Below are 57671 nucleotides of genomic sequence, written 5' to 3'. Positions count from 1 at the left end.
CCGAAGCGCACGACAGGATGATCCCGATCGTAGAAACGAGGACGGCTCCCGCGGCGTCGGTATCGAGGCTGTGAACGTAGCCGAGCTCGGAAGCGAGCTGCAGTCCTGCGACAAACGCTGCAATGGCAGTCAGGAGGTAGAGAAAATTCTCCGCAGATTGTCGATCCACGGTTGCGGCGCTGACCGCAATCCCTGTTGCGATGACAACGCAATACCGGGCAAATGACAGGAGTGTCGCTCCGGTGTCGATCGATATCGTCCCGTCGATCGGCATTCTCAGCGCGCTGGATGCTGTTGACCAGATGGCGTCAGACGGCCAAGGTGAGGGAGCCGGTACGACTTGGAGCAATATCCATAAGCCCGGGACGATCAGCGCAATGAGCGCAGCCGGGCGCATGTTGCGGCACAACCTGTCGATGGCACCCAAGCGTGAACTTAAGGCGAGGTGGATAAGAGCGACCGCCATCATGGCGCAACCGAAGCCAGTTGCACCTTCGGCTCGAACCGCACTGAACGCCACGGCGAAGGCAACGAAAATTGCCGAGAAGTAAAGCCAAATGAACATACTGCTGCCTCGAGAGCCGGAGGCCGACATCGCCTCCCTGCGATCAATGTCGCAGGGAAAGGGCCTCGTGGCTGTGCTCGATGAGATCCGTCGCCATCACAATGGCCAACTTCAGTGAATCGGTGTGGGCGTTGTGATGACCGTTGCCGAGCCAGTACCCTGAATGGTGTTCCTGAGGATAAGTCCGTTCGTCGCGTAGGTGATGGGGTCGTTCGCGGTAGCCATGATGGTCCGCAGGAAAGTCAGGAATTTCGTCGTCTCAACCGACGCGGCGTTCGATGTGTAAATCACGTCCTTGTTCCTCATTTCGAAATTTTGTGCGAGGAAATACCCCGACGGATCGCGAAGATTGACATTATAAACGATAGGTATGATTGGGCCGGCAAACTTCGTACAATCCACGCCAAGTCGCGCCGCAACTTCGCGCGTTTCGCCTCTATACAAAAACACCCAGCTTGGATCGGCGAGGGAGTCGTTAAGGCCGCCCTGCTTGCCGACAGCTTCCGCGAGCGAAAGTCTCCACGCGTCAAACTTGTAGAGGCCCTGACCGGCAGAGGCCGATGCGCCAGCAGCACCCACCGCGACGAATGTCTGTGGCTGGCCGAACACATAGATCACGTCGCTCGGGAGCACGTAGATGTTGTTCGTGGGTTCGTACAAGAGAGCGCCAAAAGGCACGCTGGCGCGATGACCCGATCGCTCAAGCGAGACCCACATATCGTAGCCTTGAGTGCCTGGACCGCCGGCTCTCGCAATTGCGTCAAGGATGCGTTCACCCGAAGGGCTTGCAGGGAAGCGGCCAGCTGTGCGCACATCCCCCAGAACGCTGATAAGTGATGTGTTTTGCTGGGCGACTGAGACCACCACCTGCGGTTCAAGCGCACGTGCCTTGAGCTTGCCGACAATGTCCGCTTGAACCTCGGTAGGCGAGCGGCCTTTTGCCCGCACCTCTCCGGCGTACGGAACAGCGATGTTCCCGTTCTCGTCGACCGCCTGATTGGGGACTGTCACAAAGTTTCCAGCCCGCACGCCATTCTCGGACGTGAACAGCCCACCGGCCGCGGCCTCGAAAATAGTCACGCTGACGATATCACCGATGCCGAAGCGAAATGCCTTCGGCGGCGACCGGTCGGCAAATGCCGTCGACAACCTCGGTATATATTGACCGAGCGTCTGAACGACTTCGGGGGTGACCTTTACAAGCGCGTAAGGAACGCTAACTGGCTGTCCGCCCTCTGATTTGTTGAGTACATCGACCCCCTGCGGTCCAGTCGTCGGCACGATCGAACACCCGGCGCAAAACAGCACTAGGAGCATGGCAGTTCGTTTCACCGTCATTTGCGCAATGGTAAACAGGAGATCCCCCGCACGCTCGTCGGAAAGTCAGCGCTGGGGAGAATGCCATTTTGTATGGAATCTGGACAGGCCGTCGTGACAGCCCCAGCAACTCGGTGCGAGAATGTTGCCAAAATGCAACAAACGCAAAGCGCGCAAAAATAGTGTTAAGCGTCGGTAAGACCGTAGTGCACGTAGTGGTCGTCGCTATAGTAGTCGCTTCTGTGGGAATCGTACTGGAGCATCGCCCGAATGTCTGTCTTGTTAAGAACGACGCCAATCAGGTTCTCATAGACATTTGGTGCCGTGTGCAGGGCGTGTTGCACCACATCGATTTTGGTTTTCCCCCACTCGACGACAAGCATAAAGCAGTCGACCAGCGTCGCCGTGGCGCGGACGTCGACGATGGGCGTCAGAGGGGGCAGGTCGACAATCACATAGTCATAGGTGGTTCGTAAGCGAGCGAACAACTTGCGCATGTGTTCGGTTGCCAGAAGCTCGCTGCTATGAAGCAGCGGCCGAATCTTAACCACCGGCAAAAAGGCCAAATTCGTCTTTGGCTCCTGCCAGATCGCCTCTTCCAAAGAGCATTTTTCGAAAATGACCTCAAGCAAACCGACGCTCGCATCCGGCGCGAGGGCCTTTGATAGAGACGGGTTTCTGAGATCACAGTCGACGAGGATTACGCTCTTTCCCCCCTGTCCGATCAGTTGGGCAAGAGACGCCGCGATCGTCGACTTGCCCTCATGGGGCAGTGAAGACGTTATGCCAATGACCTTGTTTGTCGTTTGCGTCGGATTGAGGTCAATGCCCAATTTGATTGAGCGAATCGATTCCGCAAACCGCGACAGCGGCATATTCATCACGGCCCAATGCAAAGGCGAATGCGTGGAAACCGTCCTCCTGCCGGTTTCCCGATCCGGCAGTAGGCTGGCTTTCAGTTTCCGAAGCCTGGCCGCTTGCAGAAGTGGAACGACGGAAAGGCAGGGGAGGCGCAGAGCTGCCTCGAGCTGATCCGGCGTCCGGAACACCCGGTCCATCGTTTCTCTGAGCAAGCCCAGTCCAACGCCAAGACCAAGACCTCCGAACAAGGCGATCGCAAGTATGATTGTCGTCTTGGGCTTGCTTTTGCTCTGAGGAATGGAGGCGGGATAGATGACCCTGGCATCCGAAATAGGGAAGGATTCTTGCTGCGCCGATCCCATATATCGCTGCAGGAACGTGTCGTAGAGCGTTCGATAGCCTTTGGCTCGGCTTTCGAGCTCCCGCAGAGTGACTTCCGCCGAATTCGTCGCCCGTGACACCGAAACGGCCTCTGACAACTGCTTTTCGAGATCTTGCTGGCGTTGCTTGGAAACCTCGTAGTCGCTCCGGCTCGTTTCTGCCAGGCGGCGGACTTCGTCGAGTACGGACGCTCGAATTTCGCGCATTCGAGCGCGCAGGTTGACGACACTGAGGTGGTCCTTGCCGAACCGCGCCGACCATTCGCTTTCCCGCCTGACCAGCTCGAGGTATTGTTGGCGCAGACTGTTGATAATAGGGCTCGCCAGCGCATCCGATCCAGAGGCGTCGAGTGTGCCGATTGACTCCCCCTTAGAGGGATTCTCCTTGAGAATACTTTCATAGCGGTTTAGGCGCGCGAGCAATTCCGCCGTTTGAGCCCGGGCCGCTACGATGCGGCTATTCACCTGAGTGACTTGCTGCTCGTCGATAGGTTTTCCTTCCGTCGAGAAAATGTTGTTTTGAGATCTGTAGGCGTTGACCGCGCGCTCAGCGGTTTCAGCCTGATCTCCCAGCGCCTTTATTCTTTGTTGCAGCCAGAGAGTTGCCGTTCGATTGGCCTCGAATTTTGCATTGAGCTGATCTGCGATGTACGCGTCGGCAATTGCGTTGGCGATCTGGGCCGCACGCGCCGCATCATTCCAGCTGAAAGTCAGTTCGATCACGTTGCTCAAGTTCACGCGCGCTGCTGTAAGCCGCTCTTGGAACGCCGTCATAACGTCGCCAGCCAGTCGCGCCTGTGACTCGCTTTCATCGGGGCCTGGTGTGCCACCAAACCACTTGCGAAGGCGGCGTCCCATTAATGTCAATGGAGAGTCCGTGTTCCTCGTCAGGTCGGCCGTGAGGTCGAGTTTGTCGATGACATCGCTTGCGATAGCCTTGGATCTGAGAATTTGCAGCTGGGTTTCTATTTCCCTCGGGTCAAAGGACGGTTCGGCAACGGCAGACTGTTGCTGAATGAACTGCGCCTTTTGATTTCCCAACAGGATGCGCGCTTGAGCTGTGTAAGTTGGTGGCGTGATGCGAAGGTAGATCAGGCCAGCAGCCAGGGCGAGGACCGCGCCAAAAATTACGATGGCGTACTGACGACGCAAAAATCCACGTGCCAAATTCACCAGCGGACCGATTCCGGTCGCGCCCCCCGGCGGCGGGCCGTCGGCATTGCCGAGCGCAGTCCTCGATCTGTCGGTGTTCTGCAGCATCCGGTCTTTCCCGCGTTCCGTGACAGGCCGGCCAAGACACCCGCAAGTTTAAAGCTTGCGCGAAATCCGGACAGGCCCGTTCCAACCATATCGATAAGTTAGTGCACGTCAAAATTTAAATCGACGAGAGGCGAAATTAATCGTGAATCAAGTGGTCGGATTATGAAAAACTGGAACCCTAAGTCACGGATTGCATTTGATAATAAATGCGATCAAATGCCGCGGTGTGTTTAATTTTCAGGTGTCGGATGTATATTTGTGTTAGAAGATCAGAATTATAACAGGTGACGGGAAGCTGAACATGTCCGCAATTTTGAAGATTGTCTTAGTTCTGTTAGCCGTGTCGGGTACCGCAACCAGCGGCTATGTTTTCTACAACGCTGCTCTTTCGTCTAACGACTGGGTCTACGGCGGAAGATCTCCCACCAATTGGGCCAATGGTGGGGTGCATGGCGCTCCGGGGCCCATCGCCGGTGCGGGTATTCCGCTCGCGGCCGCGGCATACGGCGTTTATTGGCTGATGAAGCGACGTCGCAAGCAGGACTGAGCAACCAAAGTCGCTCGGTACTCGAACGCGAACGGTTCATTGGAATCAGCACGATCATCGCTGTTTAGCCCTTGACGAAAGGGAGACCGAAGGCAGATGCATTCGGTTTCCCCATTTCGACATTGCCGATCCTTTAGCGGTCTCCTAAGCCACTCTCGTCGAGCCTCCGGGCGGTAATTTTGCCGCGACGCTCCAGGGACAATCAGACCGACTCTGTTGCCTGAAGGTGCACGCTCCGCACAGCCCTTCCTGAAGGATCATCCATTTTCGCAAATTCCTGCGACCAGCGAAATGCGGTGGGCGTCGAACAAGCGATCGACGGGCCTACCGGAACCGTGAGGCAGGCGGTCGGATTTTGGAAAATGCGATCGAAGATGGTCCTGTACAGATAGCCCTCCTTCGAAGTTGGCGTCTGGTTCGGAAATGTCCGCTCCACGATTGACATCATTTCATCAGTGACCTTGCTGTTCGCGTAGTCCTTCAGGGAATCGATCCAGCCATAGCCGACACCGTCCGAAAACTGCTCCTTTTGACGCCACAGAATCTCATCGGGTAGAAGGTCGGGAAAGGCTTCTCGCAAAATGCTTTTTTCGATTTTTTTTCCCGGGCACATCTTGTCCGCGGGGTCTATTGACATGGCGTAGTCCAGAAATTCCTTGTCCAGAAATGGTACGCGCGTCTCGAGCCCCCAGGCGGCTGTGGCCTTGTTAGCGCGACAGCAGTCGTATTTGCTCAAGGCGAACAGCTTTCGAACAGTCTCTTCGTGAAATTCTTGTGCATTCGGGGCCATGTGAAAATACAGATATCCGCCGAACACTTCATCCGCGCCTTCTCCCGAAAGCACCATCTTGATGCCCATCGACCGTATCTTGCGCGCCATCAGATACATGGGCGTTGCCGCTCGAATTGACGTAACGTCAAACGTCTCGAGATGACGGATGACATCCGCCACTGCATCAAGCCCTTCTTGGATCGTGAAGACAATCTCGTGGTGAACCGTTCCGATGTGCTCGGCCACCTTACGCGCGAAGCGCATATCCGGAGCGCCTTCAAGCCCCACGGAAAAGGAGTGAAGGCGAGGCCACCAAGCTTCCTCGGTATCGCCTGATTCTATTCGTTTGAACCGGTGTTGCGCGGCGATGGCGGCGATGAGAGACGAATCCAGGCCGCCGGATATCAAAACGCCGTAGGGAACGTCGCACATGAGTTGCTGCTTGACCGCAGTCTCAAGTGCCGTCCGGAGTTTCTGAAGCGAAACCTTTTCCGTCGGGCGCTTGGTGCTCCCAGGATGGATTGTACCATTTGACGAAAGTCCTGTCCCGCCCAGTATAGTAATGGCCTGGCGGAAATTCCTGGATCGTTTCGCAGGTGGCGTCCAGAGCCTTCATCTCGCTCGCGACGTAGGTTGCGCCGGCACGATCCCACCCGATGTAAAGCGGAATGATGCCGATGTGGTCTCGCGCGACAAAAAAGTCACGCTTCTTTTCATCGAACAAAGCAAACGCAAAAATCCCGCTGAGCATATTGCACACGGCGGGGCCATATTCGTCATAAAGATAGAGGATGACCTCGCAGTCGGATTTCGTTTTCCAGGCGTGATGTTGCTTCAGCTTCTCTCGAAGCGAAACATGGTTGTAGATCTCGCCATTTACGGCCAGCGCCCGACCCGCCATTTCGTCTATCAGGGGTTGGGCCCCGTGCTCCACATCGACGATTGAAAGTCGCTCATGAGCAAGCACTGCGCCTTCATTCGAGTAGACGCCGCTCCAATCTGGTCCGCGATGTCTGATCATCTTGGACATTTCCAAAGCGCGGTTACGCGCCGTTTCGAGTGGTTCCTTGAACTCGAAAATGCCAACAAAGCCGCACAATGCAATTACTCCACTATGGAAAATGCCTGCCGTGGTGGTGTAAAATTCACTATCAGCCGTAAGCAGGAAACGGCGGGTCATATTAAATCGGGTTTATTTTATTATATATAAAACAAAAATTTGCAATATGATTTATTATTTTGCTTTGCGTTAGGCGTTAAAGTCATTGGCCATTCGGAGCACTTCGATACGGGTCGCTGCGACGGGGGCGGACCGCTTTTACTGCTCGCTCCGAGCGAATAGGGGCGCACTACCAGTTTCGTTAATGACAATCCTGGCGCCGAGCCCCTTTTTGCCAAGTCGGTCGATCTGGGATTCTGTCCCGGCCTCGCAGGAGACCGAAAGATAGGGGTTCGGGTTGACCAAACCGGCGGTCTACCGAATGCCGTTGCCGTCGGTTGGAGGTCGGACGGCCGCACTCACGCGACGGACGTGCTCGGCACAATGCAATCGTCTGTCTTGCTTGAAGACGCATGCCTGTCACGGAACGCAAGTGGGTCGAGGTTGACCGAATGTGTCGATCGGAATGATCGCAATGCGTGATTTGGCAAAGGGCCATGCGATTACGTCGGGCCAGTCTTAAATCCCCGATCAGGAGGCAAGCCATCGTCCCGCCACGCGGCGTCTTGCTCCGAATTGGCTCTCTCTGTTGTTACTATCTGCCTTGACCGATTCAAGAAATGGCGCCTGCGCCCCTTGCCAAACGCTTGGCCGATGCTGCATCGTTGGTGTGCACGATCCGAATGTGAGTTGAGATGATGATGCCGACACGTCCTGAATCGCCTTGGATGAGCGATGAGACAAGGATCTTTCAGAACTCGGTTCGACAGTTTATCGAAGCGGAGCTTGTCCCAAACCATGCGCGTTGGTCCGAACGTGGCTTCCCCGACGCTTCGGCTTGGCTCAAGGCAGGTCAGGTTGGATTGTTACTTCCGGACGTACCTGAGAAGTATGGAGGGGGAGGTGGGACCTTCGCCTATGAGGCCGTTATCATCGAACAGCTTGCTCGGAGCGGTGTCCACTTCGGCTTCAACATTCAGAGCATAGTTGCACATTATATCCTCGCCTATGGAAACGAAGAGCAGAAACTTCGATGGCTGCCGCGAATGGCCGCTGGCGAACTTGTTGGTGCGGTCGGATTGACGGAACCCAGTTCGGGATCGGATCTCCAGAGCACCAGAACCACAGCGCAAAGAGATGGCGATCATTATGTGATCAATGGATCAAAGACGTTCATCACAAACGGCTGGCAGGCCGGTCTTGTTTGTCTCGCGGTCCGGACTGATCCCAGAGTGTCCGGGCCGAGAGCCCTCTCACTGCTTGTGATTGAGACCAAAGATCTCCCGGGATATCGGGTAGGCGAGCCACTCGAGAAGGTCGGTCGGCACGCTCAAGACACTTGTGAATTGTTTTTCGACGAAGTGCGTGTTCCCGTCGGTAACCTGCTTGGCCCGAGCGAGGGGCGCGGCCTGTTTCAAATGATGGATCAGTTTCGATACGAGCGGCTGTCGATCGGACTGAGCGCGGTCGCGGCAGCGGAGCGCGCCATCGAAATCACCACCGCATACGTAAAGGAACGTAAGGCATTCGGCAAACCTCTGCTGGACCTGCAGAACACGCGCTTCAAGCTCGCCGAATGCAGGACCGAGGCGCATGTCGGTCGGGTGTTCGTGGATAATTGCATCCAGCAGTTTATCAATGGTCAGTTCGATACCGTTACCGCGGCCATGGCCAAATACTGGCTCACTGATAGCCAGTGTCGGATCATAGACGAGTGCGTGCAGTTGCACGGCGGCTACGGCTACATGCAGGAATCCGCAATTGCGCGCTTGTGGACCGACAGCCGGGTCCAGCGCATATACGGAGGTGCGAACGAGGTGTTAAAGGAAGTGATCGGCTCCTCGCTTTGAGCCAAATCGGGCCGTTCGACGCGGGTGGCATCCAGGCTGCCATCACAATCGTCTTGACCTGGTGCTGCCGTTGCCAAATTCTTGCAGTGCGCCCGGAATGGGGATCGGCCGGGACCTTGGCGGCTTCTCGCCGCCAAGCGCGTATCGGAGCCTCAGGCGCCGATCTGGTTTAGCCGCTCTTGCATTGCGCCGGCGAGGACGCCGACGTGCTCGCCGATCAATAGATCATTGACCTCAAACTTCTCAAGATGGTGTTCGCTGACCGAACGAGCAAACGGCTTCCAAAGGTGTGCGCGATGCCACCAGTCGGCTGTAATGAAGAGGTCGACATGGCCGTCATAAACCCGCGGCGTATAGTTGTGGACCGCCGCGACTGTTGCATTCTCTACCCGGCTTCTGGCGGCGAGATTGCTGGCTCCCACGAGTTCCACGCCCTTCTGTCGTTCGAGCCTCAATTGAAGGCGGCGTTTGAACGCGCTCGGGGTCAGCACTTTCAGGTAGCTGGAAAGGCGTACGAGCAACAGCGATGTTGGATTGAACATCGTCGGATACGCACTGCCTATGAGCGCAAGCAGGGCCACTTTCTGTCCCATTGCTGTGAGCTGTTGCGCGACCTCGAAGGCTAAAGCTCCGCCTGCACAGTGCCCTGCAATCAGATAGGGGCCTTCCGGACGGTACTTGCGGATTTGCTGGACTTCATAACGTGCGAGATCTTGGACCGTTGAGAGCGGCTCACTGCCATCGAGACCAGGCGGTTGAATGCCGACCATCGGCTGCTCCGCGTGCAGGTGTCGCGCTAACGGAAGCATACAAAAGATGTCGCCGCCGTGGCCAGAAACTGCAAATATCGGAGGCCTCGATCCATCTGGCTTGATAGGCACGATCGAGGTTCGTTCGATATTCCGGGCTTCGGCTTGCCGGAGAATTGTCATGATCGATTGCTTGCGGCTGGCAAGCGCCTGCTTTAGCTCATCATCCAACGCCCCTACCGGGGCGCTGCACTTCAATTGCGTATCCTCGATCCACAGGCGGACGTCGCGGGCGCGAAGCGTCGAAAGGAGGGCTGCATCATCCATCACAGATTGAACTCTTCACGAGCGCCTGGAGAAGTACTGGTGCTCTGGTTGGTGATCACGAGCATATCGATCGCCTCCGAAAGTCCGGCGATCGTCGGTCGCTCGAACAGAACAGCAATCTCGAGGTTGATATTGAAGAGCGCGCGCAGTCTCGCAACAAGACCGACGGCAGTCATAGACTGCCCGCCAAGATCAAAGAAATCATCCTGAATGCCGATCCCTTCCGTCCGCAACAGCTCGTGCCAGACAGCGGCAATGGCCTTTTGAGTCTCGGTTCGTGGGGGGCCGCCCTCGCCCCTGCTGGCAGCAAGAGGCGCGGGGAGAGCCTTTCGGTCGACCTTCCCGTTCTGGGTGAGCGGGAGGGCTTCGAGCAGCATGAATTGCGAAGGGACCATGTATTCGGGCAGGCGGGTTCCCAACGATTCCTTTAGCTCGTTCATGTCCAGCGCACCGTAACGGGGGACGATGTATCCCACGAGCTGACGGTTTCCTGGCTCGTCCTCGCGAGCAATCACGGCGCACGCTTGCACGTTGGGTTCGGCCGCGAGATTGGCTTCGATCTCACCGAGCTCGATGCGGTAGCCGCGAATTTTCACCTGATCATCCGCTCGGCCGAGATACTCCAGGATGCCGTCGTTGCGAAAACGAGCCAGGTCTCCGCTTCGATAGAGGCGCGCGTCTGTTTCAGTGCTGAATGGGTCCGACAGGAATCGTTCCGCGGTCAATTCGGCCCGGTTCAAGTAACCGAGGCCAACGCCAGTCCCACCGATAAACAGCTCGCCCGCCACTCCGGGCGCGACCGGCTTCATGTTCTCCTCCAGAACGTAGAGCTGTGTATTGGCGATTGGACGTCCGATGCAGACAGAGCCGCTTGTCGGATCACCAATTTGAACCTCGTGCACGCAGCAGCCGACGACTGTTTCGGTCGGACCGTACTCGTTGAACAAACGCGTCGCAGGCGCATGTTCGCGCCAGAGGCGGAGAGTTTCGGCAACGAGGTTTTCCCCGCCGATCACAAATGCGCTGGCTGCATCTGCGGCCTGCTCGGGCGCGATTTGTGCGTTAAGCAACTCGAGATGCGCGGGCGTGATCTTGACGAGACCTCGCTTTCCGGGGGCTTTGAGGGCTGCCATGAGCCCTTGAGCGCCAACATCCTCTGGCAAAAGTTCAACGGTCCCGCCGCCCAAAAGGGTGGTGTAGAGACTTGTAACCGTCAAATCGAACGATATCGATGTGTGAACCGGTACGGCAAACCCTGCAGCCACGGGGTAAGTCTTGATCGCCCACCACAGGTAATTGACCAGGCCCCGATGCACGATCATCGCCCCCTTCGGCCTGCCCGTCGAGCCGGACGTGTACATGACGTAGGCCAGATTTGAGGGGATCGTTGCCGACGGGGGATTAGCCTTGGACTCGCCGCTCAAGATTGGCGAATCGACATCCAGGCAGATGACCTTGTCTACAGGCGTCGTTAAGAGCGACAGGCACCCTTGTTGCGTTAGAAGGACGAGCGGGTTCGCGTCCTCGATCATGAAGGACAACCGCTCCTTAGGATAGGCCGGATCAAGGGGAACGTATGCTCCGCCTGCTTTCCAAACGGCCAACAAGGCCACGATCAGTTCGGGAGAGCGCTCGAAGCAAACACCCACCAGAGTGTTGGGACCAACCCCACGCTTGCGGAGATAGTGAGCGACACTGTTGGCTCGCTCGTTTAGATCGCTATAGCTTAAGCGGCGCTCTCCGAATGTAAGCGCAATTGCGTCCGGCGTGCGCTCGACCTGAGCCTCGAACAATTCTTGCGCGCAAACTTGCGGAAAATCAGCCTGAGTGTCGTTCCACGCGCGCAGTTGCGCTCGCTCCTTGTCGGACAAGGTGCCCCAAATGTCGGAGCGATATTCCTTCGATGGATTTGGCAACGCTTCTATCAATGACACAAATCGCCTCCCGGTAGTTCGCAACCGTACAAACTGTTTGCCCGCGTAAAAAGCTTCCCAGCTGTGCCCGCGTCCCGGAAACGCGTCCGCCAGGTCCCTAAATAATCATAGAGCGTTTCCAAATTTAATTAAATAGCATTGCTATGGTAAATTATTTCAAGGGGGAAAAGAGCAATAAAATCAGTATGGAGAAGCGCTGCATGAGCGTCACGCTTTTTTGTCGCTATTTAATTTTATTGTTTTGAAGTGGGTCTTTCAGCTATTCTGGAAGTCGGACTTGGTCCGCAACCGGCACTCGGAAGCAAGATGAGTTTCCTTGGCCGCGGGGCGCGCCTGGAATTTGAAGTCCAGGAGCAGGTCATCGAGCGAAATGGCTGAAGATATGACCGCCATCTTGAAATATTGCCCGACCCGCGGCGAGCTCTATGCGGGGGTATTCATAATCGGTTGCATCAACGGCTTGGCCGCGAAAGCCATTTCGTCGGTGCATCGGATCGGATGGCAGGATGCCGTTTTGGGCACGTTCGATGTGAGCGCCGTGGTTATCGCGGCATGCTTTGCAGGAATTTCGCTGGTCCTGTCCGACAGAACTGAGCTGGCGCGTGCCGTCGACGTTGCCCTTGCGGCCATTCTCTTGCTGGTCATCGCACTTCCCATTGGCGCGGCTAGTTGGATCGCTGTTGCCATGCTGAGCATCTACGTGTTGTCGACCCAGCAGGTATCCGAACCATTGCGTCGCGGGGCAGTCATTCTCCTGGCCACGACGGTTCCTATGCTGTGGAGCCGCCTCATCTTTGATATGTTCGCAAAATATGTGCTGGCAATCGATGCGTGGCTTGTCGGATGGATGCTGGGAACGGATCGGCACGCCAATATGGTCGAGTTTGCTGATCACTCGGGAACACTCGCGATCTTCCCGTCGTGTTCGTCGCTCGCAAATGTATCGCTCGGCCTGCTGTGTTGGATCGCGATCAGCGAAATGACAGGCCACAGAAGGCGCCCGCAAGACATCCTCTGGTGCGGACTTGTATGCGCATGCGTCATCGCAGTGAACGTCCTTCGTATGAGCCTCATGGGGCTGAGCTACGCGCATTACGCGATGCTTCACAGCCCGCTATCCGAGTTGGCTGTGAACGTCATTATTCTGATCCTCGTCGCTGCAATCAGCATGCTAGGCGTTAGACGTGACATATTCTCCCGCGCTTAAGTGGATGCTCATCGTTTTGATCCCGCTGACGATCGGGTGGAAATTGATGTTGAAGCCGGAAGATCCGGTCGAGATACAAAATGCGATTGCTGTGTTTCTGGCCGAGCAGAAGTTTGAAGTCGTCGTCAGCGACGAGAACCTCGAATACATGCATATCGTGGATGCAAGATCACCCTCGTGCCATTTGCGGGTAGCCAGGGTCTCGCCGCTTGGCCACGAGGCGGATCTCATTCGCAGGTTGAACGAGCTGAACGGTCGTACGTATTTTGTGTTCAGAAGAGTGGTCTACTCGGACCAACCAGTCTACCTGACGGTTGTCAACTATATCTGGTTCAGGTTTCTTCGCGAACTCGGCTTCGTGTCCCGGGTTCCCCCCGTCCTCGCTGTCGTTGCCTCTTGTGAGACGGACCAATTGCCATGGAGCATGCTGCGTTCGCTCGAGCCGACCTGAGGTATGAGCGTCAGATGCCTCGGTTTGACGGCCCCTCCGGCGCGCGCGGCTGAAGAGTGTTAAAGCTTACTTCCAGGACAATTGACCTCCCTTATTTTTTGACTCGGAGCCTAATTCCAGGCGGTTGGAGCAATCTTTTTACTGATCTCATGATATGGAGTAGCATGAACTTTCATCAATTTCTTAAGTGCCGCACGATGAGAGCGATAGAATTTCGCCGGTACGTGAAGATCCTGATCAGCCTGAGTTATTATGCTGGTCGCACGATCTTGCGTTTCATCTTGGGGCGGTCGTCCGCGCAGCGCCTTACCGTACTTTACTACCACGGTATCTCGGCTGAAGACCGGCCAGCGTTCGAGCGTCAGATTGATGCTCTTCACCGCAGAGCCCAGGTGGTGCCGGCCTCACACCGCGGCCCCCTCCCTGAAGGCAAGAAATGCGTTGCAATCACGTTCGACGACGCGTTCGTCAGCGTCGCCCAAAATGCCCTTCCCAAGCTTGCTGAGTATGCGTTCCACTCCACCATATTCGTACCCGTGGGCTGGCTTGGGCGCGCGCCGGGATGGGTTATGAACGAGATCGAAGGCGCAATCGGCACCGGCGGAAGTTCGGAGGCCCAGGAGGTGGTTATGTCCCGCGAGCAATTGCAGGCTCTTAGTGCCTCGCTGGTCTCGCTCGGGTCACATACGATAAGCCATCCGTTAATGCCATCTCTCGGTCGGAAGCAGCTGCGGGAGGAGCTTGAGGACTCGAAAGTTCGATTGATGCAATTGAACAGGGGACCAATTCTCGATTTCTCATTTCCCTACGGAGAGTATGACGTTGGTATGCTCGCCGATTGTAGGGCGGCCGGCTATGAAACGGTGTACTCAATATCTTCGCAAGAGATCGATACAACGGCTCCTGATATGTTGCGTGGACGGACAAAGGTGGATCCGTCCGATGGCCCGCTGGAGTTCTTTTTGAAGTTCAACGGCGCCTATCAGTGGACGAGATTGACAACCCCACTCAAGCGGTTCTTGGGATCAATGCAGGGTGGGGGGGCGCGCGACCAAGTCACGTCCCGATGAATGGGGCGCCGAAACCCGTGTCCCTCTCATATCGCTGCAGCGAACGTGGCGAACGTATTCACTTATCGTGAAACTGCGGCTGGCCTGTTTCGCCTCGTATCCCCGCGAACAAACCTCTCGCAGCCGCTTCGAAGTTTCTTGGCGAGCGCGCGACGAGATACATCATCGCGTGGATGCAACCAAACAATCCTGCTAGCAAAACGTAGCGGGGCCAGTGCATCCGGACGAAAGTGAGATTATTGCGGCTTTCAAGGTAGACCGAAAGGTAGGATCTTTGTGCTCGACGACGGGCCGATCCGATTGTCGTGCCCCCTTTGTGCGGTACAATCGAGTCCGGCGCGTATCCAAGACCGTGCTTTTTTGCTCGCTTTGACCAATCGGCGTCCTCGTAGAATAGGAAGAAGCGTTCATCCATGGGGCCAATGTCCTCGAGGCAGCGCCTCGTAACATACATCGATCCACCGGCGATGCAGTCGAGATCAGCCTCTATCGACTTGAGGTCCACAGGAGTGTTGATGGGCTCTCCGAGGCCGATCAGCGCGAGATCTGCTCGAAACTTGCGCCATCGATGACCGGCGCGGCAATGAACATACGTGCTGTGGACATCAGGCACGATAGTGCTGCCGACCATCCCCTTGTTGCCAGCCGAAGAGCGATCCACCAGAGCTTTTAAAGCGTCCGGTTCGGGTTCCGAGTCCGGATTGAGCACCCATACTCCATCCCACTCTGGATTTGGCAACACGCGATGAATCCAGACGTTGGTGCCTCCGGCGTACCCCAAGTTTTGCGTTGCGCAGCCAACCCACACACGGGAGCTGCGCCCCTTGAGCGCAAACCGGGCGATCTCGATCTGTCGGGAAGGAACGGCCGGCGGTGCTTCCGGGGGCGGATCCGAGCCTCTGGTGCAGGGCCCTCCCGGCCCGATCAGTGTGTCGCACAGCAGAACGAACGCTTCATCTCCGCCGTTCTCGCAAATGAAGACGTCAAAGTGCGGTTCATCCGTCGAGCGCGACAGCGCGGCGAGGCAAGCCCGTACGTCTTCGGGGTTGCGGAAGCCTACAATGATGATCGCAATGCGGTGCTGATCCAGGGCCATTTACCTTCACTCAAAGAATCCTATCGAGAACAGATTGATGCGTTAGAGCCAATGCAAGCCGATGCCAGGAACGCCGGATGGGAGACATCTGGGCGTCTGGATCATCGGCATTAGAGAGATATTTCACCGAACTGCAACTCCTGTTCCGACTCTTTGCGGCGTCCCGCGCAGGGGGTGAACTGGCTTTGTAGGACCGCGCCGTGCCGTGAACAATCTTTGCGTCGCGCTTGCTTGAAGTGCTGGTAAACGTACGTTCGGGACTTGCCCCCTCGCCCACAGCATGACCAACCGGCTCCTGTGGGCATCGCGCCAGAACGGCGGGGCGCCGATACGAGCCTGAGCAATTGCGATGTATCAGTAAAATGCCTCGCTTGATTTGCCTTTTCGGATAAGTCGGCTAAATAATCGATGTGCAAGAGGTCGACGCAATCAATATCGTTAATTTTTAGCGGGTCCATTATGAATGTCCGAGATGCTTTGACACCGGCAAATTCTCCGCTGGTGGATTATGCCCTGAAAGGTCTGGATCGATGCTGGCTCGGCGAAAGCGGTCGCTGGTCTCATATCTATCATTTGGACGGGCGCAGCGAGCCAAATGAATCGGTTCCTCAAAGCGATGTATTCTATACTCTCAATGTGCTCCTTGGGATGACGCGAGTACCATCAGTCCCCGCTCACGTTAACCTGCGCGAGATCTTCTTGCGCAATGCGCGACAGTTGAAGGCGCTCCCCGTTTCCAAATACGCGTTAGGCGTGGCACTCTGGACTTCAGCGGAGCTAGGCGTGGCGTTGCCCGACGATATTCTTCGCCATATTGAAGGGCTCGTTGCCGACCGGAACCAGTGGCGGTCCTTTCGTGCGCAAGATCTTGGCATGATCATCGCCGGTGTGGTGGCGCAAGCGAAGATCGATAGAAAGTGGACGTCGAGGGCTGCTGAGCTGGTTCAATTTTTGCGTGATCGATACCATTCGCCATCAGGTCTATTTTTCGACGCGGCTCAGGGACCAAGGCGTCGGTTTGCGTCTTTTGCGACCCAAACTTATCTGCTTCTTGCTTGCTACACTTATGGCGAGCTGACAAATGACAGCCGGCTCATAGAGATCGCCAACGCGACCACCCGAAAGCTGATCGGCCTTCAGGGCCCAGCTGGCGAATGGCCGTGGTTCTTCGATGCAGCAAGCGGAAGGGTGCTCGACTTCTACGAGGTGTACTCGGTTCACCAATACGGTATGGCTCCGGCGTTTCTTGAAATGGCCGAGCAACACGGCGTACAAGAGGCGCGCGATGCGATCTGCAAGGGATTTCGGTGGGTCCTGGGCCAAAACCAGCTCTCCAAGTCGATGCTTGTGCCCGACTTGCACTTGAGCATCCGCTCGCAAGTTCGACGAGGGGAACTGAAATCAAAGGGGCCGAGAGTCATGCGTTCGATTAGCAATGCGTTACTCCAGCACGACGCCTCGCTGATTGATCCTTCAGAAATTGAACTTCGCCTCGAGTGTCGAAGCTATGAGCTTGGTTGGATTCTCTGGTCGTTTGGAAGTCGTTCTGACCTGCCGGAATTGACACATCATGCAGCTTTCACACGGGCTAACCAGACCTAATATGCCTGTCGTTCTAGGACTAGGTGTTCAGTTCCGAGGTCAAGTGGATGGGATCGAGCCGAAAGCGGTCTGGCTCGTTACCCAAGCTGTACAGATGGCCTCGTAGGGTGTGAGGCCGCGTAGTGTCTTCAGCCGCTTGGCGAGGTTGTAGCCGTCGATCTTCGGACCCATCGGCGCATCGTGAACAAAGGTCCGCTTGCGCCACTTGGAGACTGTTTTCTGATTAAGGGCGTGCCGGGCGGCTAGATCTTTGAGCGGAGCTTTCGATAGCTGTATTGCCGCTCGGTTGGCGTGCGTGGTCGTGGCGCTGCCGTGAAGTATCTGTCCCATAACTCCTCCCGGAATGAGGGATCAGCTTGGCTGGTTTCCCCCACGACCAGACACCTAGCCATGGTGGGGCTTGCGATTCCATTCGACCTCTCTGCGCGAAATCAGGAGGTGGAGCATCTTGTACGCCCGGTATGCCCGCACGATTACCAGCACCAGTAGAGCCTTCGCCTTCGCCATTACACCGTCGACGCGGTCGCTGGCAAAAATCTTGACCCAATCGAGGGCGGGGGAGAGCAGTACGGCTGCAGCTCGCAACAGCCATAAAGCTTGCCATTTTGCTGTGTGTCTTCCGGCGTTTACCGCGTGCTGGATATGCCGATCCCATTTGACAAGCAGTTCGTGCAGAGTTTCTCGGGCCGGATGAAAGACAATCATACCGGAAACGTAGTTGAACGTGTACCCGGCAGAACAGGCGCGTTGTCCCCAGTCGATATCTTCGGCGATATCAATTCCACGAAACGGGCCGATCCGCCCAAAATCCGATCTTCTGACGACCAAATTGCCGGTGCCGCAAAACCCGTGCTGCTCGATGTAGAGCTTGAAGCGGTACGCGAACACGCTTTCATACGCTTCGAGAGCGGTAATCGGCAGATTTGGCTCTCGCCATATCCTCACGTCGCCGCCTAAAATTGTTTGCGCTGGCGCCCGGTCCAAGGTTTCGAAGGCGCACCCGAGCCAATCCTTGTGCGCGCGGCAATCAGCATCAATGAAAGCAAGTATCTCGCCGCTGGCGGCGTCAACCCCCCTATTGCGAGCCGGTCCGGGACCGGGTTTGGCTTCTTGTAGAAGAAGAGTTCCCGGATATCGCTCGATGACCTGCCAAGGAAGCGAGGCGGAGCCGTTATCGACGACGATGATTTCGAATGAGGTTCGATCCAGGCTTTGCGCACTCAGGCTTGCAAGACATGCCGCCAGTTGGTCAGGCTGGTTGAGGTGAGGAATGATGACGGAGATAGAGGGTTTAGGGGGCTTCATCGTCTGCTTTCTCCGGGCACCATCCAAAACGTGGGCATTCAAGGCCTGCTATCAATTTTAACCGAAAAATTATTATCGCTGTTGACAAGATAATAATATAATTAAATAAATGAGCACGGATTATTATTGAAATCAGTTGGTGCGCCAACGGCGCGTTTTTTAATCGATTTAGGAGCCTAGCATGCGGGCAGATCTGCTGGGATGTTCCGTCGACATTTTAACCATGACCGAAACCGTCGAGCGAGTGCAGGAGGCAATGCGCGAACGGCGGCGCCTCCATCATGTCGCGTTGAACGTCGCAAAATTCGTAAATATGCGTTCGGATAACATCCTCCGTTCAGACGTGCTGGGCAGCGACCTGATCGGCATCGACGGCATGGGCATCGTCCTCGCGCTCCGGATGCTCGGGGTTCCGGTCCAGGAGCGTGTCACCGGCATCGATCTATGCTGGCAGGTGCTCTCGGTTTGCGCGCGCGACGGGTTCCGGCCATTCCTGCTGGGTGCGACCCCTGATGTCTTGCATCGTGCTGCCGGTGTCATTGAGAAGCAGTTTCCGTCGCTCCAGATCGCCGGCTCGAGGGATGGCTACTTCCGTACCGATCAAGAGGAAGAGGTCGTCCAGCAGATTATCGACAGCAAGGCCGACTGTCTGTTCATCGCTATGCCGACGCCACGCAAGGAGCGGTTTCTTTCCGCACATAAGGACCGGCTCTCTGTGCCGTTTATTATGGGCGTTGGGGGCTCGCTCGACGTCATCGCGGGACATGTGCGGCGAGCCCCGCCTCTCATGCAGTCAATGGGACTTGAATGGCTCTATCGGGTCTATCAGGAGCCGCGTCGAATGTGGTGGCGATACACCAAGACCAACGTCATGTTCGCGGCAATACTGGTTCGCGCCTTCCTCAGCCAGCAAAGCATTGGCCCTGGTCGACTGTCTCGTTCTGGTTGAGGAGGCGTCGCGCGTGACGAAGCGAATATTTGTCTTGTTTGGGACGCGGCCTGAAGCCATCAAACTCTTTCCCGTCGTAAAGGAGCTTCAGGCCCTCGACGCGATTGATGTGACGGTGTGCGTGACGGCCCAGCATCGCGAGATGCTGGACCAGGTGTTGCGCCTCGTGAAGATCGTTCCCGACATCGACCTCGATCTGATGAAGAAAAATCAGACCTTGGACGAGTTGAGCAGCAGGATCTTGCTTTCCGTTGGCGAAGCGCTCGACCGGGTCCGCCCCGATCGGGTGGTCGTGCAGGGGGATACGGCCACCGCAATGATGGGTTCCCTGGCGGCCTACTATCGGCGCATTCCCGTTGCGCATGTCGAAGCGGGTCTTCGCAGCGGTAACATTTATGCTCCTTGGCCCGAAGAGGTGAACCGAAAGATCATCGGAACGATCGCGGATCAGCATTTCGCCCCGACTAGGCTCGCTGCCGACGTGTTGCTAAAGGAGAATATTCCTGCGGACAGGATCCACGTTACGGGCAATACGATTGTCGATGCGCTGGTGGCGACCAAGGCATTCGTCGAGGCCGATCCGCAGCTGTCGCGACGTTGGGATGATCTCAAAAAGCGGCGAGGCAGCCGACGTATCGTTCTCGTGACCACGCACCGGCGCGAGAATTTTGGCCAGGGGATGGATTGCATCGCTGATGCTCTTGAGCGAATTCTCGAGCGAGAAGACGTGATGCTGATTCTGCCCATGCATCTCAACCCGAATGTTCGAAATGTTCTGCAGGGCCGATTGTCGGGGCATCCACGCGCCGAAATCATCGAGCCGCAGGAGTACGCCGACTTTGTCGGTCTGCTTTCCATGGCTCATATCGTGTTGACAGACTCCGGTGGTATCCAGGAGGAGGCCCCCTCGCTCGGAAAACCGGTCCTCGTCATGCGCGATACTACGGAGCGCCCAGAGGGTGTGCTGGCCGGGACCGCCCGGCTCGTCGGGACCAGCCGCGACCGGATTGTCGCCGAGACATTCTCACTACTTGATGATCCGTCCCACTATTCGGAAATGTCGCGTGCGCATAATCCGTTCGGGGATGGTCACGCCAGCACGCGAATTGTGAAGGTAATGCTAAATGGCTGAGTTTCAGAATATTGTCGTGGTCGGGTTGGGATATATCGGTTTGCCCACGGCCGCTGTCATTGCCAGCCGTGGCATGCAGGTCGTGGGTGTCGACGTCAACGAGCGTGTGGTCAAGACCGTCGCCTCGGGTTCGATCCACATCGCAGAGCCCGACCTGGAAGGTCTCGTTCAAAAGGTTGTGACGGCGGGATCTCTAAGGGTTGCAAAAGATCCGCCAAACGCAGACGTCTTCATGATCGCGGTCCCCACACCCATCGACGAGGAAAAGCGAGCAGACCTCAAAAGCGTGATGAGCGCTGTGGAGAGTATTGCCGGAGTTATACGCCCTGGCAATCTGGTGATTCTGGAATCAACCGTGCCGATCGGGACAACCGAAGCCGTTGCAAAGCGGATCACCGATCTTCGGCCCGACCTGAAAATCGGTTTGGCCGATGGGGACGAACAGGCAATCTCGGTGGCCTATTGCCCGGAGCGCGTCTTGCCCGGACGAATCCTAACCGAACTGGTCCACAATGATCGATGCATTGGAGGCGTGACGCCTCATTGCGCCCGAAGAGCGCAGCGGTTCTACAAAACGTTCGTGAGAGGTGCGTGCGTTCCGACCAGTGCCCGTGCCGCAGAAATGGTCAAACTGACTGAAAATGCGTTCCGCGATACGAATATTGCGTTTGCAAACGAGCTCTCCCTGATCTGTGATCGTTACAAAATTAATGTTTGGGAGGTCATCGATCTCGCCAATCGCCATCCCCGCGTTAATGTCCTGCGCCCCGGTCCTGGAGTGGGCGGGCACTGCATCGCGATCGATCCCTGGTTCATCGTCGACTCGGCGCCCGATCTCGCGCGCCTCATTAAGACGAGCCGTGAAGTCAATGATTCAAAGATCTCATGGACCGTGGAGCGAGCCATGGCCCTGATCGAGGAGCATCCTTACGCGAACGTGGCGTGTTGCGGCTTGGCATTCAAGGCGAACGTAGACGATCTCAGGGAAAGCCCGGCCCTGGAAGTGGCGCATCAGCTCGCCGAGCGTTATGGAGGTCGCGTGAAAATCGTCGAACCGAATATTCGCGAACTGCCCGCGAGTATTTCCAAGCACGGTGCCACCCTGACCGACCTCAATGAAGCCATCAAGACGTGCGATGTAGCGATCGTCCTGGTCGATCACGACGATTTCAAGCTCGTTCCTCTCGCTGAGCGCCGCCACCTCGCAGTTATCGATATGCGCGGGATTTGGCAGGATATGCCCGATAGGAGCTCGGGTGCGTCTCGGTGAAACGAAGCGTTCACCGCGCACCGAATCGCAGGGTATGGAAAGACGCGCGTGACATTGCTTAGGACGTGGACGGAACGTGTCTTCGTCGGTGGCCTGGCGCCGCTAGTCGTGTTCGGCTCGCGGTTTGTCGGCAATATTATCCTATCGAGATTGCTTGCGCCGGACGAGTTCGGGACGGCGATTGCGATTGGCGTCGTCTTGAGTCTTGGCGGCCTTGCGACCGACGTTGCGCTGGACCGTTTCGTCATGATCAATGGATCGGCGCGAGCGCTGGCGACGGCACACCTGTTGTCGTTAACCAATGGCGTCTTGCTTACAATCTTGCTCGTGGTCTGTTCGCCATTATCCGCTCGGCTGTTCGGGGTGCCCGATTTCTCATCGAGTTTTGCCTGGGCAGCCTGCATCTCGATGATTGGGTCGTTTGGTCACTTGAGTACCAAACAAATTCAGCGGACCTATAATTATGGCCCGGACACCATTGCCCAAGTCGTGGCCAACCTCACCTCGGTTGTCGTTCTACTTTTCGCTGCGGCAACGCTGCGCAATCATTGGGCGATCATCGTAAGCATGGCGTTCCAATGGACGGTTTATGTTGGCCTGTCTCATGCGCTTGCGCGTTCTCCATACCGGGTTCGCTTTAACAAGACCAAGCTACGACAAGCTCTCGCGTTCGGACTCCCTCTGACGCTCAATGGGATTGGTCTCGCCATCATGTCCCAACTCGACCGCGTCCTGGTCGGATATTGGTTCGGTGTGAGGGAGCTAGGCACATACGCTGTCATGTTCAGTATGAGCGTGATTCCGACGCACTTGATCGTGAACGTTCTCGGCGGGCCTGGGTTTTCATTTCTGCTCGCCGATAATGCTAATGTGGCACTCCGGCAGGAACGCTATCGCGTCTTACAAGGCGTCTATTCAGTTATAACAAGTCTTTACGCGCTCTGGATGGTGCTAACTCTCGACGGAATTATCCCGCTCATATACGGGAAGTCCTTTGCGATCAGCGCGCTGGCTCATGTCCTCTTCGTGCTGATCGCTTGCCTGAGACTTCAGCGCTCGGGCGCACCAACTTCACTTCTCTTGGCGGGTGGCCGTACGAAGCAGCTCGCGGTCTTGAACTTGTCGTCTGGCTTCGGATTGCTTTTCGCGGCAGGCTGCATAGCTATTTGGCCGCGTCTGGAGTCCATGCTCGTGGGCATAGCAATCGGGGAGTTCATCTCTTTCTTGGTCTTCTTTGCATCACTGGGCGACAAGCAGTCTCGCCGAGGGCCGGCGGTGGTCATGCGGGACGTGATATCAGCCATCTTTGTGCCAGCCACGCTTGCCGCTTTTCTTGCGCTTGAACCGGATCCGACGTGGCCGGCGCGCGGAATGCTCTTTCTGCTGGGGCTCGGACTTATTGGTTCGCAAGTGTGGTTCGAATTGCACACCAACCGCAGTCTTCGCGGGGCGCTTTCTAACGCCATTGGCGACTGGCTCGTGCGGCGCCGGTCTGTTCAAACATAGAGGATCGGCGTTGGATTAAGCATTCGAATCCCTAATCTTTGCGGATGATCGGTACTCCGCGTAAGGTACCATGAGGCCATCAATCGATGTTGTTGCAGTCAAGCGTCACCGAAGGCAGGGACAACAGCTTCAACGTTCTGAGAATGATCGCCGCCGGTGCGGTCTTGATCTCGCACGCCTATCCGCTCTCGTTCGGTCCCGGGACGTCGGAGCCTCTTGAGACAGCCCTTCGAATGACGTTGGGCACGCTCGCTGTACTGACGTTCTTTGCTATTTCCGGATATTTTATTTCCCTGAGCTTCCACAATCGGCGAAGTTTCGTACACTTCGCGACCGCGAGGGCATTGCGAATTTACCCGGGTCTGCTTTGCGTGCTGGTACTCACCGCGCTTATACTCGGTCCAGCAACCACCAAGATTGGATTAGCCCGGTATCTGTCGGATCAAGAGACGTTCCTGTACATACCGAGAAATCTTGCTCTCTGGCCGCTGCAATTCGGTTTGCCCGGCGTATTCGTAGAGAATCCGTATCCCGTAGCGATCAACGGGTCGCTTTGGACGCTTGTCTACGAGGTGCTTTGCTACATCATGCTCACGGTCGTGGGTCTCGCGGGCCTCACCTCCAATTGGCGTCGCTATGCGCTGTTTCTGGCCGTTTACGCCTTCTGGTATATTGCGAGCATCCCACTAATCCGGGAAGACTACCCGCACATCACAATCCTTCGAAATCTGCATCTGCTGTCCTTACCCTTCGTCGCGGGCATGACGATCTTCCAGTTTCGTGATCGAATGCAGTTGCGGCTTCTCATCGTCACTTTATTGGCGTTGGTGACGGCCATCTCCTACGGTCGACCGTGGTTTCACGAGTTGTTTGTCGTGTCGTGGTCGTACACCATTTTCTACATCGGCTTTCTGAAATGCCGACTATTGTTTGCATATAACCGACTAGGTGATTACTCCTACGGTATGTATATTTACGCTTTTCCCGTCGAGCAGATCATTGCGTCTCTTTACGTCAAGAGCACGCCGGTCATGATGGTCGCGATGTCCATGCCGATAACGGTAGTCCTGGCCGTTGTTTCCTGGCATTTCGTGGAGGAGAGAGCTCTCGCGCAAAAGGGGGCCGTGGCCGTTTGGCTGACGCGAGGCATCAACGCGACCTATGTGAGGCTCTCGCAGCAGAGGCAAATCGATGAGCATTAGTCCTGGTGCCCTCGTAAGGCGAGTTTGAAGCATGGATTACTATCACTTTGTTCGGCGTGAGATTGAACCGCTATTGCCACCTAATCCGACTAGGATACTCGAGGTGGGCGCGGGGGCGGGGGGCACGCTGAAGTGGCTAAAGGCCCAGTATCCAGGCGCAGAGACTACGGCGGTCGAACTAAATTCGGATCTGCGCGACGAGCTGACACAGAACGTGGATGTCGCACTTATCGGTCCGATTGAAGATGTCCTGCCCGCACTGAAAACTTACGATCTGATCTTGCTCCTTGACGTGCTCGAACATCTGACCGACTCGGTCGGAGTGCTTCGGAAGCTCTCGAGCCTTCTGGTCCCCGGAGGGCATATCATCGTTTCAGTGCCAAATATTGCGCATCTGAGTGTCTCGCTGCCACTCCTGCTGACGCGACGTTTCACCTATCAGGATTCCGGTATCCTCGACCGTACGCATCTCAGGTTCTTCGTCGAGAGTTCGGCGGTGAAGCTTCTCAACGATGCAAGTTTGACGGTGATCGCAGGTTTGATGTCCGGAATGCAAGGCCCGCGGGCGAGGTTGATGAATATGCTTTCCCTGGGCGGTTTGCAGCATCATTTGGCAAAGCAATACATCATGCTTGGTCAGCAAACCGCCGGTCAGATTTCGCAACCGCCGGTGGCTTGGAAGCCCGCAAGGTAAGGTCTGCGCTAGGCTTCGTTGTTTGATTTGCGTTTGATCGTTCGTTCTGCTCCGAGAAGCTATGGCAGCGTCTCTTTCACTAACGCTTGAGTTGCCACCTGCGATCTGGCAGAGAGCAACTCCGTCGGTCATCGGGTTATCGCTCTGGCCCGGTCAGGATAGCGAACATTGGCTTCGAAGGATCCCCGTTATGGACGGTTCGCGTATCATTAGACGAAGCGTCTTGACGGGTTTGATCAACCTGATCGCGGCACCTGCAATCGTGCGAGCTGCGACTGCCTTATCGTCGAATGAAACGGCTGTCCCATCGGTCGCGGATTCTGGCAGCCAGGATGCGCCGGCCGGGGTAGCGCAATATCCAACATATTTCACCAGCTTGAACGGAATTTCGCCGTATCCGGTCCGTCCACCCTGGCCCGTCGCCGGGGTGGATTATCGCGTGGGGGTAAGTGCTGGTGTCAAGTTGAAGGATCCGGCAAGCATCATGCCGAATGTAGCCTCTCGTTCGGGAACGAACCCGATCGTGCTGCGGCTCGAAGCTGACGACGTTGTCCTCGATGGTTACGATTTTACGATGGGAGGTTGGTGGCAAATTCGAAGCAACGGCCATGCCAATCTAACGATCTCGAACTCCAGGCTTCAAAACCTCTGTATCGACATAGATACCGGCCCGTTGACAGTTAAATATTGCGAGATCGACGGGCTGGGCTCGGCAGGGGAAACAGTCTTCGGTTGCCTGGCCTTTTTGCGAACCGGCGTAACGTCCTTCTGGAGGTATAACTGGTTACATAGTGCGCAGAATGATTTCATCGACTTGGCGACGTCCGATATCGATGCGCGCTTCAATCTATTCGACACCATGGGCTATGAAGCCGGCGCTCACGCCGATGCGATACAATTCGCGGGTGACGGCAGGGCCAACAACATAAAGATCCTATTCAACACCTACGTTCATATGGTTGCGACCAGAGCGAGTCCGAGCAGTTTCATCGACCTGGAGACGCAACTCGGGTCAGGCACGCAAGTGATGAATGGACCGGAAGTTGCGTACAATACCGCGTCGAATACAGCCGTCGGGGGACTTAGGGGGAGCACCTTTTTCCGGGTATCTCAGGTCAAAGGCACGATAGCGGACGCCTATGTCCACGATAACTTTGCGGATCTGACGAATATGATCGGGGTCATTTCGACGACCCCGTCGCCGGGCCAAGGGTACCGTAAGAGCGGCAACACCCTCTTGAGATCCGGACAACGCTTCTAGAGCGCCATAGAGTTGCCCACGCGTTGTACAAAGGCGCTGGGTTACGGCCTCACGATTGGCACTAATCTGCCAATCGGGCCGCCGGTTGCAAATCCTGCTGCCGAAACCCGGAGGCCGGGCTCCTGCAGTGGTTCTCTCGACGGGAGCGGGTAGGCGTCTCGACGGAAGTAACGTTACAGTTTCACCGCGGCAATGATCCCGAAGCGATCGTTGAACCTGAGGAGGGCTGTCAGCGGTTAGCGTGTATTGCCAGCGGTCATGCGGGATCCATTTAGCGGGATAGTCGCGCGGCAAAGACATTATGTTCGTGGACAAGGGCGTTGGCAAAGCAGCTCCAGGATCGGCAGATACTTGGATGCAAGGTCTCCGGCGGCCGGATGGAAAACGCCTATTTAACACGTCGGAACATGTTTTTCCGGGCCACGCTCGACAGTTTGCGCGCTCATTGGCGCCGACTGCTTCGAGGCTCCTTGGAGGCAAACACATTTGTCGGCTGGAGAAGCAGTATTAATGATATTATTTAAACGACTCTACCGATTAAATTTGACGATGTCGTCCCCTCACGTGATATTCTAGGGCTACGAGTGGGATACCGTTAACCGCGGATATCGAGTGAAATGAGACCGTCGGCGTCCGCAGTCTTGACCCATCTTCCGGGCAGGCAACCGGCCTCGATTTCGGGGCGCGCGTCTGCGCTTCCGTTCATGGTCACTGCAATTGTCGTCGGCCTGTTCCTGCCTGAGGAACTTTCTTTCTATATATTCGGGCTGAGGCTGACTGTCGTTAGGCTGCTCTGTCTGTTGCTGGCGCCGATCCTGATTGTGAAGGGACTACAGAAGGCATCGGCTGGACGCTACAGATTCGTGCTATCGGATCTTCTTGTCCTCCTAGCCGGGTTCTGGCTGGTCTATGGACCCGCCAACGTCGACGATCCGGTATCGGCGCTCAATCATGCCGGCCCCACAATTCTTGAGTTTGGCGTCGCCTACATGGCGACCAGAATTCTGTTGTCTGAGCGTGGTCATGCGCTGGCTTTAGCCAACCTGCTTTGTCGAGCAATTGCAGTGGTTGCGCTCGTCGGGGCGCTCGATCCTGTGACTAACCATCGGTTCGCGCACGATCTGGCCGCCGCAATCGCAGGCCCGATGCATAGCATCGATTCCTGGGACGACGCCTATCGCCTTGGTTTGCTGAGGGCGACAGGAACAATCGAGCATCCTATTCTGTTTGGCTTTATCTCCACGATCGGCATACTTATCGCGGCCTCGGTCCCTGTCCCCGGGCGGTTCTTCGTCATTGGGGCGTGCGGGCTCGGAGCCGTCCTGGCCTTTTCGTCGGCACCGCTTCAGGTGATGATTATCGGGTTCATTCTGCTTGCCTACAATTCGATGTTTTCACGTATGGCTGGCCGCTGGCTGGTTCTGGTCGCGATAGGTATACTTGCGGTTAGCGCTGCGTTCGTGATCAGCAATAATCCCGTCGGGTTCATAATCTCGAACCTGACCTTCTCGCCCGAGTCCGGCTATTACCGCGAATGGACTTGGCACATGGTCACTCTTTACGTGTCACAATCGCCCTGGTTCGGGCTTGGGTTTGGTAAGCTCCCGGATGAGATAGACCATTCCATCGATTCTTTATGGCTCGTGCTGTCGATCCAGTCTGGCTATCCTGGGGCTGTGCTGGTCGGGCTTTCGTTGATGGGGGCCGCTCCAATTGGGAGTCGTGGGCAACACCTGACGCCGACCGAGAAGAAGCTCGCAACGATCGTTGGGATCGTGCTTTTTCTCACTCTCTACATTGCATTCACCGTGCACATATGGGGATCCGGTTGGATTTTGACCGGCCTCCTGATTGGCCTGAAGGCGCATTTGACTGAATTGAATCGCTTGATTGATCCTCGCCGCTCCGGTTTGGCGTCCTGAGAACTCTCGTACAAGTCAGATCGTTGCGAGCTTCGTGAGGGTGCGCCCGCAATGGTTTGAAAGGATGTCGCGATGCACTTTACGTTCTCGAAGTTGATTGGCTTCTTTCTTGTCCCTTCTAATGTCATTGCCTCCTTCGCAGTGCTGGCGCTGATCCTGCTTATTTTTCGCCGCCGAAGCGCGATGCTGTTTGCCGCACTGTCTCTGGCTGTCTTGGCGGCCGGAGGCTTGTCACCGATCGGAAATATGCTCCTGACGCCTCTCGAGCAGCGATTCCCGGAGATGACGCTTCCTCGCGAGCAGGTCGATGGGATCATTGTGCTTGGCGGATCGTATGACTCACAAAGCCACGGCTATCTCAGCACCATCGTTCTCCGAGACGATACAGAGCCGATGGCGGTCATGGTTGCCTTGGCCAAAAGATACCCAGCGGCTAAGATCATCTTCTCTGGCGGGACAGATGGCGTCGACGGCCCAAGTGAGGCATCGGTCGTCAAGCAGTACTTCATTTCGTTCGGAATTGCGGCGGATCGCATTCTGGTCGAAGGGAATTCGCTGACGACAGCGGAGAACGCGCGGTATACGGCGCACCTCATCAATCCACGGCCTGGATCGCATTGGCTCCTTGTAACCTCCTCCTACCATATGCCACGAGCGATCGGTGCCTTCCGAAAGGTTGGCTTTGATGTGTTCGCCTTCTCGGTGGGGTCGCGGACCCATGGCTGGCAGGAGATGTGGGTGCCGGAAGACACGGCCACGGACAATTTGCGACGTGTCGATATCGCCGTCCACGAATGGTTGGGATTGCTGATCTATCGGTTGTCAGGTCGGTCCGATGAGTGGTTTGCACGATGAGGGCCAATCCGTGCAATTACGGGGGCGCCCAGGCTGGGGCTGGCTCTCACGCTTAGTCGGGCCGGCGCTGGTTGAGGCGTCTGTTTGTGTGTTTGGCGCCTTCCTCGTCCACCGCATCACTTGGGCGATCTCCATATTGAGCGTCAACAAGGGGCGGCGCGTCGAGATCTATAAAATCAATGATTGCCCTCTCGGCAGCTCCCATGAAGAGCGTTGGATGCCTGCGACGATTTGAATCATCAACATTGACCAATCACCTGTGCGAGCGCCCGTATGCTCTGATTCGTGATGGGGCTGAATCGAGGCATTTTCCACTAGTCGGCCGATTTCTCAGCGGACGACACCTTCAAGCAACTGTCTTATTTAAAGTAGATTTAAAAACCCATTTAATTCGGCCGTTCTGTAAAAAAGAACCTATTTCGCTTAGGCGCTTTTAGCAAGCGTGGCGGATTGGCGGCGTTGTTGTCCTTTTTTACTTCGTTCAATGATTCAGTTGTGCGAAATATTCACCGGCACGTTTCGTAGGAAGTCCTAGAAATCGTCTTAAAAAAGACCAGACCGAGGATCAGTCGAGGAGTTGGGTTTGGGGTAACAGCTCATCAGGTTTAAAGCGCAGGGGTGCGCAACTTGAGCGGCTGAGGCGGGAATTCCAAACGTGCGTGAACAAAGGGGCCAAATTTGACTCGCAAAACGCATCCATCCGTGCAGTTTGATCATGCCGAGCGCCACAGCTCTTCAGATATCATCGCGTCGATTGAAGCCGCGGCGGCTGACGCATTGATGGCCATCCGATCGACGGGTGCTGCATCTCGGATGGCAATCGCCCAGTCTCTTCATCGCGACGTGTTTCATCACGGGCATACGGCCGAGCTTGACCAAGGGGTAGGTTTGCGGTCGGACGCGAATAGCGAGGTGGGCTCGGGTTCGCCGAGCGATGTCACGATCGTCGATACGCCCGCTCATTCCTTGGCCCCGACGGTGGAGGTCGCTGGTAGCGGAGGTGCGTCCGCGGATGCCGGCGCTCAGCTTGCCGTGGTCTCGGACGGTGGCACTCTGGAGCTCTCGTCTTCATTCTCGGGTGCCGTCGCATTCGACGGAGCGACCGGCACCCTCAAGATCGACGATTCCTCGACATTCAGCGGCAAAATTGCCGGTCAACTTGCTATCGGCGATGTCATTGATCTTGCGGACGTCACAGCTGGCGCAAACGCGCAGATCAGTTACACCGGCAACAACTCGCCTGGCATACTCACGGTCAGCGACGGCACGCATACCGCCAGTATTGAGTTGCTGGGCAACTATTCGCTGGCGAACTTCGCGGCATCGAGCGACGGTCACGGTGGCACGTTGATCGTCGATCCTCCGCTGGTTGGCGATGGTTCTGCTGGAGCGCCTGGCGGAGGCCCGCAATTGGCTGGAATATTGGACGGCTACACTGTGCGCCCTTCCTGGGAAGTGGCCGGCGTCGACTATGCCGTCGGCATTACCGCGGGCACCGTCCTGAAGGACCCTTCAACAATAAAAATGGCTGGGGTTTCAGTTAACTCCTCGCTCCATCAGGTCACGGTCACGGGGGGCAACGTCACGCTTGACGGTTACGACTTCTCGCTCGCCGGCGGTTGGTCCGTCATCACGCAGGCTGCGAATACGACGATTTCCAATTCCAACTTCAAGATTGGATCAAACAGCAATTTCACGATCTACGGAGACAACGGCTCTTCAAATCTGACGGTCAAGAATTGCGTCATCGACGGCAATATGCAGTCGGATCAGCTCAACAACGGTCTCATTTACACAAGTACGTCGGGCCTCACCGTTGAGTATACGCTGCTCAAGAATGCCTATTCCGATTTTATCCAGGCACAGGGTGGTGGGCAGGTCACCATCAAGTACAATGTGCTGAATGACAACGGGAACGTTAATGCGCATCCCGATTGGCTTCAGACAATGGGGAGCAATCCCTTCACTGAAACCATCATGTACAACACTGTGTACCAAACCGTCGTGTCAAATTCGGACGGTACACAGGGCTTCATGCTCAATGACAACGGTTCGACGGTCACGAGCGCGGAACTGGCTTATAATACGATCATAGCCCTTCCGGGCTCCAACGTCGGCGTCATGACGACGGTCAATGGGGGATCGAGTCTGGCTGGAACCGTGCTGATCCACGATAATTTCGCCGATACGCGAGGGGGCACTTTCGGCAACGAAAGCTTCTTCTCCGATCCGACTTATTCCCCCAATGCCAAGTACTACAACAACACCAATATGGAGACGGGTGGGCTGTATTTCCAGAACATCACACCTTCGCCAACCGCACCTGTCGGGGCTCAGACGAACTCCGCAAAACCTGTTGTGACACATTCGACGTTGGTGCCGACCGTAACTGTCACGAGTGAGACAGTGAGTGGGGACGCAGTCACGCTAAAGGGGCAGGCGAGCTCTGGTTCCTGGATTAGCGGTTATACCATACAGATTTTTGATGGCGCGACGCAGATCGGTCTGATCGACACCGATTCATCCGGTGCCTGGACTTTTACGGCGACGCTATCTGCCGGGACGCATAGCCTGACGGCAAAGGCAAACAACTTTTTCGGCTATGTCAGCGCGCCTTCTCAGGCGGTGAGCGCGGTCATTGCCGGATCCGGAACCTCGAGCCCGACCCCGCCTGCGGCGCCGACGATCGCTTCGTTCACGACCGACAGCGGTGTTGTCGGCGACCACATCACCAACGACAACACGCTGACGCTGACGGGCTCGGCCGTCGCCGGCAGCACCGTGAAGGTGCTTGACGGTTCGACGGTGCTGGGGACCGTGACGGCGAACTCGAGCGGCGCCTGGACGCTGACCACGGCCGCGCTCTCCGACGGCGGTCACTCGCTGACGGCGACGGCGACGACCTCGGGCGGCACCAGCGTTGCGTCGACGGCCCTGGCCGTCACGATCGATACGCACGCGCCGGGTGTGCCGACGCTGGTCGCATCGACGTCTGCAGCGACGCTTGCGAGCACGCATGTCGAGGTCCTGACGGGCACGGCGGAAGCCAACAGCACGATCACGGTGTTCGACGGTGCGAACAAGCTCGGCACCGCGGTCGCCAACGCCAGCGGCGCATGGAGCTATACCACTGCGGCGCTGTCGACCGGCGGTCACAGCTTCACGGCCACGGCGACCGATGCTGCGGGCAACACCGGCACGGCGTCTTCGCCGGTCTCGGTGACGATCGCCGCGGCGCCTGCGGCGCCGACGATCGCTTCGTTCACGACCGACAGCGGTGTTGTCGGCGACCACATCACCAACGACAACACGCTGACGCTGACGGGCTCGGCCGTCGCCGGCAGCACCGTGAAGGTGCTTGACGGTTCGACGGTGCTGGGGACCGTGACGGCGAACTCGAGCGGCGCCTGGACGCTGACCACGGCCGCGCTCTCCGACGGCGGTCACTCGCTGATGGCGACGGCGACGACCTCGGGCGGCACCAGCGTTGCGTCGACGGCCCTGGCCGTCACGATCGATACGCACGCGCCGGGTGTGCCCTTCGAGGCCGGCGACTCAATCGTCAACGGCAACCAGGTGGTGTTAACAGGCACGGCCGAAGCAAACAGCACGGTCCAGGTGTACGATGGCGCGACCCTCGTCGGGACGGGAACGACGAACTCCTCAGGGAACTGGACCGTTACGACGGTCGGACTATCAGAAGGAGCTCATTTCCTGACAGCAACGGCAACCGACGTCGCAGGCAATGTCAGTGCGCTTTCACAGCCCCTGGATCCAGTCATCGGTGCTGCAGTTCCTGCCACTCCAACGATCGCTTCGTTCACGACCGACAGCGGCGTTGTCGGTGACCACACCACCAACGACAACACACTGACGCTGACCGGCTCGGCCGTTGCCAGCAGCACTGTGAAAATATTCGATGGTTCGAGCCAATTGGGTACGGCCAATGTGGATGGTAGCGGGAACTGGTCATTCACAACTGCGGCGCTCGGTGACGGAGGCCACATCCTCACGACGCAGGATGTCGATTCTTCGGGGCAGGTTAGCCTCGCATCGGCGCCCCTGTCGATCACGATCGATACACACGCCCCGGTTGCTCCGACCATTGGTGCGTATTCGCAAACAGGATCGTCGGTGGGAAGCACGACGACCCTTAACGACCTCGTGCTGAAGGGATCCGCGGAGGCCAATAGCTCAGTCAAGATCTTTGACAACTCAACCCAGATCGGGACCGCGACCGCGGACAGCAGTGGCGCGTGGAGCTTCGATACCGGCGTGCTGTCGAATGGAGCTCAGAAATTTACGGCGACGACAACGGATGCGGCAGGAAACGTGAGTGCGGCATCCGCCGGTCTCAACGTGACGGTCAATTCGGCATCCTCAGGCTACGCAGATGGATCGAGCAGTGCGCATACCGGCACGCCACAGCTGGCGTCGTTGCTGGACAGCTATGCGGTTCGCCCACCCTGGCAGGTCGCGGGCGTAGACTACGCGGTTGGTGTTCCGGCGGGCACGGCGCTCAAGGATCCGAGCGTTGCTGCAAATCTTCCGGCTGGCGTATCGATCGACACTGCCAACCATGTCGTGAGCATCCTTGGTAACAACGTTACGCTTGACGGTTTCGACTTCTCGCTGAGTGGCGGTTGGACAGTCGTCGTCAAGCCGGGAACTACGGGCACGACGACGATCGAGAACTGCAACTTCTCGCTTGGCGCAAACCAGCCCGTTGCCATCGATGCAGGTTCGACCAACGTGGGAAATCTCACGGTGTTGAACTGCTCCTTCGACGGAAATCAGATGAATATTCCGTCGGTGCAGCCGCCGCCGGCAGGAACGGGACTGGGCGCCGCCATCAACTATAATGGCACTGGCACGTTCGTCGCCAAATACAACTACATTCACGACATGCCCGCCGATGGTATCGATTTGGGCAACGGGACTGTTACACCTACGATCCAATACAACGTCTTTGAGGGCTTGGGGTATACGCCGGGGTCGCATCCTGACCCCATCCAGTTTGTTGGCGACGTCGTGAATAATGCGATGATTGCCTATAATACAATCTATCAACCTCAGGGAGTTGAACCGAACGAAGGGCTCGCCGTTCAAGCCCAACTCGGCTCGACGATTACCAATACGACTATCGCCAACAATGTTATCATCGCGACCGGCCCCAACATGTCGATCTCGTTGAACATTGGGCTGTTCCAAGACAGCGGAAACGTCCTCAATGGAGTGATTGTCAGCAACAACTACGTCGATCCCACGGGTACCTTCACGGATACGGGCTTTGGCGATCTGCCCTCGGAAGTGCAGGGATCAAATCTCACCATCGAAAACAACATCAATCTCCTGACTGGCAAGAAGACGGGCCCCACGGCCGGCAGCTTTGCGACAACCGATGTTGTCAGCGTCGTTCCTTCGCCGAGTTCGGGGACTGAGGGCGTTGGAACCTCGATCGTATTCACCGTCAAGTTCGACCAAGCCATGACTGTGACCGGCAAGCCGTCGTTGGTCCTGAATGACGGAGGTGTGGCGACATACACAGGGGGGGCAGGCACCAACACGCTGACGTTCAGCTATACTGTCGCTGCGAGCGATACCAAGGTGTCTGCACTGGCCATCACCCAGTTCAACTTGGCGAATGGTGCGAAAATCGCCAATTCGCTTGGGGATGCGGCCGAACTCACCGGCGCGTTGAAGACCTTTACTGGCCTGCAGGTAGATCCTGGCACGACCTCCACCCCGACCCCGCCTGCGGCGCCGACGATCGCTTCGTTCACGACCGACAGCGGTGTTGTCGGCGACCACATCACCAACGACAACACGCTGACGCTGACGGGCTCGGCCGTCGCCGGCAGCACCGTGAAGGTGCTTGACGGTTCGACGGTGCTGGGGACCGTGACGGCGAACTCGAGCGGCGCCTGGACGCTGACCACGGCCGCGCTCTCCGACGGCGGTCACTCGCTGATGGCGACGGCGACGACCTCGGGCGGCACCAGCGTTGCGTCGACGGCCCTGGCCGTCACGATCGATACGCACGCGCCGGGTGTGCCGACGCTGGTCGCATCGACGTCTGCAGCGACGCTTGCGAGCACGCATGTCGAGGTCCTGACGGGCACGGCGGAAGCCAACAGCACGATCACGGTGTTCGACGGTGCGAACAAGCTCGGCACCGCGGTCGCCAACGCCAGCGGCGCATGGAGCTATACCACTGCGGCGCTGTCGACCGGCGGTCACAGCTTCACGGCCACGGCGACCGATGCTGCGGGCAACACCGGCACGGCGTCTTCGCCGGTCTCGGTGACGATCGCCGCGGCGCCTGCGGCGCCGACGATCGCCTCGTTCACGACCGACAGCGGTGTTGTCGGCGACCACATCACCAACGACAACACGCTGACGCTGACGGGCTCGGCCGTCGCCGGCAGCACCGTGAAGGTGCTTGACGGTTCGACGGTGCTGGGGACCGTGACGGCGAACTCGAGCGGCGCCTGGACGCTGACCACGGCCGCGCTCTCCGACGGCGGTCACTCGCTGATGGCGACGGCGACGACCTCGGGCGGCACCAGCGTTGCGTCGACGGCCCTGGCCGTCACGATCGATACGCACGCGCCGGGTGTGCCGACGCTGGTCGCATCGACGTCTGCAGCGACGCTTGCGAGCACGCATGTCGAGGTCCTGACGGGCACGGCGGAAGCCAACAGCACGATCACGGTGTTCGACGGTGCGAACAAGCTCGGCACCGCGGTCGCCAACGCCAGCGGCGCATGGAGCTATACCACTGCGGCGCTGTCGACCGGCGGTCACAGCTTCACGGCCACGGCGACCGATGCTGCGGGCAACACCGGCACGGCGTCTTCGCCGGTCTCGGTGACGATCGCCGCGGCGCCTGCGGCGCCGACGATCGCCTCGTTCACGACCGACAGCGGTGTTGTCGGCGACCACATCACCAACGACAACACGCTGACGCTGACGGGCTCGGCCGTCGCCGGCAGCACCGTGAAGGTGCTTGACGGTTCGACGGTGCTGGGGACCGTGACGGCGAACTCGAGCGGCGCCTGGACGCTGACCACGGCCGCGCTCTCCGATGGCGGTCACTCGCTGATGGCGACGGCGACGACCTCGGGCGGCACCAGCGTTGCGTCGACGGCCCTGGCCGTCACGATCGATACGCACGCGCCGGGTGTGCCGACGCTGGTCGCATCGACGTCTGCAGCGACGCTTGCGAGCACGCATGTCGAGGTCCTGACGGGCACGGCGGAAGCCAACAGCACGATCACGGTGTTCGACGGTGCGAACAAGCTCGGCACCGCGGTCGCCAACGCCAGCGGCGCATGGAGCTATACCACTGCGGCGCTGTCGACCGGCGGTCACAGCTTCACGGCCACGGCGACCGATGCTGCGGGCAACACCGGCACGGCGTCTTCGCCGGTCTCGGTGACGATCGCCGCGGCGCCTGCGGCGCCGACGATCGCCTCGTTCACGACCGACAGCGGTGTTGTCGGCGACCACATCACCAACGACAACACGCTGACGCTGACGGGCTCGGCCGTCGCCGGCAGCACCGTGAAGGTGCTTGACGGTTCGACGGTGCTGGGGACCGTGACGGCGAACTCGAGCGGCGCCTGGACGCTGACCACGGCCGCGCTCTCCGACGGCGGTCACTCGCTGATGGCGACGGCGACGACCTCGGGCGGCACCAGCGTTGCGTCGACGGCCCTGGCCGTCACGATCGATACGCACGCGCCGGGTGTGCCGACGCTGGTCGCATCGACGTCTGCAGCGACGCTTGCGAGCACGCATGTCGAGGTCCTGACGGGCACGGCGGAAGCCAACAGCACGATCACGGTGTTCGACGGTGCGAACAAGCTCGGCACCGCGGTCGCCAACGCCAGCGGCGCATGGAGCTATACCACTGCGGCGCTGTCGACCGGCGGTCACAGCTTCACGGCCACGGCGACCGATGCTGCGGGCAACACCGGCACGGCGTCTTCGCCGGTCTCGGTGACGATCGCCGCGGCGCCTGCGGCGCCGACGATCGCCTCGTTCACGACCGACAGCGGTGTTGTCGGCGACCACATCACCAACGACAACACGCTGACGCTGACGGGCTCGGCCGTCGCCGGCAGCACCGTGAAAGTCTTCGAGGGCTCCACTCAGCTGGGTAGCGCCAATGTTGACGGCAGCGGCCATTGGTCCCTAGCGACGCCCACGCTCAACGATGGAATTCACAATCTCACCGCGCAGGATGCATCCGGCGGTCCCGCGTCGGGGACATTTGCGATCACGATTGATACACATGCTCCGACTGCGCCGACGATGGATGTTGCTTCGCAGGCCGGGACCACCGCGAAAGCCAGCACCATCGCCGACGACGTCATGCTCAAGGGCACCGCAGAAGCGAACAGCCTGATCAAGATCTTTGACGGCTCGGTCCAGATCGGGACCTCAACTGCAACCAGCACGGGGGTATGGAGCTTCGATGCGGGCAACCTGAGCGCTGGTGGACACGATTTGACCTCGACAGCGACCGATGCTGCGGGCAACACCAGTCAAACCTCCGCTACCACGCACCTTGAGATCGATGCGCAGGCTCATGTCGAATTCACGAATCTTTCGGAGAACCGTTGGGGTGCCGTCACACTGAAGGGTACGGCCGATCCCAACAGCACTATCAAACTCTTCGATGACACGAAGGCCCTTGGTTCGGCCACCGTGGGGTCGGATGGAACTTGGACGTACACAACTAAAGCCGGCTTTCCCAACACCGTTCATAAATTCACGGCGCAAGAAGTCGACAGCTCTGGGCACGTTGTTGCCAACAGTGATGGGGCCGCAATTCTGGGAACAACCGGAAGAAACGCACTCACCGGCACGAATGGGGATGACGTTTTCCTGGGTAACGGACGCATTGATACGTTCGTTTTCGCGGCCAACTTCGGCAATGACGTCATCAAGGACTTCCACGCCAGCGGTTGGAATCACGATGTGATACAATTCAACAACACCGCTTTCGACAGTTTCGCCAGCGTTTTGGCTCACGCTTCGCAATGCGGTGGCGATGTGGTCATCTCCGCCGGCTCCGACAGCCTCACGCTGAAAAACACGAAATTGAGCGCACTCGATAGCCACGATTTCCACTTTGGATAGCACTTGACGATTAGGGGCAGACGATTTTGCGGGGGACTTATGAGTGATTTGGGATCGCGGCGGGAGCTCCCGCCGCCCGACGCGTCTGCGGTCGAGGTTTCTCACTGGCAGGTGGCTAAGGCCGCAGTGGGGATCATCGTCGATCGGGTTCGATCGAAGGTCTCCGGCGGGGCGCTGGAGACAATGCGCTCCCGAATCTTCCGCGAGCGTGCAGGGGCGGATGCGGTCTACGGGGACGCGCGCTCCGAAGTACTCACCTTCGTCGTTTCTTGCCGTCGCATCTTTTGGGCTCTTGCGATATTCAGCGGCCTCAGCAATCTTTTGATGCTGAATGGCTCCTTCTTCATGCTGCAGGTCTACGACCGGGTACTGCCAGGCCGCAGCATCCCGACTCTTGTCGCGCTGTTGGCCCTCGTGGCGATGCTATATGTGCTTCAAGGAGGGCTTGACCTGGTCAGAAGCCGGATAAGCCTGCGCATCGGCCGTTATCTCGACGAACGACTGGGACTGCGGGTCTTTGATGCGCTCGTCAGATTGCCCCTCAAGACGCGGGGCGACGGCGACGGGTTGCAGCCTTTGCGCGATCTCGACCAGGTTCGCAGCTTCTTGTCGAGCAGCGGCCCGGCCGCTTTGTTCGATCTGCCATGGATACCGATCTATCTGGGTATCTGCTTCCTCTTCCATTTTTGGATCGGAATAGCCGCGCTGCTCGGCGGTATCATACTGGTCGGCCTCACCGCTCTCACGGAAATTCAAAGCCGCGGTCCGGCCAAAGCCTCTTCACGACATGCAGTCCTGCGCAGTGCCCTTGCGGCTGAGGGACGACGAAACGCTGAAGTACTTCAGGCCATGGGAATGCGGCGTCAGGCCGCCGAGCGATGGCAGGACGTGAATCAGAAATACCTGGCGGCCCATGAGCGATCCAGCGATATCGGAAGCGGGCTCGGCGGCATTTCAAAGACGTTCAGGTCGCTTCTGCAATCGCTTATCCTCGCGGTCGGTGCCTATCTGGTCATCAATCAGGAATCTACTGCAGGTATTATCATTGCAAGCTCAATCTTGACTGCCAGGGGACTTGCTCCTGTCGAGATCGCAATCGCGAACTGGAAGGGCTTCGTCTCCGCAAGGCAAGCAGGTCGGCGCCTCGACGATTTGCTCAAGCTCCTGCCGCGCGAAGAAGAGCCGCTCGCGTTGCCGCCGCCGACCGGTGCCCTGGTCGTCGAGCAGCTTCATGTCGCGGCCCCGGGCTCCCAGAAACCCCTGCTGTCGGACGTATCGTTCGCGTTGAAAGGCGGGCAAGCGCTTGGCATCATCGGCCCAAGCGGAGCAGGCAAATCTACTTTGGCAAGGGCGCTCGTGGGGGTTTGGCCACATGCACGGGGCAAGATTAAACTGGATAATGCCGCACTGGAGCACTGGTCATCCCAGTCCCTCGGCAAACACATCGGATATCTTCCTCAAGATGTCGAATTGTTCGACGGCAGCATTGCCGTCAATATCGCCCGGTTTGACGTCAAGGCCACTCCTGCAGCGGTTTTGGGAGCCGCAAACGCTGCCGGAGCGCACGATCTCATCCTGTCTCTTCCCGACGCCTATTCAACGAGAGTGGGCGAGGGCGGCATGGCGCTGTCGGCCGGACAGCGTCAGCGTATCGGCCTTGCCCGCGCGTTCTACGGGAGCCCATTTCTTGTCGTCTTGGACGAGCCCACTTCCAATCTCGATTCAGAGGGTGAGGATGCGCTGACCGAGGCAATCCTTGGTGTGCGTCGCCGTGGCGGGATCGTCATCATCGTTGCTCACCGCCCCAAGGCCCTTGAAGGGGTCGACCACGTTCTGGTGGTTGGGGAAGGCAGAGTGCAGTCGTTCGGGCCCAAGGAAGAGGTACTGAGGAAAGTCTTGCGCACGCCGGTACCGTTGAGGGTTGTCGCCGACGGACAAGGAGGGGCGTGATGGAGGGCGAAGCCGCAACGCCAGCGTTACGATCTATTCAGCGCTACATGATCGTTGGCATTCTCATTATTTTATTTGCGACGTTTGGAATTGGCGGATGGGCCGCGACCTCACAATTGACCGGGGCCGTGATCGGGCAGGGCGTTGTTGTCGTCGATTCGAGCGTCAAGAAGGTGCAACACGCAACAGGCGGCATCGTTGGTGAGATGCACGTGCGTGAAGGTGACCATGTCGATGCAGGGCAGATCCTGATCGGACTGGACAAGACCCAAACGCTCGCCAACGCCACAATTGTTATTCAAGGCGTCGATGAACTCCTTGCTCGTCAAGGTCGTCTCGAGGCGGAGCGCGACAATTCCGAGCAAATCGTCTTCCAGATGTCTTTGATCGAGCGCGCGCGCGACACCTCTTCTGTGGCTGCGCATGTCGTCGCTGCCGAGAAAGCCCTCTTCAGTTTGAGAAGGGAAGCCAGGGCTGGCCAGAAAGCCCAGCTGAGGGAGCGAATTGCGCAACTGGCGGAAGAAGTAAAGGGATATTCGGGCCAGGTCGACGCAAAGCTCAAGGAAATCGATCTGATCCGTCAGGAACTCGAGGGTGTTCGTGCCCTTTGGCAGAAGAACCTCATCCCGATCGCACGACTAACCGCGCTTGAGCGCGATTCAGCGCGACTTGAGGGTGAGCGCAGTCAATTGACCGGGGCCATCGCGCAATCCAAGGGCAAGACGGCCGAAATTCAGCTCCAAATGATCCAGATTGATCAGGATTTGCGAACTGAGGTCGGCAAGGACCTGATCGAAACGCGCGCAAAGCTCTCGGAGTTGTCGGAACGCAAGACGGCGGCGGTGGATCAACTGAGCCGCGTGGACATTCGCGCTCCGCAAAGTGGTCGTGTGCATCAACTGACAGTTCATACCGTTGGTGGTGTGATTGCGCCTGGTGAGCAGATCATGCTCATTGTTCCAGATGCAGACGCGCTTGCCATCGAGGTGAAAATCTCGCCGCGCGATATCGACCAGGTCTATTTCGGCCAACAGGCGGCCTTGCGATTTGCAGCGTTCAACCAGAAAACCACGCCGGAAATCGAAGGCACGGTAACAATGGTATCGCCGGATTTGACCGAGGATCGGAGAACCGGCAATAGCTTCTATACAGTGCGGGTGGGACTTGGCGCGGATGAGCTCGAAAAACTCGGGACCGCCAAGCTCGTGCCCGGCATGCCGGTCGAAGTGTTCATCAAGACGGCCGGCCGGACGGCACTGTCTTATCTGACCAAACCTCTGATGGACCAGGCTGAGCACGCGTTCAAGGAGAGGTGAGTTGGCTTAGTGCACAGTCGCTTGTCCGCCCACGTTCGATGCCAATTCTGAGATTTGTCTGACTGCTGAGCCTTCGATTGCGACGCAGGTCAGGCGTCCCGTCACGAAGGCTCCGGTGTCAATGTTCAGGCGGTTGGTCCGCACATCGGGGACACGTACTGGCGTATGGCCGTGGACGACGAAAGCCTCGAAGGGCGCCCGGAAATCGAGGAAGTCTTCGCGGATCCAGAGGAGATCGCTTTCGTCCTGCTGAGCGATGGGGATATTCGGACGAATTCCCGCATGTACAAACAGGACGTCTCCGCATTGAAACCATGTTTGCAGCGAGCCAAGAAATGCCCGGTGATCGTCGGGTAGGGTCGTGGCGAGTTGCACTGCGAGGTCAATTCGCTCCTGCATGTCGGGTTGCAGGGTGGGCTTCAGACCATAGGAGTGGAGCGTCTCAAGGCCGCCGCAGGTCCGCCATGAGTCCAGGGCCGTCGGATCCTGAAGAAAGGCTAAAACGAAGGTCTCGTGATTCCCTTTCAGGAATACGCTTTCGATTCTGGCTTTGCATTCGACTAAGATATCCAGGACGTCCTTCGATGATGGTCCCCGATCGATGTAGTCACCCAGGAAAACGAGAATTGGCCGTTCGGCCGGACTCCTTGTGTAGTCGGAATTGATATTTTCGAGCACCGAACGCAACAGGTCCGCGCGGCCATGGATATCTCCGATTGCATATATCCTCACGCCAGTGGGGAGGCCAGCGGGGATACGAATGCTTCGTCCCGCATCGAAGACCATAGGATGCGCGCTGCCGCTTCGTGCCGCCGGGCGTAATCTCCGTGCGCTATCCAAGCGTCTCGGTCTGGCCAATTGACCGGTCACCAGCCGGACCATCGTCAGAACCGGCTCGGGAAACGTTTGCCAAAACCTCGGTTTAAAGCTTCCGCCATGACCCGGCGCGTCGAACGAGGGCGGATTGGAGGAGGCTTCAAGCGAACCATCCTGATCACGCCAGGAGGAGGAGCTGAAGTTCCGATTTAAGACGTCCGATCGCCAAGCATGCAATTTTAGAGCACCGATCGAACCCAGGATCACGACCTGGGCGCACACGACGAGTGCAAGTTCGCCAAGGGTCATCCCCGTGCGATCCTGCCGCAGATCACCTCGCGCGCGCGCCAAGGCCCCGCGAGATAAGATCGGTCTATTGCCCCTCGTTGGCTACGGTTCATCGCGATACGCCATCAAAGATGTTGTGTCTTGGCCCAGACCCATCTATCCCGGATGCCCACCCTAGAATGTCCCGATGCCCGAGCGGCTCGTTCGAGCATGAAATATCAGGCGGCAACTATATGCGCGCTGGACGCCGCCATATTAGTTGCCTTTGCGGCGAGGAGTTCACGAACGACCCGAGGTACTTGTCGGTGTGCCTTGGCGCGGGCATATGGCATTTCGACGATCGCTTTGCCTTCCGGGTACAGTTCCTCGTGTTCGTGCCAGTTGTCGAAGGCGAGACGATCGACATTGTCGATGAAAGTCTCCGCCGGCGTGTTCTCGGCCAGGATCAACGAGTGATGTTCAAGTTCAACATGATAGTAGGTGAACGTCAGTGGTACTTTGGTTTCGCGTACAATCGATGTGCCATTAACCAGCGCACCGGCCTGAATGAGCACACCCCTGACAAGGATTGCGTGATCAGGCGATAGCAGAAAATCGCGCGAAGGCACTTGCTCACCGAGGGCGTTGGCCCGAATGCGAACCGGCAGTACACGGAGCGGATCTGCGAACAGCATCGAGATGGTCTGACGCCCTATCCAGACGACCCGTTCGGTCTGGCCATCGGACGTCAAGACGCGGTCTCCGCGAACCATCGTCTCTACAGCACACTCTCCATCGGGCGTACGGATCATTGTCCCCGCCATGAAGCATGCGGCCTCCCGGAGCGCAATTGAGAATCCGCGCTGATTTACGGTCGAATACAACTGATCCATCTCGTTGGGCGAGGTCGCTCCGGCAGATGCCAGACGCTCGTCGGCGACCATAATCTGGGGAAATTCGTATGTGTTCGAATGGGTGTTGGAACGGACGGTGGTTGTCCGGTCGTTCGTATAGTCCTCGGCGCCGCCTTTGCTCATCCAAACGCTGACAAGGGTGTCGTTTGGGCTGGTGGTCGTTACTGACGGCGCGACCGTTTCATCAAGGTAGGCGCTCGTGTTGGTCTGACCTCCGAAGGCGTCGATCGGCGAGGTCGGATCCACGCCGGAATAGCTCAGCAGCGTCCAGGAGTAGTCAGACTGATTGGACCAACTAAAGTTAAGGTTTTGGCTCTCGTTGCCCGTTGCGACCTTGTAAAAGATCGATGCGTTGGCAGGCACGCCATCGAGCGACAGTGCCGTATTGTCCAACTGCGCCCAACCCGGCGGAGGCTGGACAGGGCCAGACGGAGGGCCAACAAGCGGTCCGTCCCCGTGCTCACCGGTGTGGGGCACCAGCGGCACGACAACTGCGATCAACAGGTCGTTCGGATTGATCGTTCCGGCGGATAGAGTGACGCCCGTCGCGAGCTGAAAATTGGAGTTCCCCGACTCTGCCCAGTTGAATTCGATGGCCAAGACAATACTCCTACCAACACTAATCTACCGCTAACGCAGGCCTGGTTCGAATGATGAGCCGGCATTCCGAAACGAGGAATTATTAAATTTTAAACCATTAAATCGATAAGGCAACAAAAAAAGTGCATTTAAAAGCTTGGCCATTTGTCGCGGCGCATGGTTAATGCTGTGAATTACGCCAGATGCAAGCGATCTCCACTATTCGGAGTTCCACGACAAAAATCGATAGTCATTCGCCAGAAGCGTTAATGAGCTGTTCAACACCGCGAGTCGATCATCTCTACCAGGACCTGCATGTCGGCAACTCCCGTTCCTGATGCACTACGGCGACAATGACGGATTCGACCCATCTGACCCGTCTGGTACAGCAGATCCGACCGACCGAAATCTACAATCTCGCTGCCCAAAGCCACGTCGCCGTCAGCTTCGAAAGCCCGGAATACACCGTCAATGCCGACGGCATTGGCGTCCTGCGCCTGCTGGAAGCAATCCGCATCCTCGGCATGGAGAAGGAGACGCGGTTCTACCAGGCCTCGACCTCGGAGCTCTACGGTCTCGTCCAGGAGATCCCGCAGAAGAAGACGACGCCGTTCTATCCGCACTCGCCTACGGCGTGGCAAAGCTCTACGGCTACTGGATGACGGTGAACTATCGCGAGGCCTATCGCATGTTCGCGAGCAACGGCATTCTGTTAAATCATGAGAGTCCGATCCGCAGCGAGACCTTCGTCACGCGCAAGATCACGCGTGGCGTCGCCCGCATCTGGAGCAGACGCTCTATCTCGGCAATCTCTCGGCCAAGCGCGACTGGGGCCATGCGCGCGATTATGTCGAGGGCATGCACAAGATCCTGCAAGCCGACAAGCCCGACGATTTCGTGCTCGCCACGGGCGAGATGCACTTGGGGCGAGAGATGGTCGAGTTGTCGTTCGCCCAAATCGGCTGACGCATCGCGTGGCGCGGCGAGGGCGTCGACGAGACCGGCGTCGACACCAAGACCGGCAAGAAGGTCGTGAAGATCGATCCGACCTATTTCCGCCCTACCGAGGTCGATCTCCTCGTCGGCGACGCCAGCAAGGCGCGCGAGGTGCTCGGCTGAACGCCGAAGCAGAGCTTTTTAGAGCTCGTCGCCGAGATGATGGAGAGCGATCTGGCGGTGCCAAACGGGCACGACGAGTTGCAAACGTACCGTTTGAACTGCAGGCAAGAGCGTCGCAGGCCATCACGGCATGGTCGGCAGCGCGCTTGCGCGCCTCAACTCATCACCGTGGACCGGCGCGAGGTCGATCTCCGCAAGGAGGCCGCGGTTCGACTGGTTCGGGAAGACGCGAGTGATCTTCCTCGCCGCTGCAAAGGTGGGCGGCATCGTCGCCAACAACACCCTGCGCGCCTTCATTTACGACAACATCGCGATCGCGGCTAACCTGATCCAGGCCGCGCATCGAAACGGCGCCGAGAAGCTGATGTTTCTGGGCCCGCCCTGCATCTACCCAAAGGACGCCGCGCAGCCCTTGCGCGAGGACTCCGTGCTCACTGGTCCGCTAGAGCCGACCAACGAGGCCTATGCGATTGCCAAGATCGCCGGGATCAAGATGGTCGGCCTATCGCAGCCAGTACGGATGCGACTTCATCAGCGTGATGCCGACCAACCTCTACGGCCCCGGCGACAATTATCATCCCGAAATGAGTCACGTGGTCGCCGCCCTGATCCGTCGCTTCCATGAGGCCAAGGTTTCGGGCGCGAAGAATGTCGTCGTTTGGGGCACCGGCACGCCGCGGCGCGAGTTCCATTATGTCGACGACATGGCAGATGCCTGCGTGCACCTGATGAACACCTATGCCAGTGCCGAGCTGGCCAATATCGGCACCGGCGAGGACATAACCATCGCCGAATTCGCGCGCCTGGTTGCCGAAATCGTCGGTTACAGCGGCGAGATCAGTTTCGATAGCTCGCGGCCCGACGGCACGCCGCGCAAGCTGCTCGACGTCAGCCGTCTAGCCGACTCGGCTGGCGCGCGACGACACCGCTTCACGACGGCTTGAAGCACGCATATGCGGCTTACCTCTGAATTTAGGCTGCAGGGAGCGGGGCAAGGCCTATTCGTCCCGGGTATGCTGCCGCGATCGTCTCTGCGGCATCAGTGAAGCGGTGATGCTGATCCGGATAGTTCCAGCAGCCGACCACACTCAGTCGCGACGCCTGGCTTCGGGGACATAGTTTCAGATCGTCGTCCGGAGAATAGTCGGTGCGCATTTGTAGATGACTGAGGCCAGCCAATAGGGGCTGAGTCGCTCGATTTGGTGCGAAAAGTGCCTCGCGCGCCACTTGTCCGCAAGCCACCAAGGCATCTGCCCGTCACGGCCTGGGCTCTTACCGCACGGGGAATGACCGCGTATAGCGGCAGAATGAAGTGATCGAATCGCCTTCGAATACCCTCTTGCCATGGGCCATGTTAAGCAAAACGCAGGCGGGCGGGAAGCGAACTAGCTGCCAAGCATCCAGCCAATCGCCCTAACCAAATGGTTGTAGGCAGGACGGCGACAGCACCGGAGACGAGAAGGACCAATCGAAACGTGAGGGGCTCGTAGGCATCTGCAACGTGGCGTGCTCGATCCAAGACTGCAGCAACTTCGGCGGACCGGTAGCCACGACCGATCATTTCGCGCAACTCCCGCTCGTCGCGGAAGTTCAGGCTTTATGATCTGACAGCAGTCGTTGCCCTCTACGCTTCTGCTATTCTACTTGAAATCGTTTGGAGCGATACCAGTAAGGGCGCCTACTTCCTTCAAAGACAGGGGGCGCACTTCGCAGGACGGCGGGTCTCAAAGTTGGGTCGGCTTAGTGTTCTTAGAACTCTTGGGCGTCTCCACTGCGTATGAGATACCTGGTCCGCGTGTTCATTGCTCTGTTCTTTCCCTGTTAGGTGTCTTGATATTCCCTGATACGTTTGCGCGCGAGCATCGTCACTCTCGAGTTTTGCTGAGGTTTTCCGGTCTTTCGGCTTGGAGCCACCCGACCATGTGCCATCCTTTCGCTGTTTATTTCCCTGATTGCAGGGAAATAAGTTGCCGCCGATGTGATCTGTGCAAAAGGTCGGATCGCCCGCGAGGTTGGGAGTTGAGTAAGGAAATTCACAGGTTTTGGAGCGGCCGCCTCACCGCGACCATCCACGCCCACGGCGCCTAGATGTGCTGGCTCAAGCAGAAGTACGGCGCTGAGTTCGTCTGGCAGGCGGAGGGGGCCTGGCCGAGCCCTGCGCCGAATGCCGCCAGGTGCTGTTCGTTCGGTGCTCCCCGGGAACACTTGTTGAAAGACTTCCGGGCAGTCAGGAGCCCTTTATGGACGCGCACCTGATGTTGCGTCGGCAGGCAAAGGGCGCCCCTTCTGGTTAGCTTGGCAAGGCTGACATCCGAAGCGCCCGACATTAAGCTTGCCGATGCGATGGGGGCTGTTGTCCAATGCTGAACCCTTGCCTGGACTGGTTCAGTCTGGCAATGCGGTATATGAGGTCGAACAACGGAGTTTATTTTGGCCCCCGTGGTGGTTACCGGCGCTGCCGGCTTCATCGGCATGCATGTCTGTGAGCGCTTGCTCGCGCGCGGGGAACGAGTTGTCGGCATCGACGCAGTGACCCCTTACTATGATCCGGCGCTCAAGCGCGCTCGCCTCGAGACGCTCAAGCATGATGCCTTCACATTTCACGAGATCGATCTTGCCGACTTCGCTGCGGTGACGCGTGTGTTCGACGAGGTCGCGCCCGACCGCGTGGTGCACCTCGCGGCGCAGCCCGGCGTGCGCGCCTCGATCGACGATCCCATCACCAGCATCCGCGCCAATTGTGATGGATTCGTCACCGTGCTCGAAGCCGCCCGGCGCCACGGTCTGGCGCATCTCGTCTACGCCTCGTCGAGCTCCGTGTATGGCGCCAACCGCACCTTGCCGTATTCGACCGAGCAGTCGGTCAATCATCCGGTCAGCCTCTATGCCGCGAGCAAGAAGGCCAACGAGCTGATGGCGCACACGTTCGCGCATGTTCACAAGCTGCCGGTGACCGGTCTTCGCTTCTTCACTGTCTATGGTCCATGGGGCCGGCCCGACATGGCCGCCTGGCTCTTCACGCGCGCGATCTTTGCGGGTGAGCCGATCAAGCTTTTCAATAATGGAAATATGTGGCGCGATTTCACCTATGTCGACGACATCGTCGAGGGCGTGATCCGCACCCTCGATCGGCCCGCGACGCCCAATCCCGCGTGGAACGCCGAGCAGCCGGAAAACTCGTCGAGCTATGCGCCGTATCGCGTCTACAACATCGGCAACAATTGCTCGGTCAATTTGATCGAGTTCGTCGAGACACTGGAGAAGATCATCGGCAAGCCCGCGATCCGCACGCTTTTGCCGATGCAGGCTGGCGACGTCCTCGAGACGCGCGCCGACATTTCGGCATTGCAACGCGACGTCGGCTTCACGCCCTCGACGCCGCTGGCGGATGGCTTGGGCCGCTTTGTCGAATGGTATCGAAATTATCACCGCCTATAAACCCCTCACTTGAGTAGCTCACACGTGTCCCAAAAAATTATCCCCCTGATCATGTGCGGCGGTGCCGGAACGCGGCTGTGGCCGGCTTCGCGCGAGGTGCGGCCCAAGCAGTTCCTGCCGTTGTTCGGCACGCGCTCGACCTTCCAGGACACGCTGTTGCGCGTCTCGGAGGCCTCGCTGTTCGATCGCCCGATCGTCATCACCAATGCCTCCTACCGCTTCATGGTGCTGGAGCAGCTCGCCGAGATCGGCATCGAGGCCGACGTGATCCTGGAGCCGATGCGGCGCGATTCCGGGCCTGCGATCGCAGCCGGCGCGGTGTTCGCGCAGAATCGCTCGAGTGAAGCCATCGTGCTCGCGCTCGCCGCCGACCACGTGGTGCAGGACAATGCGGCCTTCGTCGCGGCGTGCCGTGAGGGTCTCACGGCCGCGAGCGCCGGGCGCATCGTCACGTTCGGCGTCAAGCCGGAGCGGCCGGCGACCGAATACGGCTATATCAGCCCGGGCGAGGTCATCTCCGGCGAAGTGCACGCGGTCGCGCGTTTCGTCGAGAAGCCGGATGCGGTGAAGGCGGCCGACTACGTCAATTCCGGCTATCTCTGGAACAGCGGCAACTTCATGTTCCCGGCCGCCGTCCTGCTCGACGAATACCGCAAGGTCGACGCGGCGAGCGTGGAGGCGATTTCCAATGCCGTGACCAATGCCGGCCGCGATCTCGGCTTCGTGACGCTGGAGCCCGTGGCGTTCGGCGCGGCCAAGGCGATCTCGATCGACTATGCGGTGATGGAGAAGACCGCGCGCGCGGCGGTCGTACCGGTGTCCTGCGGCTGGTCCGACGTCGGCTCCTGGCACGCGGTGTGGGAATTGTCGGACAAGGACGCGCAAGGCAATGCTTCGCACGGCACCGCCGTGTTCGAGGATTCCCGCAACTGCAACGTCACCACCGATGCCGCGCTGGTCGCGCTCGAAGGCGTCGACGATCTCATCGTGGTCGCGACTGCCGATGCGGTGCTGGTCTCGCGCCAGAAGGATGCCAACGGGCTGAAACGGCTGGTCACAAAACTCAAGGCGGTCGCGCCGAAAGTCACCGAGGAGCATCTCAAGGTGCATCGACCCTGGGGCAGCTACCAATCGGTCGACAATGGCGAGCGCCACCAGGTCAAGCGCATCGTGGTGAAGCCGGGCGGACGGCTGTCGCTGCAGAAGCACCATCATCGCGCCGAGCATTGGATCGTGGTCCGCGGCACCGCCCGCGTCACCGTCAACGAGACCGTCAAAAGCGTGCACGAGAACGAGTCGATCTATATCCCGATGGGCGCGGTGCACCGGATGGAGAACCCCGGTAAAATCATGCTGGAGCTGATCGAGGTCCAGACCGGAAGCTATCTCGGGGAAGACGACATCATCCGGATTGAAGACGACTATAAGCGCTCTTGAGCAGAGTGTCGCTCCAACATTCCGCTAACATTTGGAAATTGTCCTGCGAAATGCGATGATCGGAACAGGCTGTCATGACCGACGACACGCACACGATCCGCAGCGGCGGGCTCACCGCGACCATCAAGGCGCAAGGCGCGGAGATGTGTTCGCTGGCGAGCAATGCCGGCATCGAGTTCGTCTGGCAGGCGGAGCCGGCCTGGCCGCGACATGCGCCTCTGCTGTTTCCGATCGTCGGGCGCCTCGCCAATGACGAATTGCGGCACCGGGGCAGGACCTACCGGATGACCCAGCACGGCTTCGCGCGTGACAGCCGCTTTGCGTGGGTGGAACGTGGCGAAAGTCGCTGTGCCCTGATGCTCGAAGACAGCGAGACGACGCGCGCGCTCTACCCGTTCGCGTTCCGCCTGACGGCAACTTATGCGCTCGACGAATCCGGTCTCGATCTTTCGCTCACGGTCGCGAACACCGGCAAGGAGATATTGCCGGCCTCGCTCGGCGGCCATCCTGCTTTCAACTGGCCGCTCCAACCGGAACTGGCCAAGGAGAGTTACGCGCTGAGCTTCGCGAATGCAGAGCCGTCTCCCGTCCGCCGTCTCGACGGCGGCTTGCTTCGTCCGGCGACCGAGCCGAGCCCGATCAAAGGCTCCGTGTTGCCCTTATCCGAATCCCTGTTCGTCGACGACGCAATCATCTTCGATCGGATCGCGAGCAATTCGGTCCGCTATGCCGCGGAGCAGGGCGCGCCCACCGGGCCGTGGTTGAAAATGTCATGGCGCGGCTTTCGCGAGCTTGGCGTCTGGTCGAAACCATCTGGCGCGCCGTTCCTCTGCATCGAGCCCTGGCGCGGCTATGCCAGTGCGGCCGGCTTCGATGGCGAATTCACTGACAAGCCGGGCCTGATGCACATCGCGCCCGGAACGGAAGAGCAATTGTCATTTCGGGTCGAGGTTGGATCGTCCTGAGGCGGCCGGACGGCCTTCGCGCATCTTGAGTTCTCAGACCTCGATCCGCGTGAGGTCTTCGCCGAGCACGACTGGACCTGAATAGTCCCGCCTCACGTCCGCAAGCAGCGCATTCAGCATGGAATCGTCGGTGCGAGGCCGGTGATGGGTCAGCGCGAGCTTCTTGACGCTGGCCTTGGCCGCGACCTTGCCGACCGTGTCGCCGCAGGCGATCGTGAATTTCGCAAGCCGGCGCAGGTGCTCGTTGTCGATCTCCGGCGTGGCGAGGAAGCAGCACTGGACCAGCAGGTCGGCCCCCTCAGCCAACCGCTCGAGACCGGCGCAGGGCACCGTGTCGCCGGAAATTGCGATGACCTTGCCCTCGGCTTCGAAGCGATAGCCGAGACACATCCAGCGCGCGAGGAAGGCCGGCGACATGTCGAGGCCGTCGCCATGCGAGACGAGTTCGGCGCTGATCTTCCAGCGCCCGGTGTTGAGAACGGGGCCCGGTATAATGTCCGTCGCGACGACAGGCTTCCAGCCGCCGAAGCTCGGCTCGCCCTGATCGCGCCAGGCGATGTCCTTGTCGTAGACCTGCGTCACCAGCGTATTGACGAGCCGTTCGGTATCCGGCGGTCCATAGATGTGCAGATCGTCCTTGCGCCCGTGCAACCATGAATTGAGCATCACGTCGTAGAGGTCGCCGATGTGGTCGAAATGGTGATGGGTGAGAAAGACCGTGTTGATGGAGCCGAGCGGCACGCCCGCCTTGCTGAGCTGCACCATGACGCCGCGGCCTGCGTCGATCAGGATATTTTCCTCGCCGAGCCTGATCAGCGTGGTCGTCGCCATGCGGCGCGGGTCCGGGCGCGGGCCGCCGGTGCCGAGCAGGATGACTTCCATGGCGCCACCTCCTGGGGCAGACTTTTCGGGGCGCCACTGTAGATTTGAAGCTCTTGGCGGGGCAAGCGGCCGCGGGATGGGCTTTAGCCCCGCACAACAGCCGCCTGTGCGGGGTTCCCGAACATGATGTCCCGGATGTGAAGTGTGGGCCAATTCATACTTAATTCGGCTAAATCGTGAGCAATGTTGTTTGGGCGCGATAACGCGCCTAGTGTTGCAGCAGGCAATTCGAGGGGGCTCGAACAGTCGTGAATGTACGTTCACAGGACGGCGCGCTCGGCGGCCTGAGTTTCCAGGTTGGCCCGCAAGCACACAGGACATCCAACATCGTGGCTGATTCCGCAGTTCAGGAATTGCGTGTCGCCGGCCGCGAGCGACTGATCGTGGTCGAGGACGATCCGGTGACGCGGACGATGCTGGTCGGTTATTTCAGCGAGAACAATTTCGACGTGGTCGGCGCCGGCTCCTGCGCGGAATGCCGCCAGGCGCTGCGGACGCGGACCGATCTCGTCTTTCTGGACGTGCAACTGCCCGACGGCGACGGTTTCGACCTCGCCAAGGAGATCCAGGCGACCAGCAACGCCGGCATCATTTTCGTCACCCGCCGCGACACCGACGTTGATCGCATCCTCGGCCTTGAGGTCGCGGGCGACCACTACGTCACCAAGCCGATCAATTTGCGCGACCTGCTCGCGCGCGCGCGAAGCGTGTTGCGGCGGCTCTCGATCGACCGCAAGGCGGCGCGCAACCACAATTCGATCGCCTTCGGCGACTGGATCATCGACCTGACGCGGCGCGAGCTGCTCGGCAGCGACGGCAAGCCGGTGGCGCTGACGCGCGCCGAATTCGACCTGCTCGCGGCGCTTGTCGGTGCCGACGGCCGGCCGCTCAGCCGCGACTATCTGATCGAGGTGGTCAGCAACCGCCAGGCCGAGGTCGACATCCGCACGGTCGATGCCCTGGTGGCGAGGCTGCGCCGCAAGCTCGTCGGCAGCGGCACGCCCGTCATCACCACGGTCACCGGCGTCGGCTACAAGCTCGCGCTGAGCGAGCGGCTCTAGACCCGGGCGCAGCACGAAATGGTGCCGGCGGCGCCATCGGGTTCAGCCACTGAAACCGACGAGGAACCGAATCGCGAGAAAGGCTGACAAGGCCACGGCGCCGGTCGCGACGATTGCAAACAAAACTCTCAAACTATTGTGCATGATCCCTATTCAGGTTCGGTTTCAAAGTTCGGTTTCAAAAATGTCGTTCGTCCAACCGCTGCTCGCCTCAAGGGGAATTCTAATTTTATTGGCGTGATGCCACCCGTTTCCACTTGGCTTCGACGCGAGCCTTGATGAGGCGGACCCGGGCTTCCTGTGCTGCCCAATATGCCCTGCTCGCGACCGCCGTGCCTTGACGGTACCGCGCGTAAACGTCCTTCGGCTGTGCCGGTGTCTTTTGGCTGTGTGCTGACTTCTGATTGTGCGCTGACTTCGAGACGGTGGGTGCCGGAGTTGGCGCCGGTGCCACATCTGCGACGGCCGCAGCCTGGTTTCCCACACTCGTCGAATTCATGGAGACAAGACGGTTGCGGGCGCGATGACAATAGACCTGCGAGCGTGGGGTCATGGACTCCTCGTCGTGACCTGCTCGATAGTTCATCAGGGCGCGGCAAAGGTCCCCGCCTGCCAGGCGCCATGCGCGGCTCAGATAGAGAACGCCGTAGTGGATGTTGATATCGGGCTCTGCGAGCTCTGCGTTATTTCCCCGAAATCCGAGCATCGCTGCCGTTTCGGGCCGAACCTGCATGAGGCCGATCTCGCCGACGGTGCCGATGGTGCCCGGATTATATCCGCTTTCAACGAAGACGACGGCCTCCGCGATGTCGGCGGGAAGATCGGTCCTGGCCGTTTCTCTTTCGATAATTTTTCGGATTGCCGCCCGCGAGGCCGGCGTCTCTCCAGCGCCGAGATCTGCATCGTGACCGCCGGCCGCCAACGCCGGCTCCACGCCGTCCTGAGCCTGCACGGAGGTGGATGCCAACCAAAGCACGGCGATCGCAACGTGTGTCCACGTCGCGCGGGCATTGATGTGTGTTCGATCCCGCAGCATGGACCACGTATTATATCTTTCGAGTTAACAACCGATTTTCTGGCGGCCCCGGGGCGCGGTCCGGCTCGGGCGGCCAGCGGCGCCATGAAGCTATCGCGACCGCGAACTCTGGTCGGTTGATGTGCTTGGCGCAGCCCCGGCCAATTTGTCGTCGACCGCATAGAGCGTGCAGGTGGACGACCATTTTGTGCAGGCGCCAAGTGAATCGCGCTGGGCGTCGTCGGCCGTCGCGCGCCCCGAACGCCAGCCGTAACCGCCGTTCGGCGACACCGCAAAAGCCTTGTGCGGCATCGTGCTGGCGAGATAACGCGCGAACTCGGCGCGCGCCGCCTCGCTGAGCTGGCCTGGCGGCGGCAGCGGATCGGGCGGGCTCAGGACCTCGTGGCCGAGACCTCGCTCGCGCAGGAAGGCGTCGAGATATGGCGTCCATTGCGGACGGCTCACGACCGAATAGAGATAGTGGCCATCGTCGCCGTAAGGCGGCGCTGCAACGAACTTCGCGTTGCCGCCATTGGCGCGAAATCCGTCATGGAGGCGGCGCGCGAGGTCGGGACCGAAGTAGGAATCGTTGCTGGCGTAGACCCACAGCATCGGCGCGCGCGCGGTTTTGCCGAACGTGGCGAAGGCCTGCACCAGCCCGTCGGGATTGCAGACGTCGTCATCGTCGCGCGAGCCCCGTCCGCCGGCAAAGCTGATCGCGGCGACGAGACCCGCTGGCGCCTGCGCGGTCAAGGCGACGGTGACGAAGCCGCCGGCGGAATGGCCGGCCGCGATCATGCCTGATGTGGTGACGTCGGCCCTGCGCGCCATCGCCTCGATCGCCGCGCGCAAATCCGCCACCGCGACCGCCGCGGCCGGCAGATAAGCGGCATTGGCGCAGCCGCCGACGCTGTCGACACGCCCGCCGGGCGAGGTGCCGTAGCCGCGCCGCATCACGATCAGCGCGGCAAAGCCGCGCCGGGCATATTCGAGAGCGATGCCGTAATATTTGTGCGCGGACATCGTCGCGCGATCGTCGAAACTGCGCGGCGAGCCGTGGCTGAGCAGTGCCAGCGGATAGCGCTTGGTCCCGGCCGGCCGGACCAGGAACGCCTCTAGCCCCGGCGGTCCGGCCTCGGCCATCGGGATACGCAGATCCTCGGTGTAGAACTCCGCGGCCATCGCATCGGGCGCGATGCCCGCCGTCGCAAGCCAGGCGATCAGAACAACAAACAGCCTCTGAAACAGCGTCATGCCCCGACTCGAATAGCCCCGATCGAAAGACCATAGCATGATCTCAGGAACGGCCGCCCCATCGCGGGTGTTGTGCTCTTGGCGCGGGCTTGGCCGATGCTATGGTATCGCGCAATTCTACGACAGGACGAGGTATATCCAGTGGTCGATGTTCATCCCGCGGCGGGCAAGCAGGCCTCGCCGGACGCGCTCACCAACGTTCCGCGGCTGGTGACGGCCTATTTCGCCGGCAAGCCCGACGTCGCCGACCCTGCGCAGCGAGTCGCGTTCGGCACCTCCGGCCATCGCGGCACCTCGTTCAAGACCAGCTTCAACGAGGGCCATATCCTCGCGACGACGCAGGCAATCTGTGATTACCGACGTGAAAAGGGGCTGACCGGCCCGCTCTTTATCGGCATCGACACCCATGCGCTGGCCGAGCCTGCGCTGGTCAGCGCCGTCGAGGTGTTCGCGGCCAACGGCATCGACGTTATGATCGACAAGGACGGCGGCTATACGCCGACGCCGGTGATCTCGCATGCGATCCTGACCTACAACAAGGGCCGCAGCTCGGGCCTTGCCGACGGCGTCGTCGTCACGCCCTCGCACAATCCGCCCGAGGACGGCGGCTACAAATACAATCCGCCGCATGGCGGGCCGGCCGATACCGACGCGACCTCCGTGATCGAGAAGCGCGCCAATGCCTATCTCGCCGACGGCCTGAAAGGCGTGAACCGCATCGACTACGCGAGGGCACGCAAATCAGCGAACGTCCACGCTTACGACTTCGTCACATCCTATGTCGCCGATCTCGGCAATGTCATCGATCTCGACCTGGTCAAATCCGCCGGCGTCAATATCGGCATCGATCCGCTCGGCGGCGCCGCCGTGCATTACTGGCATCCGATCATCGAGCGCTACGGCCTGAAGGCGACCGTGGTGAACGAGGCGATCGACCCGACCTTCCGCTTCATGACGGTGGACTGGGACGGCAAGATCCGCATGGACTGCTCCTCGCCTTATGCGATGGCGAGCCTGATCGCGATGCGCGACCGCTTCGACGTCGCCTTCGCCAACGACACCGATGCCGATCGGCACGGCATCGTGACGCGCACCGGCGGCCTGATGAACCCGAACCATTATCTCGCGACCGCGATTTCTTACCTGTTCGCGCACCGCCCGAACTGGGGCAAGGACGCCGCGATCGGCAAGACCGTGGTGTCGAGCTCCATCATCGACCGCGTCGCGAAAAAACTCGGCCGTAAGCTGGTCGAGACCCCGGTCGGCTTCAAATGGTTCGTCGATGGCCTGCTCACGGGCGGCTTCGGCTTCGGCGGCGAAGAGAGTGCAGGCGCCTCGTTCCTGCGCCGCGACGGCACGGTGTGGACGACCGACAAGGACGGCATCATCCTCGGCCTGCTCGCGGCCGAGATCATGGCCAAGACCGGCCGCGATCCGAGCCAGCTCTTCAACGACCTCACCGCCGAGTTCGGCGTGCCCCATTACGCCCGCATCGACGTCGCCGCGACCACACCGCAGAAGAACATCCTGAAGTCCGTCACGCCGGAGCAGCTCGGCCTGAAGGATCTCGCTGGCGATCCCGTCCGCGCCACGCTGAGCAAGGCACCCGGCAACGGCCAGCCGTTCGGCGGCATCAAGGTCGAAACCGATTTCGGCTGGTTCGCCGCCAGGCCGTCGGGCACCGAGGACGTCTACAAGATCTACGCGGAGAGCTTTCGCGGCCCCGAGCACCTGAAGGCGATTCAGCAGGAGGCTCAGGCGGGGTTGGCGAAGGTGTTCGGGGCGTAGTCGTCGCGCCAAAGCGCGGCTGCCGCTGCTCAGGGGGGACTCGCCGCATCAACAGCTGTCATCACCCGCGAAGGCGGGTGATCCAGTACGCCGTGCCGCCAGTTGAGTGACCAACGATCGCCGCGGCGTACTGGATTCCCCGCTTTCGCGGGGAATGACGCTTGTATACACCATGCTGAATAAAGGTATTATAATGCGCCATTTTGGCCCTTGAACGATTCCGTCCCTCCGCTATTGTATACATAACGTATCCATAAGCCTTGGGAGTGAGACCGGTGACAAAACCCTTCCCGATGAACGCCTGGTATGCCGCCGCCTGGGACGCCGATGTGAAGCCGGCACTGCTGCCCCGGACGATCTGCGGCAAGCACGTCGTGATGTACCGCAAGGCCGATGGCTCGGTGGCCGCGCTGGACGATGCCTGCTGGCACCGCCTGGTGCCGCTGTCCAAGGGCCGGCTCGAGGGCGACACCGTCG

The 57671-nt window shown here is 58.8% G+C and carries 38 protein-coding genes and 4 pseudogenes (2 of these 42 running past the window's edge); 26 read left to right on the top strand and 16 right to left on the bottom strand.

Going from position 1 to position 57671, the window contains the following annotated elements; translation table 11 throughout:
- From ACVIN2_RS11475 to ACVIN2_RS11465, 3 genes are all read right to left on the bottom strand, one after another.
- Positions 1-565: the 5' portion of a hypothetical protein gene (locus ACVIN2_RS11475; RefSeq protein WP_456765696.1), read on the bottom strand. Its footprint begins 1433 nt before the window's first position; the window shows 565 of its 1998 coding nt (coding positions 1-565); its start codon is at positions 563-565; the stop codon falls past the left edge of the window.
- Between the two features lie 111 nt (positions 566-676).
- Positions 677-1882: a polysaccharide biosynthesis/export family protein gene (locus tag ACVIN2_RS11470; protein WP_035973828.1), complete on the bottom strand. Its 1206-nt coding sequence runs from the start codon at positions 1880-1882 to the stop codon at positions 677-679.
- Positions 1883-2067: 185 nt separating this feature from the next.
- On the bottom strand, positions 2068-4383 hold the full coding sequence (locus ACVIN2_RS11465; RefSeq protein ID WP_456765695.1) for a polysaccharide biosynthesis tyrosine autokinase: 2316 nt from the start codon (positions 4381-4383) through the stop codon (positions 2068-2070).
- Between the two features lie 301 nt (positions 4384-4684).
- Here ACVIN2_RS11465 and ACVIN2_RS11460 point away from each other — a divergent pair, with 301 nt between their 5' ends.
- On the top strand, positions 4685-4930 hold the full coding sequence (locus ACVIN2_RS11460) for a hypothetical protein (protein WP_007606836.1): 246 nt from the start codon (positions 4685-4687) through the stop codon (positions 4928-4930).
- A gap of 202 nt (positions 4931-5132) precedes the next feature.
- On the opposite strand, the gene asnB is transcribed toward ACVIN2_RS11460, so the two are convergent.
- The gene (gene asnB / locus ACVIN2_RS11455) at positions 5133-6134 is read right to left on the bottom strand and encodes an asparagine synthase B (protein WP_456765694.1); all 1002 of its coding nucleotides are present in this window, start codon (positions 6132-6134) and stop codon (positions 5133-5135) included.
- A gap of 22 nt (positions 6135-6156) precedes the next feature.
- Positions 6157-6882, bottom strand: coding sequence for a hypothetical protein (locus ACVIN2_RS11450; protein WP_456765693.1), 726 nt, complete (start codon positions 6880-6882; stop codon positions 6157-6159).
- Between the two features lie 677 nt (positions 6883-7559).
- Between ACVIN2_RS11450 and ACVIN2_RS11445 the strand changes: the two genes are divergently transcribed.
- The gene (locus ACVIN2_RS11445) at positions 7560-8711 is read left to right on the top strand and encodes an acyl-CoA dehydrogenase family protein (RefSeq protein WP_007606838.1); all 1152 of its coding nucleotides are present in this window, start codon (positions 7560-7562) and stop codon (positions 8709-8711) included.
- A gap of 152 nt (positions 8712-8863) precedes the next feature.
- On the opposite strand, the gene ACVIN2_RS11440 is transcribed toward ACVIN2_RS11445, so the two are convergent.
- Together ACVIN2_RS11440 and ACVIN2_RS11435 are read right to left on the bottom strand one after the other, a co-directional pair.
- Entirely contained in the window at positions 8864-9787 is a 924-nt protein-coding gene (locus ACVIN2_RS11440) for a thioesterase domain-containing protein (protein WP_007606839.1), read from the bottom strand.
- Positions 9787-11721 carry a non-ribosomal peptide synthetase gene (locus ACVIN2_RS11435; protein ID WP_007606840.1) on the bottom strand — a complete coding sequence of 645 codons (1935 nt, stop codon included), beginning with the start codon at positions 11719-11721 and terminating at the stop codon, positions 9787-9789. Before ACVIN2_RS11435 ends, ACVIN2_RS11440 begins: the two co-directional genes overlap by 1 nt.
- A 382-nt stretch (positions 11722-12103) precedes the next feature.
- Here ACVIN2_RS11435 and ACVIN2_RS11430 point away from each other — a divergent pair, with 382 nt between their 5' ends.
- The 3 genes from ACVIN2_RS11430 to ACVIN2_RS11420 all read left to right on the top strand — a co-directional run bounded on the left by ACVIN2_RS11430 (position 12104) and on the right by ACVIN2_RS11420 (position 14449).
- A complete protein-coding gene (locus ACVIN2_RS11430; protein WP_035973829.1) occupies positions 12104-12928 on the top strand; it encodes a hypothetical protein in 825 nt (274 codons plus the stop codon).
- Positions 12929-12932: 4 nt separating this feature from the next.
- On the top strand, positions 12933-13379 hold the full coding sequence (locus tag ACVIN2_RS11425; protein WP_035973830.1) for a hypothetical protein: 447 nt from the start codon (positions 12933-12935) through the stop codon (positions 13377-13379).
- Positions 13380-13543: 164 nt separating this feature from the next.
- The gene (locus ACVIN2_RS11420; RefSeq protein ID WP_456765692.1) at positions 13544-14449 is read left to right on the top strand and encodes a polysaccharide deacetylase family protein; all 906 of its coding nucleotides are present in this window, start codon (positions 13544-13546) and stop codon (positions 14447-14449) included.
- A 58-nt stretch (positions 14450-14507) separates the two neighbouring features.
- Here the strand turns inward: ACVIN2_RS11420 and ACVIN2_RS11415 are convergent, their stop codons facing one another.
- Positions 14508-15545: a glycosyltransferase family 2 protein gene (locus tag ACVIN2_RS11415; RefSeq protein ID WP_456765691.1), complete on the bottom strand. Its 1038-nt coding sequence runs from the start codon at positions 15543-15545 to the stop codon at positions 14508-14510.
- Between the two features lie 459 nt (positions 15546-16004).
- On the opposite strand from ACVIN2_RS11415, the gene ACVIN2_RS11410 reads away from it, so the two are divergent.
- Entirely contained in the window at positions 16005-17147 is a 1143-nt protein-coding gene (locus tag ACVIN2_RS11410; RefSeq protein WP_007606845.1) for a hypothetical protein, read from the top strand.
- Between the two features lie 19 nt (positions 17148-17166).
- On the opposite strand, the pseudogene ACVIN2_RS11405 reads toward ACVIN2_RS11410, so the two are convergent.
- From ACVIN2_RS11405 to ACVIN2_RS11395, 3 genes and pseudogenes are all read right to left on the bottom strand, one after another.
- Positions 17167-17306: pseudogene (locus ACVIN2_RS11405) on the bottom strand (IS481 family transposase); the annotation flags it as partial.
- Positions 17307-17477, bottom strand: a pseudogene (locus ACVIN2_RS11400) (IS481 family transposase); the annotation flags it as partial.
- Positions 17478-17531: 54 nt separating this feature from the next.
- Positions 17532-18494 carry a glycosyltransferase gene (locus ACVIN2_RS11395; protein WP_456765690.1) on the bottom strand — a complete coding sequence of 321 codons (963 nt, stop codon included), beginning with the start codon at positions 18492-18494 and terminating at the stop codon, positions 17532-17534.
- A gap of 139 nt (positions 18495-18633) precedes the next feature.
- Between ACVIN2_RS11395 and ACVIN2_RS11390 the strand changes: the two genes are divergently transcribed.
- The 12 genes from ACVIN2_RS11390 (at position 18634) to ACVIN2_RS11335 (ending at position 41659) form a co-directional block, all read left to right on the top strand.
- Entirely contained in the window at positions 18634-19401 is a 768-nt protein-coding gene (locus tag ACVIN2_RS11390; protein ID WP_456765689.1) for a WecB/TagA/CpsF family glycosyltransferase, read from the top strand.
- A gap of 13 nt (positions 19402-19414) precedes the next feature.
- Positions 19415-20533: a non-hydrolyzing UDP-N-acetylglucosamine 2-epimerase gene (gene wecB / locus ACVIN2_RS11385; protein ID WP_007606848.1), complete on the top strand. Its 1119-nt coding sequence runs from the start codon at positions 19415-19417 to the stop codon at positions 20531-20533.
- Positions 20526-21803: a UDP-N-acetyl-D-mannosamine dehydrogenase gene (gene wecC, locus ACVIN2_RS11380; RefSeq protein WP_007606849.1), complete on the top strand. Its 1278-nt coding sequence runs from the start codon at positions 20526-20528 to the stop codon at positions 21801-21803. The genes wecB and wecC overlap by 8 nt, the downstream gene beginning before the upstream one ends.
- 48 nt (positions 21804-21851) lie before the next feature.
- Positions 21852-23309, top strand: a complete 1458-nt coding sequence (locus ACVIN2_RS11375) for an oligosaccharide flippase family protein (RefSeq protein WP_007606850.1) — start codon at positions 21852-21854, stop codon at positions 23307-23309.
- An 86-nt stretch (positions 23310-23395) separates the two neighbouring features.
- Positions 23396-24511 carry an acyltransferase family protein gene (locus ACVIN2_RS11370; RefSeq protein WP_456765688.1) on the top strand — a complete coding sequence of 372 codons (1116 nt, stop codon included), beginning with the start codon at positions 23396-23398 and terminating at the stop codon, positions 24509-24511.
- A 31-nt stretch (positions 24512-24542) separates the two neighbouring features.
- Complete coding sequence (locus ACVIN2_RS11365) at positions 24543-25205, top strand: class I SAM-dependent methyltransferase (protein ID WP_007606852.1); 663 nt, start codon at positions 24543-24545, stop codon at positions 25203-25205.
- A 223-nt stretch (positions 25206-25428) separates the two neighbouring features.
- Positions 25429-26466, top strand: a complete 1038-nt coding sequence (locus ACVIN2_RS11360; protein WP_456765687.1) for a hypothetical protein — start codon at positions 25429-25431, stop codon at positions 26464-26466.
- A gap of 704 nt (positions 26467-27170) precedes the next feature.
- Positions 27171-28388 (top strand): hypothetical protein, encoded by a 1218-nt coding sequence (locus ACVIN2_RS11355; protein WP_035973834.1) that lies wholly within the window; start codon positions 27171-27173, stop codon positions 28386-28388.
- 72 nt (positions 28389-28460) lie between these two features.
- Positions 28461-29243: a YdcF family protein gene (locus ACVIN2_RS11350; RefSeq protein ID WP_007606863.1), complete on the top strand. Its 783-nt coding sequence runs from the start codon at positions 28461-28463 to the stop codon at positions 29241-29243.
- Positions 29244-29945: 702 nt separating this feature from the next.
- Complete coding sequence (locus ACVIN2_RS11345; protein ID WP_456765686.1) at positions 29946-38393, top strand: Ig-like domain-containing protein; 8448 nt, start codon at positions 29946-29948, stop codon at positions 38391-38393.
- A gap of 183 nt (positions 38394-38576) precedes the next feature.
- Positions 38577-40343 carry a type I secretion system permease/ATPase gene (locus ACVIN2_RS11340; RefSeq protein WP_157234137.1) on the top strand — a complete coding sequence of 589 codons (1767 nt, stop codon included), beginning with the start codon at positions 38577-38579 and terminating at the stop codon, positions 40341-40343.
- Positions 40343-41659, top strand: coding sequence for an HlyD family type I secretion periplasmic adaptor subunit (locus tag ACVIN2_RS11335; protein WP_007606867.1), 1317 nt, complete (start codon positions 40343-40345; stop codon positions 41657-41659). The genes ACVIN2_RS11340 and ACVIN2_RS11335 overlap by 1 nt, the downstream gene beginning before the upstream one ends.
- A gap of 6 nt (positions 41660-41665) precedes the next feature.
- On the opposite strand, the gene ACVIN2_RS11330 is transcribed toward ACVIN2_RS11335, so the two are convergent.
- Together ACVIN2_RS11330 and ACVIN2_RS11325 are read right to left on the bottom strand one after the other, a co-directional pair.
- Positions 41666-42784: a metallophosphoesterase family protein gene (locus ACVIN2_RS11330; protein ID WP_456765685.1), complete on the bottom strand. Its 1119-nt coding sequence runs from the start codon at positions 42782-42784 to the stop codon at positions 41666-41668.
- 197 nt (positions 42785-42981) lie between these two features.
- On the bottom strand, positions 42982-44256 hold the full coding sequence (locus tag ACVIN2_RS11325; protein WP_456765684.1) for a Hint domain-containing protein: 1275 nt from the start codon (positions 44254-44256) through the stop codon (positions 42982-42984).
- Positions 44257-44507: 251 nt separating this feature from the next.
- On the opposite strand from ACVIN2_RS11325, the pseudogene gmd reads away from it, so the two are divergent.
- The 5 genes and pseudogenes from gmd to ACVIN2_RS11300 all read left to right on the top strand — a co-directional run.
- Positions 44508-45351, top strand: a pseudogene (gmd, locus tag ACVIN2_RS11320) (GDP-mannose 4,6-dehydratase); the annotation flags it as partial.
- 101 nt (positions 45352-45452) lie between these two features.
- Positions 45453-46324, top strand: a pseudogene (locus tag ACVIN2_RS11315) (GDP-L-fucose synthase family protein).
- 1460 nt (positions 46325-47784) lie between these two features.
- Complete coding sequence (locus tag ACVIN2_RS11310; protein ID WP_456765683.1) at positions 47785-48792, top strand: NAD-dependent epimerase; 1008 nt, start codon at positions 47785-47787, stop codon at positions 48790-48792.
- Between the two features lie 24 nt (positions 48793-48816).
- Positions 48817-50229, top strand: coding sequence for a mannose-1-phosphate guanylyltransferase/mannose-6-phosphate isomerase (locus ACVIN2_RS11305; RefSeq protein ID WP_456765682.1), 1413 nt, complete (start codon positions 48817-48819; stop codon positions 50227-50229).
- 74 nt (positions 50230-50303) lie between these two features.
- Positions 50304-51194, top strand: a complete 891-nt coding sequence (locus tag ACVIN2_RS11300) for an aldose 1-epimerase family protein (RefSeq protein WP_456765681.1) — start codon at positions 50304-50306, stop codon at positions 51192-51194.
- Between the two features lie 33 nt (positions 51195-51227).
- Here ACVIN2_RS11300 and ACVIN2_RS11295 read toward each other — a convergent pair whose 3' ends face one another.
- Positions 51228-52076, bottom strand: coding sequence for an MBL fold metallo-hydrolase (locus tag ACVIN2_RS11295; protein ID WP_456765680.1), 849 nt, complete (start codon positions 52074-52076; stop codon positions 51228-51230).
- Positions 52077-52324: 248 nt separating this feature from the next.
- On the opposite strand from ACVIN2_RS11295, the gene ACVIN2_RS11290 reads away from it, so the two are divergent.
- Positions 52325-53137 carry a response regulator gene (locus ACVIN2_RS11290; RefSeq protein WP_456765679.1) on the top strand — a complete coding sequence of 271 codons (813 nt, stop codon included), beginning with the start codon at positions 52325-52327 and terminating at the stop codon, positions 53135-53137.
- Between the two features lie 229 nt (positions 53138-53366).
- On the opposite strand, the gene ACVIN2_RS11285 is transcribed toward ACVIN2_RS11290, so the two are convergent.
- Positions 53367-54173 carry a transglycosylase SLT domain-containing protein gene (locus ACVIN2_RS11285; protein ID WP_456765678.1) on the bottom strand — a complete coding sequence of 269 codons (807 nt, stop codon included), beginning with the start codon at positions 54171-54173 and terminating at the stop codon, positions 53367-53369.
- 90 nt (positions 54174-54263) lie between these two features.
- Complete coding sequence (locus ACVIN2_RS11280; protein WP_456765677.1) at positions 54264-55406, bottom strand: alpha/beta hydrolase family protein; 1143 nt, start codon at positions 55404-55406, stop codon at positions 54264-54266.
- 96 nt (positions 55407-55502) lie between these two features.
- On the opposite strand from ACVIN2_RS11280, the gene pgm reads away from it, so the two are divergent.
- Together pgm and ACVIN2_RS11270 are read left to right on the top strand one after the other, a co-directional pair.
- Positions 55503-57194 (top strand): phosphoglucomutase (alpha-D-glucose-1,6-bisphosphate-dependent), encoded by a 1692-nt coding sequence (gene pgm / locus ACVIN2_RS11275; RefSeq protein WP_456765676.1) that lies wholly within the window; start codon positions 55503-55505, stop codon positions 57192-57194.
- Positions 57195-57469: 275 nt separating this feature from the next.
- Positions 57470-57671, top strand: the 5' portion of a protein-coding gene (locus ACVIN2_RS11270) for an aromatic ring-hydroxylating dioxygenase subunit alpha (RefSeq protein ID WP_456765675.1). The gene runs 848 nt beyond the window's last position; 202 of the gene's 1050 nt are visible here — the first part of the coding sequence; its start codon is at positions 57470-57472; the stop codon falls past the right edge of the window.

This window comes from Bradyrhizobium sp. USDA 3650 (genome assembly GCF_054057395.1).
This window is presented reverse-complemented; position numbering and strand designations above follow the sequence as displayed.

Bases quoted from the DNA above. Each gene is read 5' to 3' on its own strand.
- ACVIN2_RS11470 (WP_035973828.1), bottom strand. From the start codon at position 1,882: ATGCTCCTAGTGCTGTTTTGCGCCGGGTGTTCGATCGTGCCGACGACT.
- ACVIN2_RS11465 (WP_456765695.1), bottom strand. From the start codon at position 4,383: ATGCTGCAGAACACCGACAGATCGAGGACTGCGCTCGGCAATGCCGAC.
- ACVIN2_RS11460 (WP_007606836.1), top strand. From the start codon at position 4,685: ATGTCCGCAATTTTGAAGATTGTCTTAGTTCTGTTAGCCGTGTCGGGT.
- asnB (WP_456765694.1), bottom strand. From the start codon at position 6,134: ATGTGCGACGTTCCCTACGGCGTTTTGATATCCGGCGGCCTGGATTCG.
- ACVIN2_RS11450 (WP_456765693.1), bottom strand. From the start codon at position 6,882: ATGACCCGCCGTTTCCTGCTTACGGCTGATAGTGAATTTTACACCACC.
- ACVIN2_RS11445 (WP_007606838.1), top strand. From the start codon at position 7,560: ATGATGCCGACACGTCCTGAATCGCCTTGGATGAGCGATGAGACAAGG.
- ACVIN2_RS11440 (WP_007606839.1), bottom strand. From the start codon at position 9,787: ATGGATGATGCAGCCCTCCTTTCGACGCTTCGCGCCCGCGACGTCCGC.
- ACVIN2_RS11430 (WP_035973829.1), top strand. From the start codon at position 12,104: ATGACCGCCATCTTGAAATATTGCCCGACCCGCGGCGAGCTCTATGCG.
- ACVIN2_RS11425 (WP_035973830.1), top strand. From the start codon at position 12,933: ATGCTCATCGTTTTGATCCCGCTGACGATCGGGTGGAAATTGATGTTG.
- ACVIN2_RS11420 (WP_456765692.1), top strand. From the start codon at position 13,544: ATGAACTTTCATCAATTTCTTAAGTGCCGCACGATGAGAGCGATAGAA.
- ACVIN2_RS11415 (WP_456765691.1), bottom strand. From the start codon at position 15,545: ATGGCCCTGGATCAGCACCGCATTGCGATCATCATTGTAGGCTTCCGC.
- ACVIN2_RS11410 (WP_007606845.1), top strand. From the start codon at position 16,005: ATGAATGTCCGAGATGCTTTGACACCGGCAAATTCTCCGCTGGTGGAT.
- ACVIN2_RS11390 (WP_456765689.1), top strand. From the start codon at position 18,634: ATGCGGGCAGATCTGCTGGGATGTTCCGTCGACATTTTAACCATGACC.
- wecC (WP_007606849.1), top strand. From the start codon at position 20,526: ATGGCTGAGTTTCAGAATATTGTCGTGGTCGGGTTGGGATATATCGGT.
- ACVIN2_RS11370 (WP_456765688.1), top strand. From the start codon at position 23,396: ATGTTGTTGCAGTCAAGCGTCACCGAAGGCAGGGACAACAGCTTCAAC.
- ACVIN2_RS11365 (WP_007606852.1), top strand. From the start codon at position 24,543: ATGGATTACTATCACTTTGTTCGGCGTGAGATTGAACCGCTATTGCCA.
- ACVIN2_RS11355 (WP_035973834.1), top strand. From the start codon at position 27,171: ATGGTCACTGCAATTGTCGTCGGCCTGTTCCTGCCTGAGGAACTTTCT.
- ACVIN2_RS11350 (WP_007606863.1), top strand. From the start codon at position 28,461: ATGCACTTTACGTTCTCGAAGTTGATTGGCTTCTTTCTTGTCCCTTCT.
- ACVIN2_RS11340 (WP_157234137.1), top strand. From the start codon at position 38,577: ATGCGCTCCCGAATCTTCCGCGAGCGTGCAGGGGCGGATGCGGTCTAC.
- ACVIN2_RS11335 (WP_007606867.1), top strand. From the start codon at position 40,343: ATGGAGGGCGAAGCCGCAACGCCAGCGTTACGATCTATTCAGCGCTAC.
- ACVIN2_RS11330 (WP_456765685.1), bottom strand. From the start codon at position 42,784: ATGACCCTTGGCGAACTTGCACTCGTCGTGTGCGCCCAGGTCGTGATC.
- ACVIN2_RS11300 (WP_456765681.1), top strand. From the start codon at position 50,304: ATGACCGACGACACGCACACGATCCGCAGCGGCGGGCTCACCGCGACC.
- ACVIN2_RS11295 (WP_456765680.1), bottom strand. From the start codon at position 52,076: ATGGAAGTCATCCTGCTCGGCACCGGCGGCCCGCGCCCGGACCCGCGC.
- ACVIN2_RS11285 (WP_456765678.1), bottom strand. From the start codon at position 54,173: ATGCTGCGGGATCGAACACACATCAATGCCCGCGCGACGTGGACACAC.
- ACVIN2_RS11280 (WP_456765677.1), bottom strand. From the start codon at position 55,406: ATGACGCTGTTTCAGAGGCTGTTTGTTGTTCTGATCGCCTGGCTTGCG.
- pgm (WP_456765676.1), top strand. From the start codon at position 55,503: ATGCTATGGTATCGCGCAATTCTACGACAGGACGAGGTATATCCAGTG.